51 protein-coding genes and 1 tRNA gene (2 of these 52 only partly in view) are annotated in these 57,671 nt (G+C 64.3%); 31 read left to right on the top strand and 21 right to left on the bottom strand.

From position 1 onward, the window contains the following. The 3 genes from FJW06_RS00815 to FJW06_RS00825 all read right to left on the bottom strand — a co-directional run. A protein-coding gene (locus FJW06_RS00815; RefSeq protein ID WP_140746523.1) for a chloride channel protein crosses the window boundary here: on the bottom strand, positions 1-930 show its 5' portion. It extends 852 nt beyond the left edge of the window; 930 of the gene's 1,782 nt are visible here — the first part of the coding sequence; the start codon lies at positions 928-930; the stop codon falls past the left edge of the window. Between the two features lie 238 nt (positions 931-1,168). Then, the gene (locus tag FJW06_RS00820; RefSeq protein ID WP_140746526.1) at positions 1,169-1,678 is read right to left on the bottom strand and encodes a cupin domain-containing protein; all 510 of its coding nucleotides are present in this window, start codon (positions 1,676-1,678) and stop codon (positions 1,169-1,171) included. An 18-nt stretch (positions 1,679-1,696) separates the two neighbouring features. Beyond that, positions 1,697-2,425, bottom strand: coding sequence for an NAD(P)-dependent oxidoreductase (locus FJW06_RS00825; RefSeq protein WP_140746528.1), 729 nt, complete (start codon positions 2,423-2,425; stop codon positions 1,697-1,699). Positions 2,426-2,487: 62 nt separating this feature from the next. On the opposite strand from FJW06_RS00825, the gene FJW06_RS00830 reads away from it, so the two are divergent. After that, positions 2,488-2,961 carry a MarR family transcriptional regulator gene (locus tag FJW06_RS00830; RefSeq protein ID WP_140746531.1) on the top strand — a complete coding sequence of 158 codons (474 nt, stop codon included), beginning with the start codon at positions 2,488-2,490 and terminating at the stop codon, positions 2,959-2,961. 13 nt (positions 2,962-2,974) lie between these two features. Here the strand turns inward: FJW06_RS00830 and FJW06_RS00835 are convergent, their stop codons facing one another. Next, positions 2,975-3,274, bottom strand: coding sequence for a putative quinol monooxygenase (locus FJW06_RS00835; protein WP_140746534.1), 300 nt, complete (start codon positions 3,272-3,274; stop codon positions 2,975-2,977). Positions 3,275-3,395: 121 nt separating this feature from the next. On the opposite strand from FJW06_RS00835, the gene flhA reads away from it, so the two are divergent. The 7 genes from flhA (at position 3,396) to FJW06_RS00870 (ending at position 8,782) form a co-directional block, all read left to right on the top strand. Further along, a complete protein-coding gene (gene flhA, locus FJW06_RS00840) occupies positions 3,396-5,483 on the top strand; it encodes a flagellar biosynthesis protein FlhA (protein ID WP_140746537.1) in 2,088 nt (695 codons plus the stop codon). After that, complete coding sequence (gene fliR, locus FJW06_RS00845) at positions 5,480-6,232, top strand: flagellar biosynthetic protein FliR (protein ID WP_140746540.1); 753 nt, start codon at positions 5,480-5,482, stop codon at positions 6,230-6,232. The genes flhA and fliR overlap by 4 nt, the downstream gene beginning before the upstream one ends. Before the next feature lie 2 nt (positions 6,233-6,234). After that, positions 6,235-6,621, top strand: a complete 387-nt coding sequence (locus tag FJW06_RS00850; RefSeq protein WP_140746542.1) for a hypothetical protein — start codon at positions 6,235-6,237, stop codon at positions 6,619-6,621. Between the two features lie 71 nt (positions 6,622-6,692). Further along, positions 6,693-7,262 carry a rod-binding protein gene (locus FJW06_RS00855; protein ID WP_246674489.1) on the top strand — a complete coding sequence of 190 codons (570 nt, stop codon included), beginning with the start codon at positions 6,693-6,695 and terminating at the stop codon, positions 7,260-7,262. Positions 7,263-7,270: 8 nt separating this feature from the next. Further along, a complete protein-coding gene (locus FJW06_RS00860; RefSeq protein ID WP_140746545.1) occupies positions 7,271-7,690 on the top strand; it encodes a hypothetical protein in 420 nt (139 codons plus the stop codon). 77 nt (positions 7,691-7,767) lie between these two features. After that, complete coding sequence (locus tag FJW06_RS00865) at positions 7,768-8,298, top strand: hypothetical protein (protein ID WP_140746548.1); 531 nt, start codon at positions 7,768-7,770, stop codon at positions 8,296-8,298. Positions 8,299-8,497: 199 nt separating this feature from the next. Next, a complete protein-coding gene (locus FJW06_RS00870; protein WP_140746551.1) occupies positions 8,498-8,782 on the top strand; it encodes an SCP2 sterol-binding domain-containing protein in 285 nt (94 codons plus the stop codon). A 65-nt stretch (positions 8,783-8,847) separates the two neighbouring features. Here FJW06_RS00870 and FJW06_RS00875 read toward each other — a convergent pair whose 3' ends face one another. Beyond that, positions 8,848-9,387, bottom strand: coding sequence for an N-acetyltransferase (locus tag FJW06_RS00875; protein WP_140747661.1), 540 nt, complete (start codon positions 9,385-9,387; stop codon positions 8,848-8,850). 328 nt (positions 9,388-9,715) lie between these two features. Then, positions 9,716-10,849, bottom strand: coding sequence for an ornithine/lysine decarboxylase (gene odc2 / locus FJW06_RS00880; RefSeq protein ID WP_140746557.1), 1,134 nt, complete (start codon positions 10,847-10,849; stop codon positions 9,716-9,718). Positions 10,850-11,390: 541 nt separating this feature from the next. Here odc2 and FJW06_RS00885 point away from each other — a divergent pair. From FJW06_RS00885 to FJW06_RS00900, 4 genes are all read left to right on the top strand, one after another. Next, complete coding sequence (locus tag FJW06_RS00885; RefSeq protein ID WP_140746560.1) at positions 11,391-12,587, top strand: amidase; 1,197 nt, start codon at positions 11,391-11,393, stop codon at positions 12,585-12,587. A 2-nt stretch (positions 12,588-12,589) separates the two neighbouring features. Continuing rightward, complete coding sequence (locus FJW06_RS00890; RefSeq protein ID WP_140746563.1) at positions 12,590-13,489, top strand: LysR family transcriptional regulator; 900 nt, start codon at positions 12,590-12,592, stop codon at positions 13,487-13,489. A 78-nt stretch (positions 13,490-13,567) separates the two neighbouring features. Further along, positions 13,568-14,236 (top strand): DUF1007 family protein, encoded by a 669-nt coding sequence (locus tag FJW06_RS00895; protein WP_140746566.1) that lies wholly within the window; start codon positions 13,568-13,570, stop codon positions 14,234-14,236. A gap of 155 nt (positions 14,237-14,391) precedes the next feature. Next, entirely contained in the window at positions 14,392-15,513 is a 1,122-nt protein-coding gene (locus tag FJW06_RS00900; RefSeq protein WP_181178118.1) for a nickel/cobalt transporter, read from the top strand. Between the two features lie 6 nt (positions 15,514-15,519). Here FJW06_RS00900 and denD read toward each other — a convergent pair whose 3' ends face one another. The 4 genes from denD to FJW06_RS00920 are packed head-to-tail and all read right to left on the bottom strand — an operon-like array spanning position 15,520 to position 18,496. Continuing rightward, complete coding sequence (gene denD / locus FJW06_RS00905) at positions 15,520-16,494, bottom strand: D-erythronate dehydrogenase (protein WP_140746572.1); 975 nt, start codon at positions 16,492-16,494, stop codon at positions 15,520-15,522. Positions 16,495-16,496: 2 nt separating this feature from the next. Next, positions 16,497-16,703 (bottom strand): hypothetical protein, encoded by a 207-nt coding sequence (locus FJW06_RS00910; RefSeq protein WP_140746575.1) that lies wholly within the window; start codon positions 16,701-16,703, stop codon positions 16,497-16,499. 51 nt (positions 16,704-16,754) lie between these two features. Next, a complete protein-coding gene (locus FJW06_RS00915; protein WP_140746578.1) occupies positions 16,755-17,750 on the bottom strand; it encodes a cation diffusion facilitator family transporter in 996 nt (331 codons plus the stop codon). A gap of 59 nt (positions 17,751-17,809) precedes the next feature. Further along, complete coding sequence (locus FJW06_RS00920; protein ID WP_140746581.1) at positions 17,810-18,496, bottom strand: GNAT family protein; 687 nt, start codon at positions 18,494-18,496, stop codon at positions 17,810-17,812. A gap of 83 nt (positions 18,497-18,579) precedes the next feature. Between FJW06_RS00920 and FJW06_RS00925 the strand changes: the two genes are divergently transcribed. Then, positions 18,580-19,764, top strand: coding sequence for a pyridoxal phosphate-dependent aminotransferase (locus FJW06_RS00925; protein WP_140746584.1), 1,185 nt, complete (start codon positions 18,580-18,582; stop codon positions 19,762-19,764). Positions 19,765-19,776: 12 nt separating this feature from the next. Here the strand turns inward: FJW06_RS00925 and FJW06_RS00930 are convergent, their stop codons facing one another. The 3 genes from FJW06_RS00930 to FJW06_RS00940 all read right to left on the bottom strand — a co-directional run bounded on the left by FJW06_RS00930 (position 19,777) and on the right by FJW06_RS00940 (position 22,542). Further along, positions 19,777-20,538: an SDR family oxidoreductase gene (locus tag FJW06_RS00930; protein WP_140746587.1), complete on the bottom strand. Its 762-nt coding sequence runs from the start codon at positions 20,536-20,538 to the stop codon at positions 19,777-19,779. A gap of 226 nt (positions 20,539-20,764) precedes the next feature. Beyond that, complete coding sequence (locus FJW06_RS00935; RefSeq protein ID WP_140746590.1) at positions 20,765-21,496, bottom strand: tellurite resistance TerB family protein; 732 nt, start codon at positions 21,494-21,496, stop codon at positions 20,765-20,767. A gap of 116 nt (positions 21,497-21,612) precedes the next feature. Continuing rightward, the gene (locus FJW06_RS00940) at positions 21,613-22,542 is read right to left on the bottom strand and encodes a rhodanese-related sulfurtransferase (protein WP_140747664.1); all 930 of its coding nucleotides are present in this window, start codon (positions 22,540-22,542) and stop codon (positions 21,613-21,615) included. Positions 22,543-22,688: 146 nt separating this feature from the next. On the opposite strand from FJW06_RS00940, the gene FJW06_RS00945 reads away from it, so the two are divergent. Continuing rightward, a complete protein-coding gene (locus tag FJW06_RS00945; protein WP_140746593.1) occupies positions 22,689-23,327 on the top strand; it encodes a 2-dehydro-3-deoxy-phosphogluconate aldolase in 639 nt (212 codons plus the stop codon). A gap of 9 nt (positions 23,328-23,336) precedes the next feature. On the opposite strand, the gene FJW06_RS00950 is transcribed toward FJW06_RS00945, so the two are convergent. Then, entirely contained in the window at positions 23,337-24,083 is a 747-nt protein-coding gene (locus tag FJW06_RS00950) for an SDR family NAD(P)-dependent oxidoreductase (RefSeq protein WP_140746598.1), read from the bottom strand. Between the two features lie 164 nt (positions 24,084-24,247). On the opposite strand from FJW06_RS00950, the gene FJW06_RS00955 reads away from it, so the two are divergent. Beyond that, positions 24,248-25,141 (top strand): AraC family transcriptional regulator, encoded by an 894-nt coding sequence (locus FJW06_RS00955; RefSeq protein WP_140746601.1) that lies wholly within the window; start codon positions 24,248-24,250, stop codon positions 25,139-25,141. A gap of 349 nt (positions 25,142-25,490) precedes the next feature. Here FJW06_RS00955 and FJW06_RS00960 read toward each other — a convergent pair. The 3 genes from FJW06_RS00960 to FJW06_RS00970 all read right to left on the bottom strand — a co-directional run bounded on the left by FJW06_RS00960 (position 25,491) and on the right by FJW06_RS00970 (position 29,441). Further along, positions 25,491-25,564, bottom strand: a tRNA-Gln gene (locus tag FJW06_RS00960). Positions 25,565-25,658: 94 nt separating this feature from the next. Next, the gene (locus tag FJW06_RS00965) at positions 25,659-27,518 is read right to left on the bottom strand and encodes a DUF882 domain-containing protein (protein WP_140746604.1); all 1,860 of its coding nucleotides are present in this window, start codon (positions 27,516-27,518) and stop codon (positions 25,659-25,661) included. 378 nt (positions 27,519-27,896) lie between these two features. Next, positions 27,897-29,441 carry a sigma-54 dependent transcriptional regulator gene (locus FJW06_RS00970; RefSeq protein ID WP_140746607.1) on the bottom strand — a complete coding sequence of 515 codons (1,545 nt, stop codon included), beginning with the start codon at positions 29,439-29,441 and terminating at the stop codon, positions 27,897-27,899. A gap of 159 nt (positions 29,442-29,600) precedes the next feature. On the opposite strand from FJW06_RS00970, the gene FJW06_RS00975 reads away from it, so the two are divergent. The 11 genes from FJW06_RS00975 to FJW06_RS01025 all read left to right on the top strand — a co-directional run bounded on the left by FJW06_RS00975 (position 29,601) and on the right by FJW06_RS01025 (position 42,538). Continuing rightward, positions 29,601-31,439, top strand: coding sequence for a M3 family oligoendopeptidase (locus FJW06_RS00975; RefSeq protein WP_181178101.1), 1,839 nt, complete (start codon positions 29,601-29,603; stop codon positions 31,437-31,439). 350 nt (positions 31,440-31,789) lie between these two features. Then, positions 31,790-32,494: a proton-conducting membrane transporter gene (locus FJW06_RS00980; RefSeq protein ID WP_140746610.1), complete on the top strand. Its 705-nt coding sequence runs from the start codon at positions 31,790-31,792 to the stop codon at positions 32,492-32,494. A 211-nt stretch (positions 32,495-32,705) separates the two neighbouring features. Beyond that, positions 32,706-33,851, top strand: coding sequence for an aminodeoxychorismate synthase component I (locus FJW06_RS00985; protein WP_140746613.1), 1,146 nt, complete (start codon positions 32,706-32,708; stop codon positions 33,849-33,851). After that, complete coding sequence (locus FJW06_RS00990) at positions 33,800-34,462, top strand: aminotransferase class IV family protein (RefSeq protein ID WP_140746616.1); 663 nt, start codon at positions 33,800-33,802, stop codon at positions 34,460-34,462. The genes FJW06_RS00985 and FJW06_RS00990 overlap by 52 nt, the downstream gene beginning before the upstream one ends. A gap of 35 nt (positions 34,463-34,497) precedes the next feature. Continuing rightward, complete coding sequence (locus FJW06_RS00995; protein WP_140746619.1) at positions 34,498-35,427, top strand: DUF3445 domain-containing protein; 930 nt, start codon at positions 34,498-34,500, stop codon at positions 35,425-35,427. Between the two features lie 130 nt (positions 35,428-35,557). After that, positions 35,558-37,003 (top strand): homospermidine synthase, encoded by a 1,446-nt coding sequence (locus tag FJW06_RS01000; protein ID WP_140746622.1) that lies wholly within the window; start codon positions 35,558-35,560, stop codon positions 37,001-37,003. Positions 37,004-37,087: 84 nt separating this feature from the next. After that, entirely contained in the window at positions 37,088-37,462 is a 375-nt protein-coding gene (locus tag FJW06_RS01005; protein WP_140746654.1) for a hypothetical protein, read from the top strand. 186 nt (positions 37,463-37,648) lie between these two features. After that, positions 37,649-39,769 (top strand): 5'-nucleotidase C-terminal domain-containing protein, encoded by a 2,121-nt coding sequence (locus FJW06_RS01010; RefSeq protein ID WP_140746658.1) that lies wholly within the window; start codon positions 37,649-37,651, stop codon positions 39,767-39,769. A gap of 142 nt (positions 39,770-39,911) precedes the next feature. Then, complete coding sequence (gene hemH, locus FJW06_RS01015) at positions 39,912-40,976, top strand: ferrochelatase (RefSeq protein WP_140746661.1); 1,065 nt, start codon at positions 39,912-39,914, stop codon at positions 40,974-40,976. A gap of 125 nt (positions 40,977-41,101) precedes the next feature. After that, on the top strand, positions 41,102-42,052 hold the full coding sequence (locus FJW06_RS01020; RefSeq protein ID WP_140746664.1) for an SPFH domain-containing protein: 951 nt from the start codon (positions 41,102-41,104) through the stop codon (positions 42,050-42,052). A 21-nt stretch (positions 42,053-42,073) separates the two neighbouring features. Beyond that, entirely contained in the window at positions 42,074-42,538 is a 465-nt protein-coding gene (locus FJW06_RS01025) for an NfeD family protein (RefSeq protein WP_140746667.1), read from the top strand. Positions 42,539-42,573: 35 nt separating this feature from the next. On the opposite strand, the gene FJW06_RS01030 is transcribed toward FJW06_RS01025, so the two are convergent. Continuing rightward, entirely contained in the window at positions 42,574-43,575 is a 1,002-nt protein-coding gene (locus FJW06_RS01030; RefSeq protein ID WP_140746670.1) for a KpsF/GutQ family sugar-phosphate isomerase, read from the bottom strand. 159 nt (positions 43,576-43,734) lie between these two features. Here FJW06_RS01030 and FJW06_RS01035 point away from each other — a divergent pair, with 159 nt between their 5' ends. Then, on the top strand, positions 43,735-45,537 hold the full coding sequence (locus FJW06_RS01035; RefSeq protein WP_140746673.1) for an outer membrane beta-barrel protein: 1,803 nt from the start codon (positions 43,735-43,737) through the stop codon (positions 45,535-45,537). A gap of 62 nt (positions 45,538-45,599) precedes the next feature. On the opposite strand, the gene galU is transcribed toward FJW06_RS01035, so the two are convergent. Continuing rightward, on the bottom strand, positions 45,600-46,505 hold the full coding sequence (galU, locus tag FJW06_RS01040; RefSeq protein WP_140746676.1) for a UTP--glucose-1-phosphate uridylyltransferase GalU: 906 nt from the start codon (positions 46,503-46,505) through the stop codon (positions 45,600-45,602). A gap of 236 nt (positions 46,506-46,741) precedes the next feature. Between galU and FJW06_RS01045 the strand changes: the two genes are divergently transcribed. After that, positions 46,742-47,962, top strand: coding sequence for a lytic murein transglycosylase (locus FJW06_RS01045; protein ID WP_140746679.1), 1,221 nt, complete (start codon positions 46,742-46,744; stop codon positions 47,960-47,962). Positions 47,963-48,076: 114 nt separating this feature from the next. After that, entirely contained in the window at positions 48,077-49,294 is a 1,218-nt protein-coding gene (locus tag FJW06_RS01050; RefSeq protein ID WP_140746682.1) for a DUF459 domain-containing protein, read from the top strand. Positions 49,295-49,549: 255 nt separating this feature from the next. Here the strand turns inward: FJW06_RS01050 and FJW06_RS01055 are convergent, their stop codons facing one another. Both FJW06_RS01055 and gltB read right to left on the bottom strand, forming a co-directional pair. Further along, positions 49,550-51,004, bottom strand: coding sequence for a glutamate synthase subunit beta (locus FJW06_RS01055; protein WP_140746685.1), 1,455 nt, complete (start codon positions 51,002-51,004; stop codon positions 49,550-49,552). A 142-nt stretch (positions 51,005-51,146) separates the two neighbouring features. Then, positions 51,147-55,883, bottom strand: a complete 4,737-nt coding sequence (gene gltB / locus FJW06_RS01060; RefSeq protein WP_140746688.1) for a glutamate synthase large subunit — start codon at positions 55,881-55,883, stop codon at positions 51,147-51,149. 490 nt (positions 55,884-56,373) lie between these two features. Here gltB and FJW06_RS01065 point away from each other — a divergent pair, with 490 nt between their 5' ends. Further along, positions 56,374-57,423: a low specificity L-threonine aldolase gene (locus FJW06_RS01065; RefSeq protein ID WP_140746691.1), complete on the top strand. Its 1,050-nt coding sequence runs from the start codon at positions 56,374-56,376 to the stop codon at positions 57,421-57,423. Positions 57,424-57,433: 10 nt separating this feature from the next. After that, positions 57,434-57,671, top strand: partial view of an MBL fold metallo-hydrolase gene (locus tag FJW06_RS01070; protein ID WP_140746694.1) — the start only. The gene runs 668 nt beyond the window's last position; only the first 238 of its 906 coding nucleotides appear in the window; the start codon lies at positions 57,434-57,436; its stop codon lies off the right edge, out of view.

The following is a 57,671-nucleotide window of genomic DNA, read 5'->3' on the forward strand; positions in this document are numbered from 1 at the left end:
CGCGCCGTGCCCGCTGGAGAGCACTTGCGGCGTGACCAACCCGAGCAGTCCGACGAAAATGCCGCCGATGAAGGGCCTGACCGAAGCGTCGATCGACAACCGCACGAAGAGGCGCTCGACGATGCTCACCAGATGCATGATGGCGATCGACGCCGCTCCGCCGAGCAGTCCCAGAAGCAGGAACGGCACATATTCGCTGGCGGTCAAATTCGGCAAACCGGACAATTCCAGCGGGAACGGCACGCCGCCGAACATTTTCGCCGTCAGCGAAGCGCAGATCGCCGCCGTCATCACCGGCGCCACATTGGCGACGGAGTAGATGCCGATGACCAGCTCGAAACCGTAGAAGGCGCCGGTCAGCGGCGCGTCGAAGGCGGCGGCGATCGCGCCGGCCGCGCCGCAGCCGACCAGGATGCGGATATCGTTGCGGCGCAGGTGGAAGGCGCGGGCAAGTCGGGAAGCAATCCCGGAACCGATCTGCGTGTAGCCGGCTTCCAAGCCGACCGAGGCACCGAAGCCGCTGGAGATCAACGTCTGCGCCACGATGATGAACGTGTCGGTGAGCGACATGCGCCCGCCATAGAGCGCGTTCGCCTCGATCGGGTCGACCGGCGTGCGGAACTTGCGCTTTCTGAGCCAGATCACCGAAAGGCCGAGCAACAAGCCGCCGATCGCCGGATACATCGCCTGCGTCGGATCGGCGAGCGAGAACATCGCCGAAAGCCGGCCGCCCGGCTGCACATCGAACAGCAGCCAGTGCATGCCTTGCACCAGCGCGCTCATGCCAGTGACCAGCGCGCCCGCGATCATGCCGACCACGCCGGCCATCAGCACGATCACTATGCCGCGCGCCTCGAGCACGGGGATCGAGCTGATCAGCACCGCGCGAAGCCGGCGGGCGTAGACTTGTGGGTCGTTTCTGGCAGGCAACGGACGGCTCGCCGGTATGCGGAAGAAAAACAGCTGCCGTGGGTGATACGCGCGGCCGCTATGCGTGGCAACCGCAATGCCGACCGCTTGTGGCGCCATTTTGGCGTTGCGCGAATTAGCGTTAATGCATGTCGCCCAGAAGTGTGGAGCGGTTCTGGGACAACGACATGCATCAAGCAAAGACCTAAAGCACGTTGCGCTTCAGGGAAGGCTTTCCGCCGCGACAAAGGCCATAGATTTAATCAGCTACCGGAATGGTCAGCGGGCCGCAATCGTCCTCCGCGACGAAGATCGCCAGCAGTTCCGCCGGCTCGGTGGCGCTAGCGTTCTGGGCGAAGGCGTGGATTGCGCCCGGCGCTTCGAACCAGATCTGACCCTGAGTGTAGGTCATTGCCGGACTGCCTTCCATCTGCGAGCGCAGCGTTCCCTTGATGACGAAGGCCGTAACGGAACCCGGATGACGGTGCCGCGGCGTGTAGGCATTGGGCGGAAATTCGACCAGCGCCGTGGTGATCGAACGCCCCGGAACATTCGGCAGCTTTTCGCAGGAGAGCGGCTTTACCTTGGTGGTCGGACGCGCCGTCGCCCCTTCTCCGGCATCGGCCCCCATCATGTGGATATGCGCGTCCATTTCTCCAGTGATGGCGGCTGCCCTGTTGCCCTGGACTATGGCCATGCCAAGCAGCGTCGTGGCGATAGCGGCGACGCCAAGCAGCGCCAGACTTCGCGAAGAAATGCCTTCGAGCATGACGGCCAACTCCCTCGTTTACTCGGCCATGCGAAAGCCGGCGTGCCAGCCGAGCTCGGTGACGGCCTTGTCGGTCGTGATCTGGCCATTCGGCTCCGCCACATTGAAGGCGCCCTGCGCACCCCGCTCGACGGCAAGCAGCGCCGCATAGGCGGCAGCGTCGACATGGACGGCCGGCTCCGCGGCGCTTTCCGCGCCGGTGCCTGGTCCATAGAGGTGGCCGTAGCGCAGCACGATGCCGGTGATCGGCGAGGCGCCGAGCACATGCTTCTCCAGCGCAATGACGCCGCCGATGCTGACGGCGCGGCTGCCCTCGGCGCCGCTGTCCAGCGGATCCGTCTCGGCATGCGGCTCGGCTCCTGGCGCATAGACCCAGGCGATGCTCTGCGCGATCAGCCGCTTGACATTGGCCGCCTTGGCTGCCTCGACGAGGTTACGCGTTCCCTCGTTGCGGATGCGGGCATTGCGTATGGTTGCTTCAGCCATCTTCGATGGATCGAGCCCGGCGGGCAGATCTGTGAGCTGATGGATCACGATCGCCGGTTTCGCTGCCATGACCGCGGTGCGCAGCGCGTTGGCATCGAACACATCGACCACCACCGGATCGGCGCCGAGCGCGCGAAGATCGTCTGCTTTTGCCGCCTGGCGCGTCGTCGCCGTCACCTGATGACGAGCCGCCACCAATTGCGGCACCAGCCGGCGGCCGATCGCGCCCGAGGCGCCCGCGAGAAAAATACGATAGCCCATCGTCTTTCGTCCCTTGATGCGATAATATCAGAATACGAACAACATATAAGAGCTATGATATCATGCGCAAGGGGAGTCCATCCATTCCGTCCGCCGGCGAGGGCAAGCGCGGCGAGCAAGGCTATCTCGGCTATCTGCTGCGCCAGGCGGCGGCCGCCTACCGCCTGAAGGTGGAGCGCGCGCTGGACGAATTTGGCGTCACTCAGGCGCAGTTCGCGGCCCTTACTATGATCTCGGCCTATCCGGGCCTGTCCAATGCCGATCTGGCCCGGCTGGCCGTACTGACGCCGCAGACGGTGAGCGTGATCGTCGGCAATCTGGAGAAGGCCGGCTCACTTGTCCGCCGGCCTCATGCCGTCCACGGCCGCATCCAGCATCTCGACCTCTCCGACAGCGGCCGCGCCCTGCTGAAGAAATGCCGGGAACGCGTCTACAGGCTTGAAGGCGAGCTGACCGCCGGCCTCTCCGCCGAGGCGGAACGCGCCATACGGCGCTGGCTGGTCGCCATCGCGACCGCGGAAGCGGCACAGCGGTAAATAGCTCAGACGATCAGGTCGGCGCGCCGCCGTCCGTCTCGAAAAGCGTGAGCTTACGGTCGCCGATGCCGAGTTCCGCCCAGCTCGCGCGCCATTCCGCGATATGCACCGACTTGAAATGCGCTTCGAGCGCGGCGCGGTCGCTCCAGACCTCTGAGACATGGATGAGGCCGGCATCCAGCACATCCTGCGCATAGGAATAGCCGAGGCAGCCCGGCTCGGCGCGGCTCGCCGAGATCATGCGTTGCATCGCCGGCTTTGCCCGTTCGAGCCTGTCTGGCGGCAGCCAGATCGTGCCGATGATCAGGAGCATCTGCCTTCCTTTCGCAAATACCGTGGCCAGGTTCCGTAGCCACTCTCCCACCTTCGCGCAAGCTTGGAGGGTTACGGTAAAGGGGCTGCCCTGTGCGTGGCGATTGTTGATTGGGGACGAGATGGCGATCAGCGAAACACTTGTGCCTGGCGCGGTAGCCAAGAACGGCCGCGACGTCTTCTTCGCGCTCGGCATCGTCGTCATCCTGGCGGTGCTGTTCCTGCCGATCCCGGCCTTCCTCATCGACATCGGCCTCGCCTTCTCGATCGCGCTTTCGGTGCTGATCCTGATGGTGGCGCTGTGGATCCAGCGGCCGCTCGACTTCTCGTCCTTCCCGACGGTGCTGCTGATCGCAACCATGCTCAGGCTATCGCTCAACATCGCCACCACGCGCATGATCCTGTCGCACGGCAATGAGGGCACGCATGCCGCGGGCTATGTCATCTCCGGCTTCTCCAAGCTGGTGATGTCGAGCGACTTCGTCATCGGCCTCATCGTTTTCATGATCCTGATCGTGGTGAATTTCATCGTCATCACCAAGGGCGCGACCCGCATCGCCGAAGTCGGCGCGCGTTTCACCCTGGACGCCATCCCCGGCAAGCAGATGTCGATCGACGCCGATCTCTCCGCCGGCATGATCGACGACAAGACGGCGCAGCTGCGCCGCCGCGAGCTGGAGGAAGAATCCTCCTTCTTCGGCTCGATGGACGGTGCGTCCAAATTCGTGCGCGGCGACGCCATTGCCGGCCTGATCATCACCGCCATCAACATCGTCGGCGGCATCGCCATCGGCTATCTGCGCCACGGCATGGGCCTCGGCCAGGCGGCCGACGTCTTCATCAAGCTGTCGGTCGGCGACGGCCTGGTCACCCAGATCCCGGCCCTCATCGTTTCGCTCGCCGCGGGCATGCTGGTCTCCAAGGGCGGCACGCGCGGCTCGGCCAACCAGGCGGTGTTCGGCCAGCTCGGCGCGCATCCGCGCGCCCTCTATGTCGCCGCCTCGCTGCTGGTCATCCTCGGCCTGATGCCGGGCCTGCCGCTGTTCCCCTTCTTCGCGCTCGCCGGCGGCATGGCCGGTCTGGGCTACATCATCCCGCTGCGCCAGAGCCGCGAGCGCGCCGCCGCCGAAGCCCTGAAGACGCAGGAGAAGGCCAACAAAGTCGAGGAGGAGAAGAACTCGGTCAAGGCCTCGCTGGTCACCGCCGAGATTGAGCTTCTGATCGGCAAGCAGCTTTCGACCAGGCTGATGGTGGCGCATCAGGAACTGGTCTTTCGCATGTCGAAGATGCGCAAGAAATTCGCCCAGCAATACGGCTTCGTGGTGCCGGAGGTGCGCGTCGCCGACGACTTCGCCATCCCGCCCAAGAGCTACCAGATCAAGGTGCACGGCACGGTCGTCGCCGAATACCAGATGCGCGTCGGCGAGATCATGGTGCTGCTCGGCACGCGCGGCGTGCCGGAAATTCCCGGCGAGGAGATCCGCGAACCGGCCTTTGGCATGCGTGCCTATTCGGTGCTCGAAACCTTCGCCGAGGATCTGAAGCGCGAGAACTTCACTTTCGCCGACAACATGTCGGTCCTGCTCACCCATCTTTCGGAAGTCATCCGCAACAACCTGCCGCAGCTTCTCTCCTACAAGGACATGAAGGCGCTCTTGGAGCGGCTCGATCCGGAGTACCGCAAGCTCGCCGACGAGATCTGCACCTCGCACATCTCCTATCCCGGCCTGCAGGCCGTGCTGAAGCTGCTGCTTGCCGAGCGCGTCTCGATCCGCAACCTGCATCTGATCATCGAGGCGATCGCCGAGATCGCGCCGCATGTGCGACGCACCGAGCAGATCGTCGAGCATGTGCGCATCCGCATGGCGCAGCAGATCTGCGGCGACCTCTCCGAAGGCGGCACGCTCAAGGTGCTGCGCCTCGGCAACCGCTGGGACCTCGCCTTCCACCAGAGCCTCAAGCGCGACGCCAAGGGCGAGGTGCGCGAGTTCGACATCGATCCGCGCCAGCTCGAGGAGTTCGGCCAGGACGCCACCAAGGCGATCCGCAAGCATCTCGAGGCCGGCGAGCGCTTCGTGCTGGTCACCGCGCCGGACGCCCGCCCCTATGTGCGCATGATCATCGAGCGGCTGTTCACGACCCTTCCGGTTCTCAGCCATGTCGAGATCGCCAAGGGCGTCGAGATCAAGGTGCTCGGAACGATCTCGTGAACGCGCTCTCGCAAGGCGTCGTCATCGCCGCCTTCCTCGCCTTTTGCCGCATCGGCGCCTGCTTCATGCTGATGCCGGGCCTGTCGAGCGCGCGGGTGCCGATACAGATCCGGCTCTTCGTGTCGGTGGCGGCGACCGGCGGCCTGCTCGCCTTCCTGTGGGACCGCATCTACCCGTTCGTCGATCCGCGCCCGCAGATCCTGGCGCCGATGATCGTCTCCGAGCTGCTGGTCGGCGGGCTGATCGGCGCCATGACCAGGCTCTATATGGAGGCGCTGCGCTTCATGGGCTCGGCCATCGCCATGATGATCGGCTATGGCGGCTCGGGCGGACCGGCGATCGAAGAGCCTGAGCCGCAGGCAGCGCTCGCCGCCATCATCTCGTTCTCGGCGCTGCTTCTGCTCTTCGTCTTCGACTTCGACCACGAGATCGTCAAGGCGCTTGTCGCCTCCTACCAGGTCGCTCCGGTCAACGTGTTCTTCAACCCGCAGGCGGCCCTCGTCGACGTCACCGATACCGTGTCGGACGCGTTCTTCCTGGTCATCCGGCTCGGCAGCCCGTTCGTCGCCTATGCCATCCTGGTCAATCTGACGATCGGCTTCGTCAACAAGCTGACGCCGCAGATCCCGGTCTATTTCATCTCGCTGCCCTTCGTCATCGCCGGCGGCATGATCATCTTCTATTTCGCCGTCGGCACACTGTTGTCGCTGTTTGTCGACGGCTTCGTCGACCTCACGCTGGCGAGATAGCCATGACCGCGCGCAAGGATCGCCTGAAGAAACTGGTCAAGGTGCAGGAGCAGTTGAAGGCGTTGCACGAAACCCGCCATGCCGGTTTCCTCGCCGCCGCAGTCAAGGCCGAAGCGGAGGCCAAGGAACTGATCGAGCGCTTCGATACTGACAGTTCGCTGGGTTCCCTCTTTCCGGAAATCTATCATCGCCGCATCACCGACGCGCTCGGCCGTCAGGAACGGAACCTCGAGAATGCCCGCCAGGAAGTATCGCTGATCGCCACCGCGACAGCGCGCACCAACATGGTCGAGCGCGCCTACAAGGACGAGCGCCGCCGCGACGAGCGCGAACGCTCCGACCGCGAGCGGCTCGATCTGATCATGCAGAAGCGAACCTCCGACGGCTAATCACCGCAAGCCTGCCACAAGCTTCTTGAGTCATTGTGCAACTGACAAAACCGTCAAAAGGCAGAGCTTTCTTGGCCATTTCCCCACCCAGCGACATCGTCATGGACGTTGCCCGCGCAGCGGAGCCGGCCGATGTCGAGGCCGCGCGCGCGGCGCTCGCCAGAAGAGCGAACGGCGCCTCGGCGCCATTCGCTCTCGATCCCTCGGCGACGGTCGATGCCGGCTCCATTCTCTCGCGTGCAACGGCCGACAAGGCGGAAGCCGCCAATCCGGCGAAAAAGTTCCAGCGCTTCGAGGCTATGGTGCTGACGACTTTCATCCAGAACATGATGCCCAAGGACACCGAGGGTGTTTACGGCAAGGGCCTGGCCGGCGACATGTGGAAGTCGCAACTCGCCGAAAAGGTGGCCGATGTCATGGCCACGCATGGCGGCATCGGTATCGCCCGATCAATGCTCGCCGACCACTATCTCGACGGCAAGCACAAGGTGCCGGTCGGTCCTGTTGCCGGCGGACCGCAGAAAGCCGAGCTCGACCAGCAGACCCGGTTTTCGACCTCGATGATCGAGGAGCTCGAGCGCAAAGCCGCACGGTCGATAACCGGCGACGAAACGACCATAAAAACGGACATCAAGATCTAGGGACCTACATGGCCGACCAAACGGACCTTTCCAACCTTCCCGCACGCACCAACGCGATGGAGGCACCCGCCGCCGCACGACCCGGCAACCTCGCCGCCATCATCGGCCGCATCGAGGAAGTCGTGGACGAGGAGACCGCCGGCATCCGCAGCGGAACGGCCTATGACCTCAAGGCCTCGAACGCGCGCAAGAGCCGATATCTTTACGAGCTCAACCGCGCCTTGAAGGGCGCCAACGAGATCGAATTCCTCGAGCAGCATAAAGAAGGCCTGCTGCGGCTGCGCGAGAAGCTGGCGAAGAACGAAGCGGCGATCCTTGCTCATCTCAACGCCGTCAACGAGGTGGCCACGCTTCTGAGGAACGCCATCCAGCGCGCCGATGCCGACGGCACCTATTCGGCCGGCGAGTTCGGCATGGCGCGAGCATGATCCCGAACCGCAGGACCGCGTCAGCGAAAAGTGGAGGCCGGTTTTTCGGACAAGATCATGCTCGAAGCAAATAGAACATGATAAAGTTCATCGCCGCCGCGCTGTGGATCTGCGCCGTGACGCTCGGCGCGGTCTTCTATTCCTTCCAGGCGGCCGGCCAGCGCGGCGCAGCCGAACCGCCAAAGCCGATGCTGGGCGGCCTCGACTACGTCAAGACCGACATGATCTCGGTGCCGCTGCTGCGCGACGGCAGCATCGACGGCTATTTCCTCACCAAGCTCGTCTATACGGTCGAACCGGCAGAGATAAAGAAGCTGTCGATCCCGGCCCAGGCGCTGATGACCGACCAGGTCTATTCCTATCTCTATTCCAACCCGCAGATCGATTTCACCAAGAAGGAATCGATCGATCTCGACGCTTTCCGCAAATCGATCCGCGACACCATCAACACCCGCGTCGGCGTCGAGCTGGTGCACGAGGTGCTGATCGACCAGGTCAACTTCCTCTCCAAGGACGATATCCGCGACAACGCGCTTCGCCGCCGCAAGAATGCCGGCGAAACCGCCGCAGCGATGACCAAGGCGTTCAAGACCGCGCCGGAGCATTGATTGCCCGGCCAAACTCGGCACGGATGTCTTAGTCGAGCTTACCCCTGATGCGACATGACGCATGGTCACCGCGTTGACGTTTACGTCAACTCGAAGCTATATGCGCGGCGACGGGCGGCCGCTTAGGCGCGGCGCGCCTACCTCGCCCAGCGGCTCGATAAGCCGGTGCGCGTCAACGCTACCAATGAGGAGAACCGCCATGGGCGTTCAGGAGATTGCCGACAAGATCAGGTCGCGCGTGGCAAGCGCGGGGTTCGAGCACTCGGTCAAGTTCGACACCGGCAGCGACGGCGTCGTCGTCATCGACGGCGCGACCGTCTCGACCACCGACGCGCCGACGGATTGCACCGTCAAGCTGTCGCTCGACGATCTGGATTCGCTGATCGCCGGCGACCTCAACCCGACCATGGCCTTCATGGCCGGCAAGCTCAAGGTCGAGGGCGACATGACGGTCGCCATGGCGCTCAGCCAGTTGCTCGGCTGATCCTTCGTAAAAACAAGAACGCCGCCCGACGGGCGGCGTTGCTCTTTTTGTCGAGGCTAAAGCCTTCAGGCCACGAAGCCCTGGGCTTGATCCTTGATCTTGCGGCCGGCGGCCTTGATCGTGCCTCTTGAGGCATCCAGCGCGCCTTCCTTCAGCTCAAGCGCCAGAAGCCGGTGCCGCTCATAGGGGCCGGGCATGGCGAGCGCCCCGGTGCGGTCGGCCGAGAAGCCGAACCGTCCGTAATAGGGCGCATCGCCGACGAGCAGGATCGCACCATGGCCGAGCCGCGCGGCCTCGGCAACGGCATGCCGCATCAGCGCCGAGCCGATGCCGCCGCTCTTCAAGCCCGGCTCGACCGCGAGCGGGCCGAGCAGCAGCGCCGCCGGACCGCCCTCGCCCAGCCTCACATCCCAAAGCCTCACCGTGCCAACGACCGCGCCCGAAGCGTCGCGGGCGACGAAGGCCAAGCCTTCCGAAGACCGGCGTCCGCGCCGCAGCTTCTCGGACGACTTCTTCTTGCGCTTCGGCCCCATGGCGCGGTCGAGCAACGCTTCGCGAGCCGCGACGTCGCCGGCGCCTTCGCCGACGATGACGAAGGCCGGCACCTGGGCGGCCCCCTCGTCCGGCGCGCCGCGCGAGCCAGCCTGTGCCCAGTAGGCAAGGGAGGGCGCCAACGCATTTTCAGGCGAAATGGAAACCGGTTCGCCGTAAGAAAATGCGTTACGAAGCACTGCCGTCGAGCCATTCTCCCCCGCGGGGGAAAGCTCAGCCGACGGTCCGGACGAGGGGGCAATTTCGGTGGCCGCAATGGCCGATTTGATCTGGTATTCCATATCCGCGATCCTTCACGAGCGGAAATCTGTCCCACAAACGAGCCCGGGCGGGCGACATCATCGCCCGCGCCGGATGATCTGAACGGTCCTTGCGGACCGGTCAGATCACGTAGGATCGGAGGGGCTCGAAGCCGTTGAAGGCGACCGCCGAATAGGTGGTCGTGTAGGCCCCGGTGCCTTCGATCAGCACCTCGTCACCGATCGTCAGCGACAAGGGCAGCGGATAAGGCGTCTTCTCATACATCACGTCGGCCGAATCGCAGGTCGGGCCGGCGAGCACGCAAGGCGCGGTCTCCGAGCCGTCATGGCGGGTGACCAGCGGGTAGCGGATCGCCTCGTCCATCGTCTCGGCGAGACCGCCGAACTTGCCGATGTCGAGGAACACCCAGCGCACATTGTCGTTGTCGGCCTTCTTGGAGATCAGCACGACTTCCGACTTGATGACGCCGGCATTACCCACCATACCGCGGCCTGGCTCGATGATCGTCTCGGGCAGCGCGTTGCCGAAATGCTTGCGCAGCGCCGAGAAGATCGCCTGGCCATAGGCCTGGGCGGCAGGCACGTCCTTCAGGTAACGGGTCGGGAAACCGCCACCCATATTGACCATCTTCAAGACGATGCCTTCCTCGGCGAGCGTCGAGAACACCTTCTTGGCGTCGCCCAGGGCGCGGTCCCAGGCCGAAAGATCGGTCTGCTGCGAGCCGACATGGAACGACACGCCATAGGCGTCGAGGCCGAGCCCCTTGGCATGGCGCAGCACATCGACGGCCATCGCCGGCACGCAGCCGAACTTGCGCGACAGCGGCCACTCGGCGCCTTCCCCGTCGGTGAGTACGCGGCAGAACACGCGCGAGCCGGGGGCGACGCGGGCGATCTTCTCGACCTCCTCGACGCAGTCCACCGCAAAGAGGCGGATGCCGAGCTGGTAGGCGCGTGCGATGTCACGCTCCTTCTTGATGGTGTTGCCGAAGGAAATGCGGTCCGCCGGCGCACCCGCGTCCATCGCCATCTCGACCTCGGCAACCGATGCGGTGTCGAAGGACGAGCCCATCGCAGCAAGCAGGCGCAGGATTTCCGGCGCCGGGTTTGCTTTCACCGCATAGTAGATCTTGGAATCGGGCAACGCCTTCTCGAAGGCGCGGAAATTGTCGCGCACGACATCGAGGTCGACGACGAGGCAGGGACCGTTCGGACGTCGGGTGGCGAGGAAATCAAGGATGCGCTGGGTGGCCATCGGGGTCTCTCCATAACGCCTTTCGGCGCGCACAAAGGCTGCTGACGCGGGCGCTCAGCCTCGCGTACTCGCGGTCAAACAAAGGCGGGACGTCAAATCCATGGAACCAGCCGGTGGAGACCCCGGAACCATGGAATGCCGTCTCGCGGCGATGAACCTTGGCCTTGCCCGGCCTCGGTTCGCTTTGTCTGCCTTGGCTTGGATGGGAGAGCCCGTCCGCACTGCCGGCAATGAAGGTGTGCCTCTTTAGTAACCCCGGTCTTTGGACAACCGGAAGAGAACCAGAAAGGCCCGCACCGTCGTTGCTTCAAGGTGTCCTCGGTCTTGTGGTTGGCCACTGACCGACTGGAGGGGTTGGCTCCAGTTACCTTACCGACTGCCCTCACCATTCGAGGATCGGCGGACACCCACAGGCACGTGCGACTTTGGGCAAGCGCGATATAGGAGCGAAGGGGTTCACAATCAATAAAAATCGTAAGCCCAGGTTGTAAAATTTCCGGCATCGAACAATGTTGGTCGCACAGTATCCGGAAATCGAACGATGCCAGGAACTCAAGGACCGCTGAACGCCTTCCTCGATCTGCGCCAAATGCCTGTGGCGCATGCGGAATTGGGCCCGCTCGCCGGCCTGCGCCTGGCCGTCAAGGACATCTACGACGTCGCCGGCTACCGCACCGGCTGCGGCAACCCGCAAAAATTCGAGGAAGCCAATGCCGCTTCGCGCACGGCCGAAGCGGTGCAGACGATCCTCGATGCCGGCGCGCGATTCGTCGGCAAGACCCAGACCGACGAATTGGCTTTCTCGCTGTTCGGCCAGAACGCGCATTTCCCCTACCCGGTCAATCCCGCCGCGCCCGATCGCGTCACCGGCGGCTCCTCCTCCGGCTCGGCAGCCGCGGTTGCCGGCCGGCTGGCGAACATCGCCACCGGCTCCGACACCGGCGGCTCGATCCGTGCGCCGGCAAGCTTCTGCGGCCTGATCGGGCTGCGCACCACCCATGGCCGCATTTCGCTCGACGGCGCGATGAAGCTGGCGTCGAGCTTCGACACGTTCGGCTGGTTCGCCGACGACATCGAGACCTATGAGGCGGTCGGCAAGCTTCTGCTCGGCCGTGATCCGCACCAGCACCCGCTCAACCGCCCGCTGTCGATCCGCTGGCTGGACGCCTTCGTCATGGGTCCGGCGGAAGCCGCCGAATATACGCGTATGAAGGCGTTGGCGGCCGCCGTCATCGGCCAGCCGGTGGAGACCGAATACGCCTTCGCCTCGTCTCCCGACGAGCTTTACTGGTGCTTCCGCCGCCTGCAGGCTTTCGAGGCCTGGCGCGAGCATGGCCCCTGGATCTCGGCCGGCGGTCGCCTCAGCCCGGGCGTCGAGGAGCGTTTCGGCTTCGGCCGCACCATCGATGCCGAGTCCGCCGCCGCCGAAGCGGCGCGGCGGCTGGCTTTCCGGGCCGAGCTTGGCGCCCTGCTCGGCAACAACGGCTTTCTGGTCCTGCCCACCGTTCCCGGCGCGGCGCCGCTTGCCGCCGGCACGCCGGAACAGTTCCAGGGCTATCGCGAAAGGGCGCTGCATCTCTTGTGCCTTTCGGGCCTTTCGGGCTTTCCGCAGATCACCTTGCCGATCGGCTCGGTCGACGGCGCGCCCTTCGGCCTGTCGCTGCTCGGCCCTTCCGGCAGCGACGTTGCCCTGATACGGCTCGGCCGCAGGATTCTCGACGCGGCACGAAAGGTCTGACCATGGATACATTGACGCGCATGCGCGCCTTCATCGACGTGGTCGAGGCGGAAGGCTTTTCGGCCGCTGCGCGCAAGATCGGTCGCTCCAAGGCGCTTTTGTCGAAATATGTGCGCGAGTTGGAGGACGAGCTCGGCGCGCTGCTCTTGAACCGCACAACGCGCCAGTTCTCGCTGACCGAAGCCGGCCACACCTATTATCAGCGCGCCTCCGAGATCGTGCGCGAGGTCGACAGCCTCGCCGAGGCGGTGCGCCAGTCTTCCGGCGACGTCCGCGGCAGGATCAAGCTGTCGGCAGCCCGCACCTTCGCCGACGCGCCGATCGGCCAATCGCTGGTCGACTTCGCCAGGCAGCATCCCGACATCGTGCTCGACATCCATCTCGACGATCGCTTCGTCGACTTGGTCGAGGAAGGTTTCGACCTTGCCGTGCGCATCTCGCGGCTGGAGAACTCTTCGCTGATCGCCAGGCGGCTGGCGCCGTTTTCGGTCAGGCTTTGCGCGTCGCCGGAGCTGATCGCCAAGCATGGCAAGCCGACGCGTCCGCAGGATCTCGCCAACATGCCCTGCATCGTAGACACCAACGGCCGCTCGCTGTCCAACTGGCGCTTCAAGGGCGAGGCCGAGGACTCCATCAGCGTCGCTGTTTCGGGTCCGATCGAGGTCAATAGCCCGATTGTGGCAAGAGCCGCCGCGCTTTCCGGGCTGGGCTTTGCCATGCTGCCGGATTTCATCGCCGCCTCCGACGTCGCATCCGGCAAGCTGGTCACAGCGCTCGACGATCGCCTCTTGGCGGGCACCGGCATCTTCGCCGTCTATCCGCACCGCCGCTATCTGCCGGCCAAGGTAAGGGTCCTCGTCGATTTCCTAGTGCAGTGGTTCAAGACGCGCGACACAGCGTAGTAACCCGCGTCCCAATTTCGCCCCCTTTATGTTAACTGTCGGGCCTCGCTCCCGAAGTCGATGGAATCGCGGCCCGGAATGCATTTGAAACGGCAAGCAGCCATGCTGGCTTCGGCCCTCGCGGCCACGTTCGCTTTGGTCGAGCAGGCCGAAGTGCACCCGCATGTCTTCGCCGAAGCCCGCCTCGACGTCATCCTCAGCCAGGATCACCAAAGTGTGACGGCGCTGCGCCACCTTTGGCGCTTCGACGACCTGTTTTCGAGTACAGTGATGATGGAGTTCGACAAGAACTCCGATCTGAAACTTGACGACAAAGAACTCAAGGAAGTGGCCGACACCGTCCATTCCTCGCTGGCCGAGTTCAATTACTTCCAGCTCGTAACCCAGGACGGCAAGGACGTGCCCATGGTGCCGCCGCCGCATCTGATGGCGAATTTCGACAACGACCAGCTGATCATCCTGTTCGAGTCGCAGCCGAAGACCCCGATCAAGCTCGCCGGCAAAGTCGACATCGGCGTCTACGATCCGACCTTCTATACGGCGATCGACTTCACCGACGACGCCAACCTTGCCGTCGAGGGCCTGCCCTCGACCTGCACCAAGAAGGTCATCCGGCCCGATCCTGACGAGGCGATCAAGGAAAACCAGAAGACCCTGACGGAGGCGTTCTTCAATGATCCGACAGGCACCAACATGAGCAAGATCTTCGCCACCAAGCTCGAGTTGAACTGCCCGCCGGAAGGATGATGGTGATGAAACCGTCGCTGCGCGCAAGCAGGTTCCGCAAAAGTGTCTCACGGTTTTGCGATCGGAACCTGCGACAAACAAGGGAATCCAAGCGGATATTCGTGGGGCATCCCACGAATATCCGCTTGGCCCTCGGGCTCTTGGCCGCCGCCTTGATGGTGACCCATCTGCCCGTCGTGGCGCATGCGCAAAGCTCGCTCGGCATCGGCACCAATGACGGCATGGCGCCGACCACCACCGGCCCGTTCGCCCACATCCTGATGTGGATCAATCTCCGGCAGCAGGAATTCTACCATTCGCTGGCCGCCGCCATGAAGGCGATGCGCCAGGATGGCAGCAAGCTCTGGCTGCTGATCGGCCTGTCCTTCGCCTATGGCATCTTCCACGCCGCCGGCCCCGGCCACGGCAAGGCGGTGATCTCGTCCTACATGGTCGCCAACGAAGTGGCGTTGCGGCGCGGCATCATGCTCTCCTTCGTCTCGGCGCTGCTGCAGGGCCTCACGGCGGTGGTCGTCATGATGCTTGCCTATTTCGTGCTGCGCGGCACCGCGATCTCGATGACCGACGCGGCCTGGTTCCTCGAAATCTCGAGCTACGTGCTGGTGACGCTGTTCGGCGCCTGGCTGTTGTGGCGCAAGCTCGGTCCGTCGATCCTGCGCCTGTTCGGCAGGACGCCTGCCTACAGCCTGTCGGCCGCGCATGCAGGCCATTCGCATTCCCATGCGGGCCAGTCGCATGCGCATGCCTATTCGCATGCGCACGCCGCGCAGCACGTGCATGACGATCATGATCATCATGACCATTCGCATGCCCACGCCCACGATCATGGCGCGCATGAGCACCACCATCACGCCGCGCACGACCACGCCCATCACGACCATGGCCCGGGCGAAGTCTGCGAGACCTGCGGCCATTCGCATGCACCGGATCCGGCGATGCTGTCGGGCGACCGCTTCGACTGGAAGACCGCCTGGTCGGCGGTGGCCGCCGTCGGCATCCGCCCCTGCTCCGGCGCGCTGATCGTGCTCAGCTTCGCGCTGCTCAACGGCCTGTGGGTCGGCGGACTGCTGTCGGTGCTGGCGATGTCGATCGGCACCGCGATCACCGTCTCTGCGCTGGCGACGATCGCCGTGCTTGCGAAGAACTGGGCGGTCTATTTCGCCGGCGACGGACGCATCGGCAACCGCATCCATTCCATCGTCGAGATCGGTGGCGCCGCCTTCATCTTCCTGGTCGGACTGCTGCTTCTGTCGGCCAGCCTATCGGGCGGCGCCTGAGGCCGGTCAGGCGATCTTCCCACCAAGCTCATCCTCGATATGCGCGCGGATGATTTCGTCGAAATTCTTCTCGGCTGCAAAACCCAGTTCGCGTGAGCGGCGCGCCTCGAAGCGCGTCGGCCAGCCTTTGACGATCGCCCAGATCGTCTCGTCGGGCTGCTCACGGATCCGCTTCGCGACCGCGGCGCCGGCGATGCGCTCCAGCGCCTCGATCTGCTCGCCAACGGTGACGGCGACGCCCGGCATTGTGAGGTTGCGGCGCGGACCGACCTTGTCACCGTCGATTTCGGCCGCATGGATGAGGAAATTGACCGCCGAGCGCGGACTGGCATGGGTGTGCAGCACCGAGCGTGGCACCGGCAGGATCGCTTCCTGCCCGGCGAGCGGCTCGCGGATGATGCCGGAGAAGAAGCTGGAGGCCGCCTTGTTCGGCTTGCCGGGGCGCACGCAGATCGTCGGCAGCCGGATGCCGATACCGTCGAAGAAGCCGCGCCGCGTGTAATCGGCGAGCAGCGCCTCGCTCATCTGCTTCTGCGTGCCGTAAGAGGTGAGCGGCGTCGGATGGAATTCGTCCGGGATGACATCCGGGAACGGCGCTCCGAACACGGCGATCGACGAGGTGAAGACAAGGCGCGGCGCAAACGCCGCCAGCCGCACCGCGTCGAACAGCGCGCGCGTGCCGTCGAGATTGACGCGGTAGCCGAGGTCGAAATTTGCTTCCGCCTCGCCCGAGACGATACCCGCCAGGTGGAAGATCACGTCCGGGCGCGGAGCCACGAGAGCCGCCATGGCCCCAGGGGACGACAGATCGCCGGTATGAAGTGAGACATCGACGCCCGTGAGCGCCGGTGCCTGCGGCGCCACGATGTCATGCAGGTCGAGCGCCGTTATCTTGCGCCCGCGCAGCATACCGTCCTTGGCGAGCCGCGCGATAAGCTTGCGGCCGACCATGCCGGCCGCGCCCGTGATCAGAATTCGCATCTTCAGAGACCTTTCTTGCGCTGGCTGCGTCCGCGCAGCCACAGGACGACGAACAGACCGACCATGAAGACCACGGCGATGACGGCCGCCAGCACCGTCGACACCTTGCCCGCGGCCAGCATGATGGCCGGCAGGAAATAGGCGGAGAGGCCGAACAGCAGCAATATCACCGCTGCGGCGATCGCCGCGTTCCTTGTGTCACGGTCCATCAGCTGGCGGTCCTCGTTTCGAGGCTGTTCGGTTTCATCGTCGCGGCGGGATCAGTGATAATGCCGGCGATCGGCAGGCGCGCCATGCGCGTGGTCGTGATCATGGTGATGGTCATGCTCGTCATGGCTGTCGGCGCACTGTCCGAATTCGGGCTCGACCGTGGCATGGTCGATCCCGTGCTTGGCCGCAAGCCGCTTCTTGATGGCGCTGACCACGATATGCGGATCGACGCCGTCGTTCAGGCAGGCATGCAGCGTCGCCATGTTGGAGGTGCCGTCGAGCGACCAGACATGCATGTGATGCACCTCGCGCACGCCCTTGACCGCGCCCTCGATGTCCTTGGCGATCACGTCGCGGTCAAGGCTTGCCGGCACGCCTTCGAGCAGGACATGCGCCGCCTCGCGCATCAGCGACCATGCTGTCGAAAGAATGAGCAACGACACCAGCACCGACAGGATGGGATCGATCGGCGTCCATCCCGTCGCCACGATGATGATGGCGGCGACGATCGCCGCCGCGGAACCCAAGAGGTCGCCCAGCACGTGCAGGATGGCGCCGCGCATATTCAGGCTCTCGCGGTCTCCGCCATGCAGCACGAAGAAGGAGGCGATGTTGACCAGCAGACCTGCCACCGCCACCACCAGCATCGGCCCGCCGAGCACCGGCGCCGGATTCATCAGCCGCCCCCAGGCCTCGTAGACGATCCAGAGCGCGATGGCGAAGATGGCGATGCCGTTGCTGTAGGCGACCAGCGTCTTCACCCGGGCGAAGCCGTAGGTGAGACGGCCGGTGGCCGGACGCCCCGCCAGATGGAACGCATACCAGGCAAGGCCGAGCGCGATCGAGTCGGCGAGCATATGGCCAGCATCCGCGAGCAACGCCAGCGATCCGGTGAGCAGACCGCCGAGCACCTCGGCGACCATGAAACCGCCAGTCAGGCAGGCCGCGATCAGCACCCGCTTCTTGTCGGTCGAGCCATGTACATGGCCGGCGCCATGGCTGTGACCGGCCGGGCCATGATCGTGCGAAGCGTGGTCATGCGCCATGGATGAACTCCAATCTGACCTTGCCCGGCAAGCGGTTTCCCGCTTCCGGAGGTCGTGGTCTATGCGCCGAAGTCGGCCCGAAAATCCTCAAGCCGCCGCTTCTGGCCGCCTTCGTCATCGAAATTCGCCGGATCGAGCCAGCCTTCATAGGCTTTGCGCAAGGCCGGCCATTCCTTGTCGATGATCGAATACCACGCCGTATCGCGGTTTTCACCCTTGACCACAAGGTGCTGGCGGAAAATGCCTTCGAACTTGAAGCCGAAGCGCTCGGCGGCGCGCTTGGAAGGCTCGTTGCGGTTGTTGCATTTCCACTCGTAGCGGCGGTAGCCGAGTTCGTCGAAAAGATATTTCGCGAACAGGAACTGCGCCTCGGTTGCCGCCGGCTTGCGCGAAATCAGCGGCCCCCAATAGATGTTGCCGATTTCGCCGACGCCGTTGTTGGCGTCGATGCGCATCAGCGTCTGGCGTCCGGCAATCTTGCCGCTCGCCTTGTCGATGACGGTGAAGAACAGCGGATCCTCGCTGGCTTCGGCCTTGTCGAGCCAGGGCTGGAAGGCGGCGCGGGTTTCCGGCGGGTAGTCGGGCAGCCAGGCGAAACGTCCGCCGGCATCGGAAACCGAGGAGGCCTCGTAGAGGCCGTCGCCATGTTTTCCTGCGCTCAGCGGCTCGAGCCGGACGGTGCGTCCCTCGATCGCTTTGCGTTGCGGCCGCGGGCGCGGCTGCCAATTCTTCAGATCTTCCGACACCGGCCACTCCAATCCGTTTGACTTTTGCTGCCGGACGGTCACAAAAACGCTCGCCCACAGAAAGAACCACAGGGACGGGAAAAATGCTCCACACGATCGCGGCCTTCGACCGGCTCGGCGAGGAAAACGCCTTCGCAGTGCTGGCAAGGGCCACCGCGCTTGCCCATCAGGGCCGCGATATCATCAATCTCGGCATCGGCCAGCCCGACTTCAAGACGCCGCAGCACATCGTGGAGGCGGCGATCAAGGCGCTGCGCGACGGCCACCACGGCTACACGCCGGCAAACGGCCTCTTGGCCACGCGCGAGGCTGTCGTGCGCCGCACGCTGACCACCACCGGCGTAGAGGTGTCGCCTGAGAATGTGATGATCCTGCCCGGCGGCAAGCCGACCATGTTCGCCGCGATCCTGATGTTCGGCGAGGCGGGCACCGAGATCCTCTATCCCGATCCCGGCTTTCCCATCTACCGCTCGATGATCGAGTTTACCGGCGCCACGCCGGTGCCGGTGCCGATCCGAGAGGAGAACGGCTTTGCCTTCTCGGCCGACGAGACGCTGGCGCTGATCACGCCCAGGACCAGGCTGCTGATCCTCAATTCGCCCGCCAACCCGACCGGCGGCGTCACCCCGCGGACCGAGATCGAGAAACTGGTCAAGGGTCTGGAAAAGCACCCTGATGTCGCAATCATGTCGGACGAGATCTACGACGGCATGACTTACGACGGCGAGAAGCACTGCTCGCTGCTCAACTTCCCCGAAATCCGCGACCGGCTGATCGTGCTCAACGGCTGGTCGAAGACCTGGGCGATGACCGGCTGGCGCATGGGCTGGTCGATCTGGCCGAACGGCGAGAAGGGTGCGCATCTCTATGACAAGGTGCGCAAGCTGGCGGTGAACTGCTGGTCCTGCGTCAACGCGCCGAGCCAGTTTGCCGGCATCGCCGCGATCGACGGCCCGCAGCACGATGTCGACAAGATGATGCGCGCCTTCGACAAGCGCAGGAAGATCGTGGTCGAAGGGCTGAACGCGCTGCCAGGCATTTCCTGCATCACGCCGAAGGGCGCCTTCTACGCCTTCCCCAACGTTTCGAAGACCGGCTGGAAGGCCAAGAAGCTTGCCTCGGCGCTGCTCGAGGATGCCGGCGTGGCGCTCATCGGCGGCCCCGATTTCGGCATTCTCGGCGAAGGGTATATCCGCCTTTCCTACGCCAATTCCGAGGAGAACATCCTGCGCGCGCTGGAGCGGATCGAGGCGTTTCTGAAGAAGTGACCCGTCAGGCGCTTATCCGCGCCCGACAAACGGCATCTTCGTCGCCATCACCGTCATGAACAAAACATTCGCATCGAGCGGCAGACTGGCCATGTGCAGCACCGCGTCGGCGACCCGCTGCACGTCCATCACTGCCTCGGCGGCGATAGAGCCATTGGCCTGCGGCACGCCGACCGTCATCGGCTGCGCCATCTCGGTCAGCGCATTGCCGATGTCGATCTGGCCGCAGGCGATGTCGAAAGGCCGGCCGTCGAGCGCCAGCGTCTTGGTGAGGCCGGTGATCGCATGCTTGGTCGCCGTATAGGGCGCGGAGCCGGGGCGTGGCGCATAGGCCGACACCGAGCCGTTGTTGATGATGCGGCCACCCATCGGCTTCTGCCTTCGCATCGCGCCGAATGCCGCGCGGGCGCACAGGAACGAGCCGGTGAGATTGACGCCGACGACATCGTTCCAGACCTCGACCGGGATCTCGTCGATCAGCGTCGATTTGTAGCCCATGCCGGCATTGTTGAAGAGCAGGTCGACGCGGCCGAAGGCCTCGAGCACGGTCTCGAACATGTCGTCGACCTCCTCGGCCTTGCTGATGTCGCAGGCGACGGCCAATGCCTTGGCCTGCGTCTTGCCCGCATCGGCGATCGCCTCTTCCAGCAGCGTCTTGCGGCGGCCGCAGAACACCGTGTTCCAGCCCGCCTGGAGCAGCGCCGTGGCGACGCTCTTGCCGATGCCGGTGCCGGCGCCGGTAATGATAGCGGTTTTCTCTACTATGGCTGTCATCGCCGTCCTCCGGTCATGCTTGCAAAGACGTGGCATCGCAAATGCCTGGGGTCATGGCAAGCCGCTGTTGGCAATAAAGAAAAGACCAACAAAAAGGGCGGCCATCGGCGACCGCCCCGATCTGAACCGCGCTTGGGAGGAGGAAAAGCCGGTCCGACTGATTAGAATGATGCGCTTGCTGGGTGAACGAGAAGTTAACGGCAACCGCACCCGCTAACCCTGGTGTTTACCAAGGCGAACTTGGAGCGCTTCCGGCAGGCACTTTGGCAGCCGAAACCGTCGCCTCAACATGATCGACCAGAGCGTCCGGGAGGCCGAGGCGGCCGGCCAGCAGGTCGAGATAACCGCGCTCGGCGCGTGTGTCGGGATCGATGGTAAGCCGCGAGGCGGTGTAGAGCTCGAGCTTCTGCGCATCGGTCTTGGCGCCGGCGACCAGCGTGTCGAGATCGAGCGGGCTTTCGAGTTCGGCAAGCAGGAATTTTTCCGCTTCGGCGCCAATACCGGCGAGCTTGAGCTTGTCGGCGATCTTCTTGCGCTCTTCGTCATCGACATGGCCGTCGGCCTTCGCCGCCGAGATCATCGCCCTGACCAGTGTCAGCGTGAACTCGGCCTCGCCTTGCGGCGCCTGCGAGGGATGGAAGGCGCTGTCGGCCGGCGCCGGCAGCAACTCCGGCTCGCCTGATGAAGGCGCCTGCTCCGGCGCTTTGCCGGCCTTGTAGTTCTGGTAGGCCTTGTATGCGAGGCCACCGATCGCGGCCAGGCCGCCAAGCTTGATGGCCGCGCCAGTCACCTGCCGGCCGGTACCCGTGCCGAGCAGCACTGCGGCCAGCGCGCCGGCGGCCAGCGGATTGTCCTTCGCCATCTGCACCGCCTGCCCCGCCTTGTCGCGAACGGTCGAGCCCGTGCCGGGAATTTGCGAGCCGAGAAGGTCGTCGAGCAGCTTCTTGGGGTCGAGCATCAATGCCTCCAGAATTGGCCCGGCCGAATGCGCGCGGGCAAGGTTTCGGACCGGCAAGAGGTAGGCCCCGCGCTTTGGCATTACAATGACGGGCGACTTTTCGGTCGCAGGCCGCCCTAATTGCCGATATGGCGCTTGCCGCCGCGCGCTTGCGCAAGTTCGACCTGGCGGTGGCGTTCGGCATAGCGCTCGCGATCCGCATCGGACCGCGCCTCGAAGCAATGCGGGCATGAAACGCCGATTGTATATTTCGGCGACAGCCGGTCCTCGACCGTCAGCGGGTGCCGGCAGGCGCGGCAGAGCTCCGCCTCGCCTTCGGCCAGACCATGCGAGACGGACACACGCTCGTCGAAGACGAAACATTCGCCTTGCCAGAGGCTCTCCTCTGCCGGCACTTCTTCGAGGTATTTCAGGATGCCCCCCTTGAGATGGAAGACGTTTTTGAGGCCGAGCGACTTCACATAGGCCGTCGCCTTCTCGCAGCGAATGCCGCCGGTACAGAACATCGCCATCTTGCGGCCTTCGAGCTCCTCGCGGTGCTCTTCCACCCAGGCCGGGAACTCGCGGAAGCTGGAGGTCTTCGGGTCGACCGCGCCCTTGAACGTGCCGAGCGAGACTTCATAAGCGTTGCGGGTGTCGATGACGACGGTTTCGGCATCCAGGATCAGCGCGTTCCAGTCGGCCGGCGCGACATAGGTGCCGGCGCTGGTCGCCGAGTCGATATCCTCGACGCCCATAGTGACGATCTCGCGCTTCAGCCGCACCTTCATCCGGTGGAACGGCGTCTCTGCGGCGCTGCTGTATTTGACTTCCAGCCCGGCAAGGCCTTCGATGGCCTGCAGATGGTCAATGAGCGCGGCGATCGCCTCCTGGCTGCCGGCGACGGTGCCGTTGATGCCTTCATGCGCCAGAAGCAGCGTACCCTTGATGCCGCGCCCGCAGCAGAAGGCGGCGAGCGGCGCGCGCAAGGCCTCGTATCCGTCGAGCCGCGCGAATTTATAGAGCGCGGCGACGCAGACGGGCTGAATTTCCTTGGCTATCGTCATGGCCATGCCACTAGACCGTGCTGAAAGCCGTTTCAAGGCAAAGCAGGAAGGTGGTCAGGTGCGCGGCATCGCGACACGCCGGGCTTCGTGGACTTGAGCGAACCCTTCTGCTAATCGGTTTAAAAGATCGAAATGGAGACCAGCACATGACCAGCAAGACCGAAAAGCTTCTGTCGCTCCTCAATGGTCAGCCGGTCATCCCCGTGCTCAAGATCGCCAATGTCGCCGATGCGGTGCCGCTCGCGCGCGCTTTGTCGCGCGGCGGCTTGCGGGCCATCGAGATCACTCTGCGTACCGCCGACGCGCTGGAGGCGATCCGCCGCGTCGCGGCCGAAGTGGAGGAAGCGGTTGTCGGCGCCGGCACCATTCTCGACGCCAGGCAGTTCGACGAAGCGGCCGCCGCCGGCTCGAAATTCATCGTCAGCCCGGGCATCACCAGCCAGCTTCTCGACGCGGCCAAGGACAGCCCGGTGCCGCTGCTGCCCGGCGCCATCACGCCCGGTGAGATCATGGCCGCGCGCGAGGCCGGCCTGCGCTTCCTGAAATTCTTCCCGGCCGAGCAGTCCGGCGGCATCGCTTCGCTGAAAGCCTTCGCCTCGCCGCTGGCGGACGTGAAATTCTGCCCGACCGGCGGCATAACGGCCAAGAACGCCGCCGACTATCTGAGCCTGCCCAACGTCATCTGCGTCGGCGGCTCCTGGGTGGCGCCGGACGATCTCATCAAGGCCGGCAAGTGGGACCAGATCGAAGCGCTGGCGCGTGAGGCGAGCAAGCTCAAGAAGTAGTCAGCGCTTTCACCAGGGCAGCGCGCCGTTCTCATCGAAATAACCGCCGGTCGGTCCGCCGGGCTTCAGCGTCGCCAGCCGCACGATGATCTCGGCCGCCTGCTGCACCGTGCGGCCGCCTTTGTGCGCATTGAGGTCCGTCGCGGTGTAGCCGGGAGCGGCGGCATTGACCATGACGCCGCGCGGCGCGAGCTCCCTGGCGAAGGCGAGCGTAATGGCATTGAGCGCGGTCTTCGAGCTGCCATAGCCCATGACATTGGGCGACTGGCTGTTGCCGGACCCGCGCGCCAGCGATCCGAGATAGCTGCTCACCGTGACGATGCGGGAAGCGGGCGATGCCAGGAGCAGCGGCAGGATCGCTTGGGTGACCCGCACCGGACCGAAGACATTGACGTCATAGGTGGCTTTCATGTCAGCGATATTCTCGCGGCTCGGCGGCCGCTGATAGCGGCCGTCCGGGCCCAGTGCCTCGACATAGCCGGGCGCGATGCCGGCATTGTTGACCAGCACGTCCAGGCTGGGCGTCCGCGCTGCGACGGCTTTGGCCGCCGCCGCGACGCTGTCGTCGCTGGCGACGTCGAGCGCGAGCCACTCGACATCCAGCCCTTCGTCGCGCAAGGCCTGCGCCGCGGTCTCGCCGCGCTCGGCGTCGCGAGCGCCGAGCCACACCTTGTAATCCAATGCCCCCAGTCGCCGGACGGTCTCACGGCCGATGCCCTTATTGGCGCCGGTCACCAGCGCATTCTTCGTCGTCATATCCATGTCTCCTGTTCGGTGACCTAGAGATGACGTGAGTTGGTCCGCTTCGCGCGCCGGAAGCTCTCATGCTCTTGCCCAATCCTCTCAAGCGCGCGTCGCCACGTGCGAGGCGCCGCCCTCGCTTGCTTGCGTGGCTGCCGTGGATCGGCAATGTTGAAACGATGAACGAAGCGCTTCGGGAATTGATCGCGATCGCCGGCCGGCATGCGCGCGGACGGCGGACGAAGACGGCCATCCCGCGCGTCACGATCGGCCGCAGCGAGGTTCCGACGCCGCCGCTGCCCGAGCTTTGCCAGCCGACCACGCTGTTCGTGTTGCAGGGAACCAAAACGGTGCTGATCGGCGACCGCACGCTTGCCTACAGCGCCGGCAGCTATTTCGTCTATGCGGTCGAGACACCCGCCACCAGCCAGCTGATCGAGGCGAGCGCCGCGCGGCCTTACATGGCCATCGCCTTCGCGCTCGATACCGAGCTGATCGCCGGCCTGCTCATCGACCACAAGCCGGCGATCGATGGCGACAGCTTCGTGACCAATCAGGTCGATGACTTGCTGCTCGACGCATGGCGCCGGATGCTTCGGCTGCTCGACAAGCCGGCGGAGATTCCGGTTCTCGCGCCGATGCTCGAACGGGAAATCGCGTTCAGGCTTTTGCAGGGCCCGCAAGGCGAGAAGCTGCGCCAGCTCGCGCGCGCCGATGGCCGCCTGTCGCAGATCCGCCGCGCCACGGCCTGGATCCGGGCGCATTACAACGAGCCGATCGATGTGACGCAACTGTCCGAGCTGTCGCATATGAGCAACGCCGCCTTTCATCGCCACTTCAAGGCGGCGACGGCGATGAGCCCGATCCAGTACCAGAAGCAGCTCCGCCTGCTGGAGGCGCGCCATCTGCTGATCGCCCAACCTGGGAACGCCGCGCAGGTTGCTTTCACCGTCGGCTACGAAAGCGCTTCCCAGTTCAGTCGGGAATATGCGCGCCAGTTCGGATTGCCTCCGGCGCGTGACGCCGCGCGGCTTCTGGCCAGGGGCGAAGCGGCCGCGCTGGAAATCGACTGATCAAGAAAACCGGCCGGCTTGCGCCGGCCGGGGTAGTCTTGAAACGCAGCTATCTGCAGACCCTGACCTTCTCGACTACCCTGTGATGGTGGCGCCAATGCGTCACCAGCTTGGTCACGCAATGATGTCGTCAGGTCTTGACGATCACGGTTCGGCTTGGGAGGGAGCGACGACAGCCGATGCCGCGGCCAGCGCCAGAACTGACGCCAATACAATCTTCTTCATGAATATCCCCAGTTTGGAACGACCCGTTTTAACCCATCATTGGGCGCGGCGTTCCAACCTCACGGCAAGTTTAGCCTGGCGTGAACATGCGCCCGCGGAACGCCGGTTGACACCTCGCCGTGTCTGGTTCCCGCTCATGGATTCGAACCACGATTCACGCCTTCAAAGGGCGCTGTCCTACCATTAGACGAAGCGGGAAGACCGGCCGGCCAAATAGACCACAGAGATTCTCTAAACACAAAAGCCGCGCTGGCAGGCCAGCGCGGCTCTGAGGCGGGCCACGCCGGCTCGCCTATTTCGTTTGGAAGCGGGCGACCGAGAGGAACTTCACCGCATTCCCGGTGAAGCGGTTTGCATCCGGCACCTGGCCATCCGTCTGGAAGCCGGCCGTATATACTTCGCTCGGCGGCGTGTGCACGATGTTGTAGGCATAGCGCGGCGCTGTCGTCGGGTCGGAAACCGAGGCAATGTTGACGCCGCTGCCCAGCGCCCAGCGCGCGGCCTGCGGCGGCGGCGCCACCACCACGGCCTTGGGGCCGGGCTTCAGATCATGGGCCGACGCCCTGCTTTCCTTGGCCGTCGTCTTCACGCTGCCGCCGATCGCCTGCGCGGGATCGGTCCCGGCCGGCAGGGCGGCGATGACCTGGCGCGGCGAGGCCGCATCGACGCCTGACGGATCGTTGAAGGCGGAGCGCGGCTCCGGTTCGGTCAGCGACGCCAGTTGATATTCGGCGCCGCCGCCATCGGCCCCGACGGTCGCATTGGCCTGTTCGAGGACGGCCTTGACCTCATCCGGCTTCCCGGGCTGCGGCCGTGCGGTCGGCAGCACGGAGAACGCGTCGGTCGCGCTCTTGTCCTGCGAAGCCGTTTCGGCCAGCGCCAGAAGCACGTTCTTGTCCTTCGGCGCCAGTTCCGCCGGCGTCGAGCGGTCGGGGCGCCAAGTTGGCAGCGGGATGTTGTTGACCGCCACCTGCGCCGGATCCGTGCTCGCGGCCTCGGCGGCGCTGGCTGCGCCGAACGGAATCTTGGCCGGCGCGGGCGCCTGCGCCGTCGAAACCGCCTGCTCCGTCGTCGCCGAGGCATCCGCCATGGCGAACGGCACGTTCTGCGGCGTCTGCTGGCCGACATCGACCTTTGGACGCGGCGCGAAGTCGGGCAGCGGAACCTCCTTGGGCGGCAGCGCAGCGATGATCGTCTCGGGCGTATCCTGCTCCGGTTGCTGCGAATCATCGGCGCTGTCATCCGCGATCTGCGGGATGTTGGCGCGCTTGGCATCCTTCGGCGAAACGATCGCGATGCCCGGAAGATTGTTGGTGCGGGCCGAGGCGGCGCTCGCGACCTGAACCTGCTTCGCAGTCTTCTGCTGCGGCGCCGGGGCGCTGTCATCGGCCTCGTCGTCAGCCTCGTCGGCGCCGCCGCCGCGGAACCAGGCGAACAGACCGCCGGACCGCTTGGTCGAGCTACCGGCGCTGGCCAGTTCGATATTGGGCGTGCCGGCGCCCTTACGCGCCTGATAAGCGGCCAGCGCCTGCTCATAGCCAGGCAGCGGTCTGCCGTCGCTCGGCACATGCAGCGTCTTGCCGTTCGGGAACAGGCTGACCAACTCCTGACGGCTGATGCCCGGCCAGTGGCGCACATTGCCGACATCCATATGCACGAAGGGCGAGCCGGAGGTCGGATAATAGCCGACGCCGCCACCCTGCATCTTGAGGCCGATGTTGCGCAGCTTCTTCAGCGGCACGCCGGGAATGTAGAAGTCCATCGCCTTGCCCAGCATGTGCTGGCTCTTCTCGGCGACGCCGCGGCTGCGCGAGCGCAGCATCGCGTTGGTCGACGGCGAACGATAGCCGCAGACGACCTGGATATAATCGGTCGCGCCGCTTTCGCGATAGGCTTCCCAGACGAGGTCGAGCAGCCGCGGATCCATCTTGGTCGGCTCGTTGCGGCGCCAGTCGCGCAGGATGATGTTGATCTTGCGCAGGCCTTCCGGATCGTAACGCCCGTTGCGCTTGTAGACGATCTCGGCCTTCTCGTGCGTGTGCAGGTGATAGAGCTTGAGCGTACGCACTTCCGCCCTGGCGCCCGACGTCGCCGCGGACAGGAACCCGACAGCCAAAATCACAAACGCCAGCCACCTCGGCCAGACGCTCATGTGAAAATGCCGCCCGTTTTTGTGTCGTTCGATTTTGTTCAAATCAAATGGCTTTCAGGCTGCCGTTTGTCCCCGGATTTGACCAAACGGATGCGTCGTTTTCACATCCGAATATCGATCCTAATGGTTAATCATCGTTTATTGAAGCCGAAATGCGGTAACACCGTGGCGATATCCCGTCAAAAATGATGCACAGCACTTCGTGGTAAACCACTGGTTTAGATGAAGAATCCGGCCCCGGCCAGAACACGATCTGTTACCGTTGGCGTTAATGCGTGATCCGCGGCAACGCCAACCGCTGAAAACACCGTGTTTTCACGTCAAAAGCGACAATTTGACTCGGTTTTTAGGCAGGCAAGCTGGTTCGAGGCTTGCCCCTCATGAGGCAAGCCGGTCGACGCGACCAGCTTCGGGATCAATGCCATATTCCTTCAACTTGCGGTAGAGCGTCGAGCGGCCGATGCCTAACCGGCGGGCGACTTCACTCATCTGGCCATTGTAGTGGTCGATCGCGAGCTTGATCATCTCGAGCTCGACGTCGGCAAGCGCCCGCACATTGCCGCGCTCGTCGAGTGCCCGAAGCGTTCCGAAGCGCGGCTGCGTCCTGGCCGGCGCCTCGCCGTCGGGCAGGGCAGGCCCGGTTGCGTCGGCAACAGTCTCGTCCCGACGGGTCGCGTCCTCGGTCGTTTCGAGGACGGCGGATGCCGGTTCCGCTCCGAGGTTCACGGTGCCTTCCACCTGCGCCCGGATCTGCGGGAACTCCTCCTCGGTCAGCACATCGCCCTCGGCAAGCACCGACGCGCGGAAAACCGCGTTCTCCAGTTGCCGGATGTTGCCAGGCCAGTCATAGGCCTGCAGCATCGCAAGCGCCGTAGCCGATATGCCGGCAAGGCGGCGGAGCGGATCCGTCGGGGCGATCTTTTCCATGAAATGCCTGACCAGATAGGGAATGTCGTCGCGGCGGTCGCGCAGCGGCGGCACGAAGATCGGGTAGACGTTCAGCCGGTAGAACAGGTCCTCGCGGAACTTGCCGTCCTTGACCTGCTGCAGGAGGTTGCGGTGCGTGGCCGAGATCAGCCTTATATCGACCTTGACGGTCGAGCGGCCGCCGACCGGATCGACCTCGCCCTCCTGCACGGCCCGCAGCAGCTTGACCTGGACGTCAAGCGGCAGATCGCCGATCTCGTCGAGGAACAGCGTGCCGGAATTTGCCTCGACGAATTTGCCGATGTGCTTGTCCGTTGCGCCGGTGAAGGAGCCCTTCTCATGGCCGAACAGGATCGATTCGACGAGATTGTCCGGGATCGCGCCGCAATTGACGGTGACGAAGGGCTTCGAGCGACGATCGCCGCTGCCCTGGATGGCGCGCGCCACCAGTTCCTTGCCGACGCCGGACTCGCCCTCAATCAGGATTGGGATGTTGGAGGCCGCAGCCTTCTGCCCAAGACGTATCACCCGGTCCATCGCCGGGCTGCGCGTGATCATGTCCTTGAAGGTGAGATGGCCGCCGCCGCGCCGCCGCGAGGCGCGCTTCATCTCGTCCTCGACCGCTTCCACCTTGAGCGCGTTGGAGATCGCGGTCTGGAGGCGGTCGGGCGACGCCGGCTTGACGACGAAATCGAAGGCGCCGTGCCGCATCGCCGAGACGACCGTCTCGATGCCGCCCTGCGCCGTCTGGACGATGACGGGAACGTTGATGGCGCGCTCGCGCATCGCCTTCAGCACGCCGATGCCGTCAAGGCCGGGCATGACGAGGTCGAGAATGACGACGGAGACCTCGCGCGCGTTCGGCCCGTCGAGCACATCAAGCCCGGCCTCGCCGCTGTCCGTGACGATCGCGGTATGGCCGAACTTGGTCAACGCGGCCTCGACCAGCCTGCGTTGCACCGGATCGTCATCGACTATGAGTATGGAACCTGTCATGACTGTTTGAGTTGTCCGCCCGAGAAATCCCCCATGGATCATCTTGGCACAGGGTTCTAAATAAGGTTTCAAAAAACCCGGTGAACGAATTCCTTAGGATTTGACCGGCTTCTCCTTTCCCTTTGATTCTGGCCCCTTGGTTCAAAGAAGGTATCGTTGATGCGCATGATGTTTGGTCGGCGGCTTGCGGCGCCAGCGTCCGGCCAGGGTGCTGCGGGGCTTGGCGACCTCCCGGAATGGAATCTCGCCGATCTCTATTCCGGCATGGAAGCGCCTGAGTTGAAGCGCGACATCGCCAAGGCGGCCAGCGACGCCGTCGCCTTCGAGACCCGCTGGAAAGGCACGCTGGCCGCGGAAGCCGGGCGCGGCGGCGCCGGTCGCCTGGGCGAGGCGCTCAAAGCCTATGAGGCGCTCGAGGAACTGATCGGCCGCATCGTCTCCTATGCCGGCCTCGTCTATGCCGGCAATACTGCCGATCCGCAGCGGGCCAAGCTCTATGGCGACGTCCAGGAAAAGATGACGGATGCGAGCGCGCATCTTCTGTTCTTCGCGCTCGAGCTCAACCTAATCGACGACGCGGCGATCGAAAGCGCTTTGGCCGCCGACAAGGCCTTCGGCCACTACCGGCCCTGGGTGCTCGACCTCAGGAAGGACAAGCCCTACCAGCTCGAGGATCGTGTCGAGCAGCTGTTCCACGAAAAGTCGGTTACCGGGCGCGGCGCCTGGAACCGCCTGTTCGACGAGACGATGACCGACCTGCGCTTCCACGTCGACGGCGAGGAACTGACGCTGGAGCCGGCGCTCAACCGGTTGCAGGATGCCAATGGGGAAGTTCGCCGCCGCGCCTCCGAGGCGCTGGCCGCCACCTTCCGCAAGAACCTGCGCACCTTCACCCTCATCACCAACACCTTAGCCAAGGACAAGGAAATCTCCGACCGCTGGCGCGGCTTCCAGGACATTGCCGACTCGCGCCACCTCGCCAACCGCGTCGAGCGCGACGTGGTCGATGCACTGGCGGCGGCCGTGCGCGAGGCCTATCCGCGGCTATCGCACCGCTATTACGCGATGAAGGCGCGCTGGCTGGGCATGGAGGTGATGAACCACTGGGACCGCAACGCGCCACTGCCGGAGGCGCCGCAGGCGGTGATCAGCTGGGACGACGCCAGGGACACGGTGCTCTCCGCCTACCAGCGTTTCTCGCCGGACATGGCCGAAATCGCCCGCGGCTTTTTCGATCGCAGATGGATCGACGCGCCGGTCAGGCCGGGCAAGTCGCCCGGCGCCTTCGCCCATCCGACGGTGCCGTCGGTGCATCCTTACGTGCTGCTCAACTACATGGGCAAGCCGCGCGATGTGATGACGCTGGCGCATGAGCTCGGCCATGGCGTGCACCAGGTGCTGGCCGCCGGCCAGGGCGCGCTGATGGCCTCGACGCCGCTGACGCTGGCCGAGACGGCCTCCGTCTTCGGCGAGATGCTGACCTTCCGCTCGCTGCTCGAGCAGACCGGTGACAAACGCGAGCGCAAGGCCATGCTCGCCCAGAAGGTCGAGGACATGATCAACACCGTCGTGCGCCAGATCGCCTTCTACGAGTTCGAGCGCAAGGTGCATGCCGAGCGCAAGAACGGCGAACTGACCTCGGACAGGCTGGGCGAGTTCTGGCTGGAGGTGCAGGCCGAGAGCCTGGGACCGGCAATCAAGCTGCGCGAGGGCTATGAGGTCTTCTGGACCTACATCCCGCATTTCATCCACTCGCCTTTCTACGTCTACGCCTATGCCTTCGGCGATTGCCTGGTGAACTCGCTCTACGCCGTTTACCAGAATGCCGAGCGGGGCTTTCAAGAGAAGTATTTCGAGATGCTGCGCGCCGGCGGCACGAAGCATCACTCCGAGCTTCTGGCACCCTTTGGCCTCGACGCCACCGATCCCGCTTTCTGGCAGATCGGCCTTGGCGTGATCGGCTCGCTGATCGACGAACTGGAAGCGCTCGACAAATGAACAGCAACAAAGGTGCATCGGCAGCTATAGTTTAGCCAAGATGCATACTAGCAAGGATCTATTCTTGCCCTAAATAGCTGTTCTTGAATAACTCTCCGGCGCATTTTCAACTGGCTTTCGACAAGCCATATGATAGCGTCCGGCCTCAAGCTCAGCCGGACGCATCGCAGGCCAGAGATGGCCGGTCGCGACGCCACGGCGAATGCGATGCTGGCCGTCGGCTCAGGACAAGGCCGAACGCCGATGGCTCCATTGAAGCCGGCGGTTCCGCCAACCACGGAACCTTTGACGATCCTTGGCGTGTGCTCGCCTTTCCGGGCCTCGGCCGACAGATCGGACTGGAGAGGGAAATGAGCACTTTCTTCTACATGCTCCTGGCATTCGTTGTGGGTATCCTGGTTGGCTGGTTCATCTGGGGCCGCCTGCGCGGCGAGCTCGACAGTCTGCGTGGCGATCTCGACCGAACGCGAAGCGAGCGCGACAGGCTGCGCGCCGACAGCGATCGGCTGAAAGGCGAACTCGATGCCTGCGGCCGTGCCCGCGCCGATCTCGAAAGCCGGCTGCGCGACGCGCCTTCCGCCAAGGCCGGCGCCGACAAAGCTGCCACGCCGGCGCCGGCGGCGCTGATGTCGAGCCCCGCGATACCGGCGGCGGCAAAATCCGCTCCCGCGAAGTCGGCCGCCGCGAAGAAACCGCCGGCAACGAAGACCGCGGCGGCGCAGAAGCCGGCTGCCAAGGCTGCTGCGCCCAAGAAAGCGGCGGCCCCCGCGGCAAAGAAAGCTGCCGCGCCGACGACAGGCAAGGCAGACAATCTGCGCCGCCTCATCGGCATAGGGCCGGTCAACGAAAGGCTGCTCAAGGGCCTGGGCGTCACCAACTATGCCCAGATCGCAGCCTGGACCGACGCCGACGTCAAGCGCGTCGAGGAGGTGCTCAATTTCGACGGCCGCATCGCGCGCGAGAAATGGATCGAGCAGGCGAAATTGCTGGCCGCCGGCGACGAGGCCGAATTCGCCCGCCAGTTCCCGACAGCTGGCACCACAAGCAATAGCTGAGCAGCCTGCCTTGTCGACAGGGAGCCGGCGTCCTCACGGGCGCCGTCTTTGTTTCCGCCCAGCCGCCTTTGCGCCGTTCGACGCCGTTCCCTCGACTGCGCCACGCCGAGCCCCCATATAGAGCGGTCGACTTAGAGCAATTTCAGGAAAAGTGTGTAGCGGTTCCGTTCGAGATTGCGCCAAACAAAGAGATTCTCCGCATCCAAGGCTCATGTCCCTGCCCGCAGCCATTTTCCGCAACGACGCGACCGCGCGTCAGCTGGTGTTCGAGCGGCCGCACGAGATCATTCTCGCGCACACCGCGGAGGAGTTCGCGCCGGCGCTCGAGCGGGCCCAGGCTGCTTCCGACGCCGGCAAATGGCTGGCGGGCTATTTCTCCTACGAAGCCGGCTACCTGCTCGAGCCGAAGCTGGTGCCGCTGCTGCCCGAAGGCCGCCGCGCGCCGTTGGTCTGCCTTGGCGTCTTCGATGCGCCCGACGAGCAAGAGGTCCCGCAATCGCGGGCGTCTGCCAGCAACGGGCCTATTTTCGATGCCAGGGCGACATGGTCCGCCGAGGACTATGCCGGCCGTTTCGCGCGCCTTCACAACCACATCCGCAAGGGCGATTGCTACCAGGGCAACCTCACCTTCGCGGTCCATGCGCAGTGGTCCGGCGATCCGCTCGCCGCCTTCGACGCGCTGACGGAACGCCAGCCGGTCAAATATGGCGCGCTGGTTTCGCTCGGCGATCCGGTCGTCCTGTCGCGCTCGCCCGAATTGTTCTTCGAGATCGATGCCGACCGCATGATCGAGACGCATCCGATGAAGGGCACCGCGCCACGCGGCGCGACCAAGGCCGAAGACGCGCGGCTGAAGGCCTTCCTGCGCAATGACGAGAAGAACCAGGCCGAGAACCGGATGATCGTCGACCTCTTGCGCAACGACATCTCGCTGATCAGCGAAGTCGGCACGCTGGACGTGCCGGAACTGTTCCGCGTCGAGACCTACCCGACGGTGCACCAGATGGTGAGCCGCGTGCGGGCGAAGCTGTTGCCCGACATCGGCATCCGCCAGGTCTTCGCGGCGCTGTTTCCTTGCGGCTCGATCACCGGCGCGCCGAAAATCCGTGCCATGGAAATCCTGCATGAGCTGGAAGACGCGCCGCGAGACGTCTACTGCGGCGCCATCGGCTGGATAGCGCCAGGCGGCAGGATGCGTTTTTCGGTGGCGATCCGCACCATCTCCCTCTTTGCCGACGGCCAAGCCGTCTACAATGTCGGAGGCGGCGTCGTCTTCGATTCCACCGCCGAGGAGGAATATCGGGAGTGTCTGTTGAAAGCGCGCTTCGCGACGGGAACGGTGCCGGCTTCGAGCTGATCGAGACCATGCGCTGGGAGCCTGGTTCCGGCTTCCTGCGCTCCGAGCGCCACCTGGCGAGGCTTTATGCATCCGCCGCCGAGCTCGGCTTCACCTGCGATCCCGGACGGATCGGCGAGGTGCTTTCGAACACCGTCGGGGGATACGGATTTGCCTTGCGCGTGCGCCTTGCCTTGCAGCGCAATGGCGAAGCGACGGCCGCCGCTCAAGCCTATGAACCGCTGCCGGCGGACAAGGTCTGGCGGCTGCAACTGGCGCGCATCCGCCTCGATTCCGCCAACACGCTGCTGCGCCACAAGACAAGCCTGCGCCAGGTCTACACGCAGGCGCGCGCCGAATATCTCGCGACCCGCGCCGATGAAGTGCTTTTGGCCAACGAGCGCGGCGAGCTCTGCGAGGGCACGATCACCAATCTCTTCGCCGATTTCGGCGACGGCCCGCTCACCACGCCCCGCCTCGACTGCGGCCTTTTGCCTGGAATATTGCGCGGCGCGCTTCTGGACGAAGGCCGCGCGGTGGAAGCAATTTACAGCTTCGACGATCTGACAGCGGCGAAGGCGGTCTTCGTCGGCAACTCGCTGCGCGGGCTGATCCCTGCGACTCTCGGCTGACTGGAGCCGACGACGATTTTCTGTTTGAAGAACGCATGACCATTCGCCAGCCGACCCACACGCCCTATGACGGGTCCTCGAAACTCTTCAACATCGGGCTGAAGCCGCTCGACTTCGACCGCTGGATCGAGGTCGATGAGTTCCTTTTGCCGCATCTGGCCGAAAAGCAGCGGCTCTATGCGGAAATCCCGGAAAAGGTCTTTGTCGAGGAAGACGGCACACGCGACGCTCAGCGCGAAGTGCTGGACCTGCTCGTCGCGCATCTCGAAGCCGCGCATCCCGGCACGCACCGCCGCAGCGGCGCCGAGCCGATCGGTTTCGAGGGGACGATCGGCAGGCTGCCTCCTGCCCTGCGCGGAGCGCCGCTGGCAAGGGCCTCGCTGCTCGTCCAGGAAGACCTGATCCTGATGCGTCGCGACGAGCGCGGCTGGCGGCTTGCCGCCGGCTCGCTCTGCTTCCCTTCGTCCTGGTCGTTGCGGGAAAAATTCGGCAAGCCGCTGCAGGAGATCCACGAGCCGGTGCCTGGGTTCGGACCCGGCACGCGGCCGGCCGAGCTCATCAACCGAATGTTCGACGGCCTGCAGGGCCAGGCGGTCGAGCGCTTCAACTGGTCGATCCAGGCGGGCGGTGCGCTCTATCATCCGCTTTCCAACGTCGAGCGAATCGACCGCGCCACCAACCGCCCGAGCCGCTTCCCCGACGGCGACGTCAAAGCCCATGCCTTCATCCGCGTCGAACGCCAGACGCTGCGCAAGCTCCCCGCTTCGCGCGACATCCTCTTCACCATCCGCATCCATCTCGATCCGCTCGAGCTGCTCATGCGCCATCCGGACCGGGCAGCGCTGGCCATCTCCTTCGCGGAGCAGCTCCTGGCCCTCGACCAGCAGCAACTCGATTACAAGGGCCTGACCGCCGACCGCGACCGGCTGGTCGAATTCCTCGGCGGCATGGCCCGCACGCCTTAACCAAGACGCCAGGCTGACTTGGCCGGCGATTGGCGCTTTTCGCTGGTTTATGACAATGATCTGTGGTGTAGCGCTTGGCCGTCGGGCGAAAGGCGCCCGGTTGCGCGTGTTTGAAGGAGTATGCGAAAAAATGGCGAATGAAAACTGGCCCGTTTACGGTGAAATCACCGGTCCTGTCGTGATGATCGGCTTCGGCTCGATCGGGCGGGGAACGCTGCCGCTGATCGAGCGCCATTTCAAGTTCGACAAGTCGCGCATGGTGGTCATCGACCCGCGCGACACCGATCGCAAGCTGCTCGACGAGCGCGGCATCACCTTCATGCAGGATGCCGTGACCGAGAAGAATTACAAGAAGCTGCTCACGCCGCTCCTGACCAATGGCGGCGGCCAGGGCTTTTGCGTCAACCTGTCGGTCGACACCGGCTCGGTGGACCTGATGAGACTGTGCCGCAAGCTCGGCGTGCTCTACATCGACACGGTCGTCGAGCCGTGGCTCGGCTTCTATTTCAACGCCGAGGCCGACAATGCCAGCCGCACCAACTACGCGCTGCGCGAGGCGCTGATCAAGGAAAAGCACGACAAGCCGGGCGGCACGACGGCGGTCTCCACCTGCGGCGCCAACCCCGGCATGGTCTCGTGGTTCGTCAAGAAGGCGCTGGTCAACCTCGCCACCGATCTCGGTCTCGAGTTTTCGGAGCCCGGCCAGGAAGATCGCGAGGCCTGGGCCAAGCTGATGAAGAAGGCCGGTGTCAAGGGTATCCACATCGCCGAGCGCGACACCCAGCGCACGAAGAAGCCGAAGCCGATGGACGTGTTCTGGAACACCTGGTCAGTGGAAGGCTTCATCTCGGAAGGGCTGCAGCCGGCCGAGCTCGGCTGGGGCACGCATGAAAACTGGATGCCGAAGAACGGCAAGAAACACAAGCACGGCTCCAAGGCGGCAATCTATCTCGAACAGCCCGGCGCCAACACGCGTGTGCGCAGCTGGTGCCCGACGCCGGGCGCGCAATACGGCCTTCTGGTGACGCACAACGAGTCGATCTCGATCGCCGACTTCTTCACCGTGCGCTCGAAGAAGGGCAAGGTCCAGTACCGTCCGACCTGCCACTACGCCTATCATCCCTGCAACGACGCCATGCTGTCGCTTGACGAGATGTTCGGCGCCGCCGGCAAGCCGCAGCCGGTCCACCATGTGCTCGACGAGAACGAGCTGGTCGACGGCGTCGACGAGCTCGGCGTGCTGCTCTACGGCCACGACAAGAACGCCTACTGGTACGGCTCGCAGCTGTCGCTGGCCGAGGCGCGCAAGCTCGCCCCCTACCAGAACGCCACCGGCCTGCAGGTGACTTCGGCGGTGCTCGCCGGCATGGTCTGGGCGCTGGAGAACCCGACCGCCGGCATCGTGGAAGCCGACGAGATGGACTACCGGCGCTGCCTCGAAGTGCAGTCGCCCTATCTCGGGCCGGTCAGGGGCTACTACACCGACTGGACGCCGCTCGATAACCGGCCGGGCCTCTTTCCCGAGGACCTGGACAAGGACGATCCGTGGCAGTTCCGCAACATTCTGGTGCGATAGCAGTCTGTCTGACCGGCCTCACCGCCTTGCAATCGCCCGGAAATCGGGCGATTGAGAAGGCGGACTGAGGAGAGGATTTTCACAATGACGATTGCGCGCAAACTGCTTTCGCTGGGCGCCGCGGCGAGCCTTCTGGCTGCGGCGGCCTGCACCACCACAGAACCTTCACAACCACTGCCCGCCGCCGCACCCAAGGGCGTCGAGGGGAACTGGATCGACGCCAAGGGCACCGGCCTGTCGACCTTCGCGGCCGGCAAGTTCACTACCGTCGCCACCGACACCGGCCAGAAGCTGTCGGAAGGCAGCTACACCATGACCGGAGCCACTTCGGTCGAGATCCACGGCACCTCGCTGATCCGCCAGACGCCGGTTAGCTTCAACTGCCTGATGGTCTCCACCAGCCAGCTCAACTGCACCAGCGCCGCCGGTCAGAACTTCGTGCTGACGCGCCGGGCCTAAGGCTGGCGAATGTCTCGTTGACGGGACGGCGGCGCGAGCCGCCGTCCTTTTTTGCCGGCAAACATCTCCCTGATTTGTGCTTGCATCGACCGGAATCCGATGTGAACATGACCCGGGGCTGACTGTTATTTTCCGGTCAAGCGGGGGCATTAAGCACGTCCCAGTCAGCTCATCCGGGAGACGAACATGAAGAAGATTGCCGCGATCCTGGCCCTGTCGGCCTCGGCACTCGGCCTATCGGCAGGCATGTCTTTTGCCGACTACACGCTGAACATCCTGCATTTCAACGATTGGCACAGCCGCATCGAAGGTAACAACAAATACGAGTCGACCTGTTCGGCCGACGAGGAGACCAAAGGCGAATGCATCGGCGGCGCCGGACGGTTGATCACGGCGATCGCTCAGGAGCGCAAGAAGCTCGAAGGCCAGAATGTGCTGCTGCTCAATGCCGGCGACAGCTTCCAGGGGTCGCTCTTCTACACCACCTACAAGGGCGCGGCGGAAGAGGAATTCCTCAATCAGATCAAGCCCGACGCAGTGACGCTCGGCAACCACGAATTCGACGACGGCGAGACCGCCCTGGTGCCTTACCTCGACAAGGCGAAATTCCCGATCGTCAGCGCCAATGTCGTGCCCAACGACAAATCCGGCGCCAAGGACAAGATCAAGCCTTCGATCGTCGTCGAGGTCGGCGGCCAGAAGATCGGCATCGTCGGCGCCGTCACCAACGACACGCCGGAACTCGCCTCGCCCGGTCCGAACATCGCCATCACGGACGACGTCAAGGCGATCACCGCCGAGGTCGAAAAGCTGAAGGGAGAAGGCATCAACAAGATCATCGCAGTCACCCATATCGGCTACAGGCGCGAGCGCGACGTCATCGCCAAGATCCCGGGCATCGACGTGGTGGTCGGCGGCCACAGCCACACGCTCCTTTCGAACACCGACCCGAAGGCCGAGGGACCCTACCCGACGATGGTCGACAACCCGGACGGCTACAAGGTGCCGGTCGTGCAGGCGGCGTCCTATTCGAAATATCTCGGCGAGTTCAAGGTCGTGTTCGACGACAACGGCGTCGTCAAGGAAGCCAGCGGCGCCCCGATCTATCTCGATAAGTCGATCACGCCCGATCCCGCCGTACTTGCCCGCATCAAGGAGCTTGGTGCGCCGATCGAGGCGCTGAAGAACAAGGAGGTGGCCGAGACCACAAAGGCGATCGACGGCAGCCGCGAGAATTGCCGCGCGCGCGAATGCGAGATGGGCAATCTCGTCTCCGACGCCATCCTCGACCGCACCAAGGGCCAGGGCGTCGAGATCGTCATCTCGAACGGCGGCGGCCTGCGTGCCTCTATCGACCAGGGCACGGTGACCATGGGCGAGGTGCTGACCGTGCTGCCGTTCCAGAACACGCTGGCGACCTTCAAGATTTCGGGCAAGGACCTGGTTGCGGGCCTCGAAAGCGGTCTCAGCCAGGTCGAGGACGGCGCTGGCCGCTTCCCGCAGGTCGCCGGGCTGAAATATTCCTTCGACAAGTCGGTCGCACCCAACGCCGGCCGCGTCAAATCGGTCGAAGTGATGGAGAACGGCGCCTGGACGCCGATCAATCCGGACAAGCAGTATCTGGTGGCCACCAACAACTATGTCCGCCAGGGCGGCGACGGCTACAAGGTCTTCGCCGACAAAGCGACGGATGCTTATGACTACGGCCCGGGCCTCGAACAGGTGGTGGCCGACTATCTCGGCGCGCATCGGCCCTATACGCCGAAGCTCGACGGCCGCATCACCGAGATCGCGGCAACGACGGCGGCGGCCGAGCCGGCCAAACCTGCCGAACCGGCAAAGCCTGCCGAAACCGCTCCCGCCGCCATCCAGGCGCCTGAAGGCGAGGCCGCAAAACCGGCCGAGGCTGCGCCGGCAAGCAGCGAACCGGCGATGCCGGCTCTGCCTTCCGGTTCCAGCGACATTGCCGGCACGCCGCCGGCCGTTCCGGCTGAAACCGCCCCGGCCGCGCCCGCCGAGGGCGCGGAGCCGGCTGAGACGGCGCCCGCGGCTCCGGCCGCGCAACCGGCAAAGCCGGCCGAGGCTGCCCCGGCAACCTCTGCTCCCGCCGAACCGGCCAAGGTCGCCGAAGCGAAGCCGGCAGAAACCAGCCACACCGTCGCCGCCGGCGATACCTATTGGGACCTCGCCAAGAAAGCCTATGGCGACGCCACCAAGTGGAAGCTTATCTCCGAGGCCAACAGGAACTTTAAGCCGCGCCGCCTGCCGCTCGGCGCGACGCTGACCATTCCCCCCGCCGCGAAGTAACATCTGGCCGGAACTGATCTCGGCCGCCTGGACAACCGGGCGGGTGTTCCTTTTCCAGGCACAAACACGATAAGGTGCGGCCAGACGCGGCATTGAAAACCGGCAGGGCATCGCTAGTTTCGCGGCGCTACGGAGACCGTTGATGACGCTTGCCAGCCCCACCGATGTCAAAGCCGCCAGGGCCGTCGGTCCGCTGTCCGCCGACGCCGCGGCGGTCAGGCCGGGCAAGATGGGCATCATGCTGGTCAATCTCGGCACGCCCGACGGCACCGACTTCAAGCCGATGTGGCGCTACCTGCGTGAGTTCCTCTCCGACCCGCGCGTCATCGAGCTCAACAAGGCGATCTGGTACCCGATCCTCTACGGGCTGGTGCTGACCACCCGGCCGAAGAAGTCCGGCGCCAACTATGCCAGGATCTGGAACCGCGAGATGAACGAGTCGCCGCTGCGCACGTTCACCCGCGCTCAAGGCGAGAAGCTGGCCGCCGCGCTCGCCGACCTGCCCGACGTGGTGGTCGATTGGGCGATGCGCTACGGCAATCCGTCGACGGCAAGCGTCGCCCAAAGACTGGTCGAGCAGGGCTGCGAGCGCATCCTCACTTTCCCGCTCTATCCACAATATTCGGCGACGACGACGGCGACCGCAAACGACCAGCTGTTCCGTGCGCTGATGAAGATCAGGCATGCGCCGGCGATCCGCAGCGTGCCGCCCTACTACGACGAGCCGGTCTATATCGAGGCGCTCGCCCGTTCGATCGAGAAGCACCTGGCGACCCTCGATTTCGTGCCGGAGGTGGTGATTACCTCCTATCACGGCATCCCCAAGCCCTATTCCGACAAGGGCGACCCCTACCGGGCGCATTGCCTGGAGACGACGCGGCTGCTGCGGGCGAGGCTCGGCTGGGACGAAAACAAGCTCATCACCACCTTCCAGTCGCGTTTCGGTGCGCAGGAATGGCTGCAGCCCTATACCGACGTCACGGTCGAGAAACTGGCCAAGGACGGCGTGAAATCCATCGCCGTCGTCAATCCGGGCTTCTCCGTTGATTGCATCGAGACGCTGGACGAGATCGGCCGCGAAGCGGCCGAAACCTTCCATCACGCCGGCGGCAAGAACTTCGCCCATATCCCCTGCCTCAATGACAGTGCCGAGGGCATGGCTGTCATCGAAGCACTGGTACGGCGCGAGCTCTCCGGCTGGGTGTGACCGGCTTCACCGACAGCTTGAAACCGGTGCGCAAAAGCCTTCGCTAACGATCACCTGATTGTAACATTGCGGAAACACACTTAAGTGATTCCGTGAGGTCGCCGCCTTTGAGGGAGAGAAGCGAAATGAGCTTTAGCGGTTTCGATATTGCGATAATGGTTCTTGTTGGACTTGTCGTTTTGGTGCTTTTCAAGGGCATTCGGACAATACCCCAAGGCTACAACTACACGGTTGAGCGTTTTGGCCGTTATACCAAGACACTAAGCCCCGGTCTCAATCTCATCGTTCCGTTCATCGACCGCATCGGTGCCAAGATGAACATGATGGAGCAGGTGCTCGATGTTCCCAGCCAGGAAATCATCACCCGCGACAATGCCATCGTCGGCGTCGATGGGATCGCCTTCTTCCAGATACTCAACGCGGCGCAGGCTGCCTACCAGGTCTCCGGCCTGCAGAACGCCATCCTCAACCTCACCATGACCAACATTCGCACGGTCATGGGTTCGATGGATCTCGATGAGTTGCTGTCGAACCGCGACGCCATCAACGAGCGCCTGCTGCGCGTTGTTGATGAAGCCGCGCATCCATGGGGCATCAAGATCACCCGCGTCGAGATCAAGGACATCAATCCGCCGGCCAATCTCATCGAATCGATGGGACGGCAGATGACGGCCGAGCGCAACAAGCGCGCGCAGATCCTGGCCGCCGAAGGTCTCAAGCAGTCGCAGATCCTCGAGGCCGAAGGCCGCAAGGAAGCCGCCTTCCGCGATGCCGAGGCACGCGAGCGCTCAGCCGAAGCCGAAGCCCGCGCCACGCAAGTCGTGTCGGAGGCGATTTCCAAGGGTGACGTCCAGGCCCTCAACTATTTCGTCGCCCAAAAATATACCGAGGCTCTGACCAGGATCGGCTCTGCCACGAACAGCAAGGTCGTGCTGATGCCGCTGGAGGCCTCCTCGCTGATCGGCACTCTCGGCGGCATCGGCGAGATCGCCAAGGAGGTCTTCAGGAACGAAGGCACCGCCGGCGCGCAAAGGCAGGCCGCCCGACCGCCGGTGGTTCGCCCGAGCGAGAATTGATGTCTTAAGGAACGCACTCATATGCTCGACCGCATTATTTCCGAACTGGGCCCGTGGAACTGGACGGTTCTGGGTATCGCCCTGCTCGTGATGGAAGTCGTTGCGCCGGGTATCTTCATGCTGTGGATCGGCATTGCCGCCCTGATCATCGGCGCCGTATCGCTGCTCATCTGGGACGCCGGGTTCTGGACGTGGCAAATCCAGGTTCTTGCCTTTCTCGCCCTATCGCTGGTTTCAGCCTATGTCGGCTCGAAGCTGGTCGGCAGTCGGCAGGATCCAACCGACCAGCCGCTGCTCAATCGCCGCGGCGCCCAAATGATCGGCAAGATGGCGACCTTGGCCGAACCCATCAAGGACGGCCGTGGCCGCGTCAAACTCGGCGATACACTATGGCGCGTCTCAGGCCCGGATCTGACGGCCGGCACACAGGTGCGCGTGACGGGAGCCGCTGATACTGATCTTGAGCTGACTGTCGAGGCTGTTTGAGCAGATAACCAGCCTCACCTGAATATCAGTGCGCCTTAAGCCGCGCCGATGCGCAGCAGGTCGTGTAGATGCACCAATCCCACGGGCCGCCCGCCCTCGACGACCATCAGGCTGGTGATGGCGGAGGTGTTGATCGTCTGCAGCGCCGTTGCCACCAGCGTGTCGGGGCTTGCGGTCTTCGGCTTCTTCGTCATCACCTGATCAACGCTCATCGAAAGAAGATCGCTGGCGATGTGGCGGCGAATGTCGCCGTCGGTGATGATGCCGGCCAGCGCGCCGTCGGCGGCGGTGATCGCCACGCAGCCGAAACCCTTGCGCGACAATTCCAGGATCGCCTCCCGCATGCCGGTTCCCGACGGCACCAGCGGCAGTCTTTCGCCGACATGCATGATCTCGCGCAGCTGCGTCAGATTGGCACCGAGTTGGCCGCCCGGATGGAAGGTGCGGAAATGATCAGGCGTGAAACCGCGCGCCTCGAGCAGCGCGATCGCCAGCGCATCGCCCATGACGAGTTGCAGCAAGGCGGAGGTTGTGGGCGCCAGCCCATGCGGACAGGCCTCAGGCACGGCGGGCAGGAGCAGGACCACATCGGCCGCCCGCGCCAGCGCCGAGTTCTCGCCGGAAGTGATTGCGATCAGCGGGATGGAAAAGCGCCTGGAATAGGCGACGATGCCCATCAATTCCTTGCTCTCGCCCGACCAGGACATGGCGATGATGGCGTCATCCCGGGCGATCATGCCGAGATCGCCGTGATTGGCCTCGGCCGGATGGACAAAAAAGGCTGGCGTGCCAGTCGAGGCAAGCGTGGCGGCGATTTTTGAGCCGATATGGCCGCTCTTGCCGACCCCGGTGACGATGACGCGGCCCTCGATCCGCGAAATCAGGTCGATTGCGGCGACAAAAGGCTCGGACAGCCCATTTGCGAGCGCGGCCGCCAAGGCCGCTACACCGGCCTGCTCCGTCGCCACCGTTCTCAGCGCCGATTCGATCGCAGCCTGCCTGTCCGGCTGCTTTCTTTCTGGGGACCCCGCATGCATAGGCGAAGCGATTAGCGCTTTGCCGCGCTCCTGTCCAACAGATTTGCCTTAGCCTCGGACGGGAGGGGCTCCGAGGCGGCTCTCTCAACCCTCCGTTAACCATCCGCATTTACGGTTCGGTAAGTATGGCGCAACCGCGCCGCGCAAGCAGTGGTGACGATGTCCGGGGGCCAGTCTGAAACAAAAATCGGTCGGAAGGGCATTGCCGTTGCAGCACTGCTGCTGACGGCAAGCGCGCTTGCCTTGCTGCGCCCGGCGCCTGCATTCTCGCAGGAAACCGAGCTGCGCGGCGAGGTTTCCGAATCGGCGATGCTCGCCGACCAGCAGCGCAAGGCCAGACAGTTGAGGGCGCAAGGGGCGCTGGATCAGAACGCGCCCGCCGCCGCAGCCGGCCAGGACACGGCCCCGACGACCTACCAGCCAGCAAGCCCCGGCGCCGTTCCCGATGACGATCAGACGGCGGACGCGACGGACAGCATCTTCGACCAGCCGCAGGCAACGGACGATCCATTGGCCGGTATGACGAAGCCGGCAAAACGGCGCCGGCCCTCGACCGCTGCTCAACGCGCTCGGGACGCCAAGACCGACACCAAGGCGGGCGCCAAGACCGCCGACAAGAAGAAGGCCAAGAAGAAGGCGGGCGAGGCTACCGACAGCACCACCACTGCCGCGACCGCCTCCACAGCCGAGAAGGCTGTTGCGGCAGCGGCCGAGGACGACGGCAGCAACCGCCGGGCCGTCACCATCGACAGCGTCGACAAGCAGAAGCTCGACCCGGGCCAGGAACGCACCGGCTCGATCGATGGCCAGAAGGTCAAGCCGGAGGAAGATTCTTTCGCTGCTCCCGGCGTCAAGGTCGGCACCTTTGTCTTCCGGCCGACGCTGGAGCAAGGCTTTACCGCGACGTCAAACGCCGATACCAGCAGCACAGGCAAATCCGCGGTTCTGTCCGAGACGGCGCTGCGTTTCACCGCGACCTCCGACTGGCGTGAGAATTCGGCTCTGATCACCGGCTACGGCCAGTTCCGCAACACCGTCTCGGGCGAAAAAATCAACGACGCGCAGGGCCGCATCGAAGGCCAGCTCAATGTCGACCTCGACAACGAGCTGCGCGCCATCGCCAAACTCGGCTATGAGGCAGCACCGGAATCGGCGTCCTCGCCGGATGCGATCGCCGGCGTCAACCAACAGCCGCTGCGCCAGACCCTGGACGGCAGCCTCGGTCTCGAAAAGAGTGTCGGCAAGATGCGCTACACGCTGACCGGTGCGGTCTCGCATGACTTCTATGGCGATGCCGAGCTCACCGACGGCACCACCATCTCGCAGAAGGACCGCAACAATACGCTCTACACCGCCACCTTGCGCACCGGCTATGAGATCTCGCCGGCGCTGACGCCCTTCACGGAAGTCGAGCTCGGCCGCAGGGTCTATGATCAGCGTCTCGACACTGACGGCTTTGAGCGCTCGTCGAAGCGGCTCGGCGCGCGTGCCGGCCTCGAGCTCGATATGGGCGAGAAGCTATCGGGCGAATTCTCCGTCGGCTGGTTGCGCGAGGCGATCGACGACAGCCGCCTGCCGGCAATCGCCGGGCCGTCCATCAATGCCGACCTCAAATGGTCGCCCGAACGCGGCACCATCATCGGGCTTACCGGCAAGACCAATGTCGAGACCACCACGACGGCGGACCAGAGCGGCGACATCCTCTACTCCGGCCGGCTGACGGGCGAGCGCCAAATCCGCGCCAACCTGACGGCGAACTCGGCGCTTGGCCTCGATTGGCGCGACTACACCGGCTCCGACGGCCACGATCTGATCCTGAGCGCCGAGGCCGGGCTGACATGGTGGCTGAACCGCTATGCCGGCCTCACCACGAAGGTGCGGACGGAGAAGCTGACCAGCAACCTGCCTGGACGCGATTATACGGCCAACAGCGTCTATCTCGGACTGAAGGTCCAGCGCTGACGCCTCTCAGTCTCGGACCCGGAGCGAACGCGCAGACCCGAAGGTGACGAAAATACTGTAGCCTAAAACGCGGCGCCGCGGCGCTCCGCCGGCCGCACCTCGTCGAGCAACGTGCGGATGACACCGGCCATACTAGCGTTCATGTCGCTGCGCCACAGCGCGAAGGCGACATTGGCCTCGACGAAACCTTCAGGCGAGCCGCAATCGAAGGTGCGACCCTTGTAGTGATAGCCGTAGAAGGGCTGCTGCTTTTCCAGCTTCAGCATCGCGTCGTGCAGCTGAATCTCGTTGCAGGCGCCACGCTCCTGGCTTTCCAGGATGCCGAAGATTTCCGGCTGCAGGATGTAGCGGCCGTTGATGTAAAGATTGGAGGGCGCGGTCCCCTGTTTCGGCTTCTCCACCATGCCGGTGATGCGGAAGCCGTGATGCGCGTCCTCGCCGCGGCCGACGATGCCGTATTTATGCGCTTCCGCCGGATCGCATTCCTGCACGGCGACGATATTGTTGCCGGTCTCGGCATAGAGTTCGACCATGCTCCTCGTGCAGCTCTTTTCCGACTGCATGATCATGTCCGGCAAAAGCAAGGCGAACGGTTCGTTGCCGACCAGCTCGCGGGCGCACCAGACGGCGTGGCCGAGACCCATCGGCACCTGCTGGCGCGTGAAGCTCGTCTGCCCCGGCGCCGGCTGCAGCCGCTGCAGGCGGGCGAGTTGGTCGTCCTTGCCGCGCTGGGCGAGCGTGTCATAGAGCTCGAACTGGACGTCGAAATGGTCTTCGATGACCGCCTTGTTGCGCCCCGTCACGAAGATGAAATGCTCGATGCCGGCCTCGCGCGCCTCGTCGACCACATATTGGATGACCGGTCGGTCGACGACGGTGAGCATCTCCTTCGGGATGGCCTTGGTGGCCGGAAGAAACCGCGTGCCGAGACCTGCAACCGGGAAAACTGCCTTGCGAACGCGCTTCATGCTGACACCCCTGCGTTTGAGCCAATTATCCGCTCGGCGGCACGCTCCGCAATCCCCCCAAACATTTTCGCGCCGGAAATCATTTTCACGCCGAAATGTTGGATTACCGGCAAGCGTTGAATGTGAGAGCTAAAGCGGCGATACGTCTTTTCGTTCCCGGCAGCCCCTATGGTAAACTAAATACTAACCCGGTTCGGCGTTGAATGATCCTTCCTGATTTGACGAAGGAGGAAATGATGTCCGTTCGCAACACCGCGAGGCGCATGACGGCCCTGGTGACGGCCGCCGGCCTTACGCTGGCCTTGCTGATGCCCGCCGGTCCCGCTTTCGCCGATGCCGGGTTCCGCCAGTGGGTCGCGGGCTTCCGCGCCACCGCGGTGGCGGGCGGCGTTTCGAGCGCTGTCTACGACCAGTCCATGAGAGGCATCGAGCCCGATCCGGTCGTGCTGGAAAAGGCCCGCACCCAGCCGGAATTCACCGCGCCCGCCTGGGACTATTTCGACAACCGCGTGCACGACCAGGCGGTCGCCAACGGCCAGGCGATGGCACGCAAATGGAAACCGTGGCTCGACCGCATCGAGGCGCGGTTCGGCGTCGATCGCAACATCCTTCTGGCCATCTGGTCGATGGAATCGAATTATGGCGAGACGCTCAAGCGCGACGACATCATGCGCAACGTCGTGCGTTCGCTGGCGACCCTGGCCTATGGCGATCCCAAGCGCTCGAAATATGCCCGCACCCAATTGATCGCGGCGCTGAAGATCCTGCAGACCGGCGACATCGACGAAAGCCATCTGATGGGCTCTTGGGCCGGCGCGATGGGCCAGACCCAGTTCATCCCGACCAGCTATCAGCGCTATGCGGTCGACATGGACGGCAACGGCAGGCGTGACATCTGGAATTCGATCCCCGACGCGTTGGCGACCTCCGCCAATCTGCTCAAGAAGAACGGCTGGCAGGCCGGCAAGACCTGGGGCTATGAGGTCACCATCCCGGCCGGCAAGCTGCCCGGCGGCGCAAAGACGATCGCGCAGTGGCAGGCGCTCGGCGTCGTCAGGGCCAACGGCAAGCCGTTCAGGAACCTGACCGACAAAGCTACACTGAAAGTGCCGGACGGCCGGGGCGGCCCCGCCTTCCTGATGATCAGGAACTTCTCGGTCATCAAGGCCTACAACAATGCCGACAAATACGCTTTGGCCGTCGGCCTGCTCGCCGATGAGATCGCCGGCGGTACCGGCCTTGTGCAGGACTGGCAGCGGCCCTTCACCAAGCTCACCTTCGAGGAGCGACAGGAGCTGCAGAAGCGGCTTTCCGAGCACGGCTACTACGACGGCAAGTTCGACGGCAAGATCGGCGACGGCTCGAAGGCCGCCATCATGGCCTACCAGGCAAGGGTCGGCCTGACGCAGGATGGCTATCCGAGCCTGGAAGTGCTCAAATGGCTCCGCAAGCAGTAGAGCCTGCGTAGGCGCCAGGCGTCCTTTCAAAGACGACGAGGATGCTGTAGCGCTTCGGCTTGCGCATGACTTTCCCGCGTCTGCCTGGTCATGCGCCAAGGGATGGAGAGGTGTTTGGTTTCGGTTGCGCGTATCAGGCAGAGCATTCGCCGGGCGCCCGTCCTGATTCTCGCCCTTGCCGTGCTTGTCGTCACCGCCGCCGGCGCTTTCCATACCCCTGCATTCGCGCAGGAGGAAAGCCGTGGCTGGTCGTTGCGCGACCTTCTGTTCCCACGCCGCAGCGAACGCATCGAACCCCCGGTCGAAGTTCAGAAACCGAGGCCGAAGCCGAAGAAGAAATCCAAGCCGCGACCGCCGGCGGAACCGGAAACGCCGATCGTCGAGAAGACCAATGACGCCCGGGTCGTGCTGGTGGTCGGCGATTTTTTGGCGGGCGGGCTGGCGGAGGGCCTGGACACGGCCTTTGCCGACAATCCCGCCGTTAGGATCGTCGCGCGCAGCAACGGTTCGTCCGGCTTCGTTCGCGACGACGTCTACAATTGGCCAGCCCAGATCAAATCGCTGATCGAAACCGAGAAACCGGCGGCCGTGATCGTCATGCTGGGCTCCAACGACCGTCAGCAGATGAAGGTCGGCGATGTGCGCGAGCAGCCACGTTCGGAGAACTGGACCAAGGAATATGAGCGCCGCACCGATGCGTTCGGCAAGGCCATACAGGACACCAAGGTGCCGTACCTGTGGGTCGGCATGCCGGCTTTCGGTGTGTCGAAGATGAACTCCGACATGCTCGCCTTCAACGACATCTATCACTCGGCTGCCGAGAAACACGGTGGCGAATTCGTCGATGTATGGGACGGCTTCGTCGACGAGAATGGCGCTTTCGTCACCTCCGGCCCGGACATCAACGGCCAGCCGGTACGGCTGCGTTCCGACGACGGCATCAACGTCACCAAGGCCGGCAAGCGCAAGCTCGCCTTCTACACGGAAAAGCCGTTGGCCAAGATACTCGGCCTGGCGGCGCCGGGAAGCGTCACGACCATGTCGGCGCCGGCCGGCGCCCCGGTCGAGGCGCCGAAGCCGACCGCCGCGCCCGTCATCGTCGACCGCACCGCGCCGATGCTGCTCGCCGACCCGGCGCTCGACGGAGGCACCGAACTGCTCGGCGCCGCGCAGCCGACCAGGGCCAATCCGAATTTGCCCGGCGAAAAGCTGATCCTTGAAGGCAAGGCGCCGGCCGCTTCGCCCGGCCGCGCCGACGATTTCTCCTGGCCGCCGAAGCCGCCGGCGACCGCCGCCGCTCAACCCGACACGGCGGCGGGCGTCAATCAATAGCTCATCGGCTCGGAGACCGTTTCAGAAATTCGCTCCTGCGAGTCAGAGGGTGGTGTTTTCGAGAGCCGGAGCGGAGCGTACGTTGACATACGTGAGCACCGGAAGCGCAGAAAACGCCAGCAGCTTGGGCGCAGGAGTAGAATTTCCAGAGCAATTCCAGGAAAAGTGTGAGCGGTTTTCCGCCCGGAATTGCGTAAAACAAGGAGATAGAGCATTTCACCGTTTCCGTGAAACGGTGAAATGCTCCAAACGGTCTCAGCGCGGCAGCACCGTCGACCCCATCAATGCCTCATCGATCGAGCGCGCCGCCTGACGGCCCTCGCGGATCGCCCATACCACCAGCGACTGGCCACGGCGCACGTCGCCCGCCGCATAGAGCTTGTCGACGCTGGTCTTGTAGTCGCGGTCATTGGCCTCGACATTCTTAGAGCGGCGGCTGTCGGTGACGACCTTGATCTTGCCGTCGAGCTCTTTCATCAGGCTGTCGCTCGCCGGTCCGGCGAAGCCGATGGCGATGAAGGCGAGATCGGCACGGATGACGAATTCGGAACCGGGGATCGGCTTGCGCTTGTCGTCGACCTCGCAGCAGCGTACGCCGGTCAACTGGCCGTCCTCGCCGATGAATTCGAGCGTCGCCACCTGGAATTCGCGTTCGGCCCCCTCAGCCTGCGAGGAGGATGTGCGCATCTTGGTCGCCCAGTAGGGCCAGACCGCCAGCTTGTCTTCCTTCTCGGGCGGCTGCGGGCGGATGTCGAGCTGCGTCACGCGCACCGCGCCCTGGCGGAAGGCGGTGCCGATGCAGTCGGACGCTGTGTCGCCGCCGCCGACCACGACGACGTGCTGGCCGCCGGCGATGATCGGGTGCGAGGGCCAGGCCACCGACTGGATCGGCTCGCCGCCGATGCGGCGGTTCTGCTGCACCAGATAAGGCATCGCGTCATAGACGCCGCTGAGGTCGCTGCCCGGAATGCCGGCCGGACGCGGCGTTTCGGAGCCGCCGCAATAGAGAACGGCATCGAATTCCTCGATGAGATCGGCCGCCTTCATGTCGACGCCGACATTGACGCCGCAATGGAATGTCACGCCCTCGCCCTGCATCTGCTCGATGCGCCGGTCGATATAGTGCTTTTCGATCTTGAAGTCGGGAATGCCGTAGCGCATCAGCCCGCCGGGACGGCTTTCGCGCTCATAGACATGCACGTCATGGCCGGCGCGGCCGAGTTGCTGCGCCGCTGCCATGCCGGCCGGGCCTGAGCCGATCACGGCAACGCGCTTGCCGGTCTTCTTCTCCGGCGGATAGGGCCGGATGTGGCCGGTCTCATATGCCTTGTCGGCGATCGCCTGCTCGACCGTCTTGATCGCGACCGGAATGTCCTCGAGATTCAGCGTGCAGGCTTCCTCGCAAGGCGCAGGACAGATGCGGCCGGTGAACTCCGGGAAATTGTTGGTCGAGTGCAGGTTGCGGATCGCGCTGTCCCAGTCGCCATTGTAGACGAGGTCGTTCCAGTCCGGGATCTGGTTGTGGATCGGGCAGCCGGTCGGCCCATGGCAGAACGGAATGCCGCAATCCATGCAGCGCGCGGCCTGTTTCTCGACCTCCTTGTCCGACATCGGCAGCGTGAATTCGCGGAAATGCCGGATGCGGTCGGATGCCGGCTGGTACTTGTGCACCTGCCGGTCGATCTCGAGAAAGCCTGTTACCTTGCCCATAGTCCAGTCCCTGCTGTCCGAAGGCACGCTTTTGCAGCGCACCCGTTAACCCCATAAGGCTGCCATGGCAACCTTCGTTCCGAGGTCAGGATTGTTGGTGAGGATGCCGGCCGGAAAGTCATCTTTCCGGCCATGCCCGAAACTATTCCGCCGCCACGCTCATGCGCATGCGTTCCATCTCGATCAGCGCGCGGCGATACTCCACCGGCATGATTTTCCGGAATTTCGGCCGGAAGTTCTGCCAATCGTCGAGGATTTCGCGGCCGCGTACCGAACCGGTGAAATGCACGTGGTTCGAGATCAGCTGATAGAGCCGTTCCTCGTCATGGCTGGTCATGTCGCCCGACACGTCGACGCGGCCCTTGTGGTCGAGGTCGCCGCCGTGATGGAGCAGCTTCTCCATCAGGTCGTCCTCTTCCGGGACAGGCTCGAGCTCGACCATCGCCATGTTGCAGCGCTCGGCGAAATCGCCCTTCTCGTCCAGCACATAGGCGACGCCGCCCGACATGCCGGCCGCGAAGTTGCGCCCGGTCTTGCCGAGCACGACGACGATGCCGCCGGTCATATATTCGCAGCCATGATCACCGACGCCTTCGACGACGGCGGCCACGCCGGAATTGCGGACGGCGAAACGCTCACCGGCGACGCCGGCGAAATAGGCCTCGCCTTCGGTTGCGCCATAGAGCACCGTATTGCCGACGATGATCGAGTCCGCCGCGACGATTCTAGCCTCTTCCGGCGGGCGGATGACGATACGGCCGCCCGACAGGCCCTTGCCGACATAGTCGTTGCCGGCGCCGACGAGCTCGAACGACACGCCGCGCGCCAGGAACGCGCCGAAGGACTGGCCAGCGGTGCCGGTGAGCTTCACCTTGATCGTGTCTTCCCGAAGGCCTTTGTGCTTGAACCGCTTGGCGACTTCACCCGACAGCATGGCCCCGACGGAGCGGTCGACATTGCGGATCGGCAGCTCGATGGTGACGGGCTGCTTGGCATCCAGCGCCGGCTTCGCCAGTTCGATCAGCTTGCGGTCGAGCACGTCGTCGATCGGATGCTTCTGCCGTTCGGTCCAGTGGAGCGCCTCATGCGGCGCGTCCGGCTTGAAGAACATCTTCGAGAAGTCGAGCCCGCGCGCTTTCCAGTGCTGGATCACGTCGCGCTTTTCCAGGAGATCGGTGTCGCCGATGATCTGGTCGAGATGGGTGTAGCCCATCTCGGCAAGCAGCGCCCGCACCTCCTCCGCCACGTAGAAGAAGAAGTTGATGACGTGCTCCGGCGTGCCCTTGAAGCGCTTGCGCAGCACCGGATCCTGCGTCGCCACGCCCACCGGGCAGGTGTTGAGGTGGCACTTGCGCATCATGATGCAGCCGGCCGCGATCAGCGGCGCGGTCGAGAAGCCGAACTCGTCGGCGCCGAGCAGCGCGCCGATGATGACGTCGCGCCCGGTGCGCAAGCCGCCGTCGACCTGCAGCGCGACGCGCGAACGCAAGCCGTTGAGCACCAGCGTCTGGTGCGTTTCGGCAAGGCCCATTTCCCACGGGCTGCCGGCATGCTTGAGCGAGGTCAGCGGCGAAGCGCCGGTGCCGCCGTCATAGCCCGAGATGGTGATGTGGTCGGCGCGCGCCTTGGCGACACCCGCCGCGACCGTGCCGACGCCGACCTCCGACACCAGCTTGACCGAGACGTCGGCCGCCGGATTGACGTTCTTCAGGTCGTAGATCAGCTGCGCCAGATCCTCGATCGAATAGATGTCGTGATGCGGCGGCGGCGAGATCAGGCCGACGCCGGGCGTCGAGTGCCTGACCTTGGCGATGGTCGCGTCGACCTTGTGTCCGGGCAACTGGCCGCCCTCGCCGGGCTTGGCGCCCTGCGCGACCTTGATCTGCATGACATCGGAATTGACCAGATATTCCGCCGTGACGCCGAAGCGCCCCGAAGCGACCTGCTTGATCGCCGAGCGTTCCGGGTTCTTCCCGCCGCCGGGCAGCGGCAGATAGCGGTCGGCCTCTTCGCCGCCCTCGCCGGTGTTGGACTTGCCCCCGATCTGGTTCATGGCGCGCGCCAGCGTGGTGTGCGCTTCCCTGGAAATCGAGCCGAACGACATCGCCCCGGTCGAGAAGCGCTTGACGATCTCGGCCGCCGGCATCACGTCCTCGATCGAGACCTTCTTGCGGCCGGTTTCCTCGGCTGTTCTGATCTTGAACAGGCCGCGGATGGTCTGGGCCCGCGCGGTCGCGCTGTCGATCTGAGCCGAATACTCCTTGAACGTGTCCCAAGACCCCTGGCGCACGGCATGCTGCAAGGTAGCGACCGCATCCGGCGACCACATATGCGCCTCGCCGCGCATGCGGAACATATATTCGCCGCCGACCTCGAGATTGTTGCGCAGCACCGGATCGCTGCCGAAGGCATCGCTGTGACGGCTGAGCGTCTCGGTGGCGATCTCCTCCAGGCCGACGCCTTCGATCAGGGTGGCGGTGCCGGTGAAATACTTCTCGACGAAATCCGACTTCAGCCCGATCGCGTCGAATATCTGCGCGCCGCAATAGGACTGGTAGGTCGAGATGCCCATCTTGGACATCACCTTGAGGATGCCCTTGCCGATCGACTTGATGTAGCGCGAAACCACCTCGTATTCGTCGACCTCTTCCGGCAGCTCGCCGCGCTTGTGCATGTCGAGCAGCGTGTCGAAGGCGAGATACGGATTGATCGCCTCGGCGCCGTAGCCCGCCAGGCAGCAGAAATGATGCACCTCGCGCGGCTCGCCGGATTCCACGACGAGACCGACCGCGGTGCGCAGGCCCTTGCGGATCAGATGATGGTGCACCGCCGCCGTCGCCAGAAGGGCTGGAATGGCGATGCGGTCGGGCCCGACCTGGCGGTCAGACAGGATGATGATGTTGTAGCCGCCGGCGACCGCCGCCTCGGCCCGCTCGCAAAGCCGATCGATGGCGCCCTGCATGCCGGCAGCGCCCTCGTTGGAGGCATAGGTGATGTCGATCGTCTTGGTGTCGAAACGGTCCTCGGTGTGGCCGATCGAGCGGATCTTCTCGAGATCGCCGTTGGTCAGGATGGGCTGGCGCACTTCGAGCCGCTTGCGGCGCGACGTGCCGACCAGGTCGAAGATGTTCGGCCGCGGCCCGATGAAGGACACCAGGCTCATCACCAGTTCCTCGCGGATCGGGTCGATCGGCGGGTTGGTGACCTGGGCGAAGTTCTGCTTGAAATAGGTGTAGAGCAGCTTCGACTTGTCCGACATCGCCGAGATCGGCGTGTCGGTGCCCATCGAACCCACAGCTTCCTGGCCGGTGGTCGCCATCGGCGCCATCAGAAGCTTGGTGTCTTCCTGTGTGTAGCCGAACGACTGCTGGCGATCGAGCAGGCTGACGTCCTTGCGCAGCGCCCGCGGCTCGACCGGCTTCAAATCTTCCAGGATGAGCTGCGTGTTGGCGAGCCAGGTCTTGTAGGGGTGCCTGCTCGCGATCTCCGACTTGATCTCCTCGTCAGAGACGATGCGGCCCTTGGCAAGGTCGATCAAAAGCATGCGGCCGGGCTGCAGCCGCCACTTCTGCACGATCTTTTCCTCCGGCACCGGCAGTGCGCCGGCTTCCGACGCCATGATGACGCGATCGTCATCGGTGACGATGTAGCGCGCTGGGCGCAGGCCGTTGCGGTCGAGCGTGGCGCCGATCTGGCGGCCGTCGGTGAACACCACCGCCGCGGGGCCGTCCCACGGCTCCATAAGTGCTGCGTGATACTCGTAGAAAGCCTTGCGGTCGGCGTCCATGAGCTTGTTGCCGGCCCAGGCTTCCGGGATCAGCATCATCATGGCGTGGGTGAGCGAATAGCCGCCCTGGAACAGGAACTCGAGCGCGTTGTCGAAGCAGGCTGTGTCCGATTGGCCCTCATAGGAGATCGGCCACAGCTTCGAGATATTGTTGCCGAACAGCTCGGAATCGACCGAGGCCTGGCGCGCCGCCATCCAGTTGTTGTTGCCGCGCACGGTGTTGATTTCGCCATTGTGCGCGACCATGCGATAGGGATGCGCCAGCTTCCACGACGGGAAGGTGTTGGTCGAGAAGCGCTGGTGGACCAGGATCAGCGCCGTCTCGAAGCGCGGATCCTTGAGGTCCTTGTAATAGGCGCCGACCTGGTAGGCCAGGAACATGCCCTTGTAGACGATGGTGCGCGCCGACAGCGATACGCAATAGGCGCCGACATCCTTGTTGTCGTTCTCGGCGTAGATGCGGCCCGAGATCACCTTGCGCAGCAGATAGAGCCGCGCCTCATACTCCTCGTCGTCCGGGATGTCGGCCGTGCGGCCGATGAACACCTGCCGGTGGAACGGCTCGGAGGCGACGATATCCGGCGCCTTCGACAGCGACGAATTGTCGACCGGCACGTCGCGGAAGCCGATGAGCGGCAGCCCTTCCGACTGCGCCGATTCGGCAATGATCTCTTCGATATGCGCGCGCAGTGCCGCGTCCTGCGGCATGAACCAGTGGCCGACGCCGTATTGACCGGCCGGCGGCAGTTCAACGCCCACGACCGCCATTTCCTCGCGGAAGAAAGCGTCCGGGATCTGCACCAGCACGCCGGCGCCGTCGCCGACCAGCGGATCGGCGCCGACGGCGCCGCGATGAGTGAGATTTTCCAGCATCGCCAGACCGTCCTCGACGATCCCGTGCGACTTCACGCCCTTCATGTTGGCGATGAAGCCGACGCCGCAGGCGTCATGCTCGTTGCGCGGATCGTAGAGGCCCTGCGCGGCAGGGCCGTTGGTGGTTCGGCCGGCTTTGGTCAGGACGGTGTTTTTAACGGCTGCCGCTTTGGTCTGCGCGGCCTGGCCGTTGATCGCAGATGGCGTCAGTTCCGTCATCGTCCTATCTCCGTTCTCCACCTTGGCCCTGACCGTTTCAGGGCGCTGGTTTGCCTTGGGAAGCGCGAATGCCTCTCCTATATCTTGCTGCACGTCTCGCGAAATCCATCGAACCATACGGCTATACGCCCGGTTCGCATCCGGTATCGTACAGGTCAGAGCCGGGCCGTCTACCCGCCGCTCGCGACAATGGCCGGATTGGCAGCAATGATACGCCAGTCCAGCCTGTTTTGTGCGACAAAATAAGACAGCACTACTGTCCTAAATTTTTTATGGCAGAAATCAGGGGCCTACACAAGACCGATTCACAAAAAACCTGAGCGTGCCGCGACATAAAATTTCGCGACGAGCACCGGAAATGCAAGCTTTGGTCGGGGTCTTTCGAGGCGACGCGCTGGCTTCACCGCTTTGCCCGCGATTGGCCCTTGCGCTTCTTCCGCCGAAGCGGTCAAGTCCCGCCGCTTTTGCCAATCACGATACGGACCTCTCGATGTTCTTTGCATCCGACAACTGGGCAGGCGTCCACCCCGACATTTCGGCCAACCTGTCACGCCATGCCGCCGGCGTCGCCACAGCCTATGGCGACGGCGATCTGGACCGCGCCGTCTATCGCCGCTTCAGCGAGATCTTCGAGCGTGAGGTGCAGGTCTTCTTCGTCGCGACCGGCACCGCGGCCAATGCGCTCTCCATGGCTGCATTGAACCGCATCGGCGGCATCGCGCTCTGCCATTCCGAGGCGCATATGAATGTCGACGAGTTCGGCGCGATGGGTTTCTACACCGGCGGCGCGCGCACCGCTCCGGTGCCGGGACCGCTGGGGCGCATGAACCCGGAGCTTCTTGACCGCGCCATCAAGCGCTACTCGCAGGACCTTGCTCCCGCCGGCCAGCCGATGGCGGTCACCCTCACCCAGGCGACCGAGGTCGGCACTGTGTACAGCGTCGACGACGTCAAGGCGATCGCCGAGGTCAGCCGCCGCCACAAGCTGCCGCTGCACATGGATGGCGCGCGCTTCGCCAACGCGATTGCGGCGACCCGCGTCAGCCCGGCCGAAATGACCTGGAAGAGCGGCGTCGACCTCATCTCCTTCGGCGGCACCAAGAACGGCTGCTGGATGGCCGATGCGGTGGTGATCCTCAATCCGGATGTCGGCAAGGACCTGCGCCTGCTGCGCCAGCGCGCGGGACAGACCTTCTCCAAGGCCCGCTTCATCTCGGCCCAGTTCGAGGCCTATTTCACCGATGATTTGTGGCTGCGGATGGCCGCACACGCCAATCAGATGGCCGCGCGTTTGGCCGAGGCGATCGAGGACGCGCCGGCAGGCAGGCTCGCCTGGCTGCCGCAGGCCAACGAAGTGTTCGCCATCCTCAACCGCGAAACCGCCGACAAGCTGCAGGCGACCGGCGCCAAATTCTACGAATGGGGCGTTCCGCAGGGCTTCGATGGCCATCTCGGTGACAAGGAAGCGATCTACCGCTTCGTCGCCAGCTTCGCGACGACGACAGAAGAGATCGACCGTCTCGGTCACTTGCTTGGCTGACGTTCCCGCGATGACCAGACCGCCTCTCGGCTCGACGATGCGGCTGGTTCGCCCGGCGCCGAATGTGCTGGGCTTCTATGACGGCCGCGTCGATGGCGTCCGCATCTGGTCGGACGAGCCGAACTGGCTCGACGACGGCGCCTACACGCTCGGCATCTGCACCTATGCGATCGTCGACGGGTCGCAGGCGCTTGTCTACGACACGCACATCTCCCTGCCGCATGCCCGCTTCATCCGGCAGACGCTCG

This window comes from Mesorhizobium sp. B4-1-3, from assembly GCF_006439355.1.
Classification (GTDB): domain Bacteria; phylum Pseudomonadota; class Alphaproteobacteria; order Rhizobiales; family Rhizobiaceae; genus Mesorhizobium.

Bases quoted from the DNA above. Each gene is read 5' to 3' on its own strand.
- FJW06_RS00820 (WP_140746526.1), bottom strand. From the start codon at position 1,678: ATGCTCGAAGGCATTTCTTCGCGAAGTCTGGCGCTGCTTGGCGTCGCC.
- FJW06_RS00825 (WP_140746528.1), bottom strand. From the start codon at position 2,425: ATGGGCTATCGTATTTTTCTCGCGGGCGCCTCGGGCGCGATCGGCCGC.
- FJW06_RS00830 (WP_140746531.1), top strand. From the start codon at position 2,488: ATGCGCAAGGGGAGTCCATCCATTCCGTCCGCCGGCGAGGGCAAGCGC.
- FJW06_RS00835 (WP_140746534.1), bottom strand. From the start codon at position 3,274: ATGCTCCTGATCATCGGCACGATCTGGCTGCCGCCAGACAGGCTCGAA.
- flhA (WP_140746537.1), top strand. From the start codon at position 3,396: ATGGCGATCAGCGAAACACTTGTGCCTGGCGCGGTAGCCAAGAACGGC.
- FJW06_RS00850 (WP_140746542.1), top strand. From the start codon at position 6,235: ATGACCGCGCGCAAGGATCGCCTGAAGAAACTGGTCAAGGTGCAGGAG.
- FJW06_RS00860 (WP_140746545.1), top strand. From the start codon at position 7,271: ATGGCCGACCAAACGGACCTTTCCAACCTTCCCGCACGCACCAACGCG.
- FJW06_RS00865 (WP_140746548.1), top strand. From the start codon at position 7,768: ATGATAAAGTTCATCGCCGCCGCGCTGTGGATCTGCGCCGTGACGCTC.
- FJW06_RS00870 (WP_140746551.1), top strand. From the start codon at position 8,498: ATGGGCGTTCAGGAGATTGCCGACAAGATCAGGTCGCGCGTGGCAAGC.
- odc2 (WP_140746557.1), bottom strand. From the start codon at position 10,849: ATGGCCACCCAGCGCATCCTTGATTTCCTCGCCACCCGACGTCCGAAC.
- FJW06_RS00885 (WP_140746560.1), top strand. From the start codon at position 11,391: ATGCCAGGAACTCAAGGACCGCTGAACGCCTTCCTCGATCTGCGCCAA.
- FJW06_RS00890 (WP_140746563.1), top strand. From the start codon at position 12,590: ATGGATACATTGACGCGCATGCGCGCCTTCATCGACGTGGTCGAGGCG.
- FJW06_RS00895 (WP_140746566.1), top strand. From the start codon at position 13,568: ATGCATTTGAAACGGCAAGCAGCCATGCTGGCTTCGGCCCTCGCGGCC.
- FJW06_RS00900 (WP_181178118.1), top strand. From the start codon at position 14,392: ATGGTGACCCATCTGCCCGTCGTGGCGCATGCGCAAAGCTCGCTCGGC.
- denD (WP_140746572.1), bottom strand. From the start codon at position 16,494: ATGCGAATTCTGATCACGGGCGCGGCCGGCATGGTCGGCCGCAAGCTT.
- FJW06_RS00910 (WP_140746575.1), bottom strand. From the start codon at position 16,703: ATGGACCGTGACACAAGGAACGCGGCGATCGCCGCAGCGGTGATATTG.
- FJW06_RS00915 (WP_140746578.1), bottom strand. From the start codon at position 17,750: ATGGCGCATGACCACGCTTCGCACGATCATGGCCCGGCCGGTCACAGC.
- FJW06_RS00925 (WP_140746584.1), top strand. From the start codon at position 18,580: ATGCTCCACACGATCGCGGCCTTCGACCGGCTCGGCGAGGAAAACGCC.
- FJW06_RS00930 (WP_140746587.1), bottom strand. From the start codon at position 20,538: ATGACAGCCATAGTAGAGAAAACCGCTATCATTACCGGCGCCGGCACC.
- FJW06_RS00935 (WP_140746590.1), bottom strand. From the start codon at position 21,496: ATGCTCGACCCCAAGAAGCTGCTCGACGACCTTCTCGGCTCGCAAATT.
- FJW06_RS00940 (WP_140747664.1), bottom strand. From the start codon at position 22,542: ATGACGATAGCCAAGGAAATTCAGCCCGTCTGCGTCGCCGCGCTCTAT.
- FJW06_RS00945 (WP_140746593.1), top strand. From the start codon at position 22,689: ATGACCAGCAAGACCGAAAAGCTTCTGTCGCTCCTCAATGGTCAGCCG.
- FJW06_RS00950 (WP_140746598.1), bottom strand. From the start codon at position 24,083: ATGACGACGAAGAATGCGCTGGTGACCGGCGCCAATAAGGGCATCGGC.
- FJW06_RS00955 (WP_140746601.1), top strand. From the start codon at position 24,248: ATGAACGAAGCGCTTCGGGAATTGATCGCGATCGCCGGCCGGCATGCG.
- FJW06_RS00965 (WP_140746604.1), bottom strand. From the start codon at position 27,518: ATGAGCGTCTGGCCGAGGTGGCTGGCGTTTGTGATTTTGGCTGTCGGG.
- FJW06_RS00970 (WP_140746607.1), bottom strand. From the start codon at position 29,441: ATGACAGGTTCCATACTCATAGTCGATGACGATCCGGTGCAACGCAGG.
- FJW06_RS00975 (WP_181178101.1), top strand. From the start codon at position 29,601: ATGCGCATGATGTTTGGTCGGCGGCTTGCGGCGCCAGCGTCCGGCCAG.
- FJW06_RS00980 (WP_140746610.1), top strand. From the start codon at position 31,790: ATGAGCACTTTCTTCTACATGCTCCTGGCATTCGTTGTGGGTATCCTG.
- FJW06_RS00985 (WP_140746613.1), top strand. From the start codon at position 32,706: ATGTCCCTGCCCGCAGCCATTTTCCGCAACGACGCGACCGCGCGTCAG.
- FJW06_RS00995 (WP_140746619.1), top strand. From the start codon at position 34,498: ATGACCATTCGCCAGCCGACCCACACGCCCTATGACGGGTCCTCGAAA.
- FJW06_RS01000 (WP_140746622.1), top strand. From the start codon at position 35,558: ATGGCGAATGAAAACTGGCCCGTTTACGGTGAAATCACCGGTCCTGTC.
- FJW06_RS01005 (WP_140746654.1), top strand. From the start codon at position 37,088: ATGACGATTGCGCGCAAACTGCTTTCGCTGGGCGCCGCGGCGAGCCTT.
- FJW06_RS01010 (WP_140746658.1), top strand. From the start codon at position 37,649: ATGAAGAAGATTGCCGCGATCCTGGCCCTGTCGGCCTCGGCACTCGGC.
- hemH (WP_140746661.1), top strand. From the start codon at position 39,912: ATGACGCTTGCCAGCCCCACCGATGTCAAAGCCGCCAGGGCCGTCGGT.
- FJW06_RS01020 (WP_140746664.1), top strand. From the start codon at position 41,102: ATGAGCTTTAGCGGTTTCGATATTGCGATAATGGTTCTTGTTGGACTT.
- FJW06_RS01025 (WP_140746667.1), top strand. From the start codon at position 42,074: ATGCTCGACCGCATTATTTCCGAACTGGGCCCGTGGAACTGGACGGTT.
- FJW06_RS01030 (WP_140746670.1), bottom strand. From the start codon at position 43,575: ATGCATGCGGGGTCCCCAGAAAGAAAGCAGCCGGACAGGCAGGCTGCG.
- FJW06_RS01035 (WP_140746673.1), top strand. From the start codon at position 43,735: ATGTCCGGGGGCCAGTCTGAAACAAAAATCGGTCGGAAGGGCATTGCC.
- galU (WP_140746676.1), bottom strand. From the start codon at position 46,505: ATGAAGCGCGTTCGCAAGGCAGTTTTCCCGGTTGCAGGTCTCGGCACG.
- FJW06_RS01045 (WP_140746679.1), top strand. From the start codon at position 46,742: ATGTCCGTTCGCAACACCGCGAGGCGCATGACGGCCCTGGTGACGGCC.
- FJW06_RS01055 (WP_140746685.1), bottom strand. From the start codon at position 51,004: ATGGGCAAGGTAACAGGCTTTCTCGAGATCGACCGGCAGGTGCACAAG.
- gltB (WP_140746688.1), bottom strand. From the start codon at position 55,883: ATGACGGAACTGACGCCATCTGCGATCAACGGCCAGGCCGCGCAGACC.
- FJW06_RS01065 (WP_140746691.1), top strand. From the start codon at position 56,374: ATGTTCTTTGCATCCGACAACTGGGCAGGCGTCCACCCCGACATTTCG.